The following is a 47,465-nucleotide window of genomic DNA, read 5'->3' as shown; positions in this document are numbered from 1 at the left end:
AGAAGATATCTAATCCTTTTAGGAATAAATATCTTCTGCTTTTAAGTTAATGACATTGTGAATTTACAGCGTTTCTCTTATTTTTTTGTTTTAAAATGTTTGAACACCTTTGAACACTTTATGATGAAATACCAAGATTCTGAAAAGCAAGCCTGTCATTCTTCCTCTTATTGACATTCCGCAAGTAATGCAATGTTGTAGCTGTCTCACTATGTCCCATTAAATAACTAAGGGTTGTAAGATTATTTCCGTCAAAAGCTGTTGAAGCATTGTAAAAGCGGATTTTATGACTGGAATGATAAGGAACACCGGCTTCTTTGCAATATTTCTTCAAACGGCGATTAAAGCTGTCTGTTGTCATAATCTCGCCGTTGGGTTCAAAGACATATATTCCATTTGGATTTAATTCCTTTGCTTTGTGAAGAATTTTAAGTGCTTCGTCTGTAAGGAACTGTTTACGGAATCCATGAGAAGTATTTCCTTTCATTTGATTTACTACTTTTACTTTTCGGCTTGAGAATGTTAAATCATCATTCAATGTACGTTCACAGGTCGCCTGTCTGTGAAGATATACAAGCCTGTTATTGTAGTCAATATCTTCCCAACGGATCGCTTTTGTTTCTCCAACACGGATAAACAGATAGAAAGATAACTGTATTGCAAGAGAATATGGCTCTATGATACACCGAAGATAATTTAATAACTTATGCGTATCATCACGGGAAAATACATTGTCACTTTGTGCTTCTACTGGCTTATAGGTAAACTGTTTGAAATTCACATCAGAGACAGGATTATGTGATATAATTTCTTCTTCGATCGCATAACTCATGATTCCATTCAAAACAGAACGGGCATTACTGACTCGCTTGTGCGTGAACTGTCGGTCTTTTGTAGCTTCTCTGAAAAAGCGGATAAGTGTGATTGGTTTGATTTCGCCTATCTTCATTTTAACAAGTTCTGTATCTTTGAAAAATCTATTCCATTCAGATACATATTCTTGAATTGTTTTTGCTTTTACGGAAGTATAATCTCTTTTATACAAAAGCCATTCAGCATATAATTCTTCTAGTGTGACATTCTGACGGTTTTCAGCTTTCTGCTTTTCGATATAAAATCTGATGATTTCTTTTTCAAGGTTCTCTTTACTCTTCCTCTTAACAGGACGGCGTTTGTTAGGTTTGGTTTCATCGGGTAAATAAGTACGCCAGCTTTTTTCTGATTCCGAGTAATAAATTTCATATTTGTGATTCTTCAAGATTTTTTTATTTGCCATAATTTTAAAATCTTTGAAGACTTCATCTGTGGTCATGTTAGCACAGGTGGCTAACGTATTCAATAATGTTATATCTGAAAACGTAACGGGATTATCCATAAGATTCCCCCTTTACGCAAGGATTTTCTTTTTTAATTTTGATGTAGATAACACTGCTGTCCTTTAAGCATGAACCAGTAGATAAGAAAGTGTTGGTATCGTAAATTTGCCTTGTGTATTCTTTCTGAAAGACGATATTTTCTTTTTGTAAGTCATGTAAAATGTCTTCGGTCAGCATGACTTTTGTTTCGTGTGGAACTTTCAGATTTTGAGATTTAAAAAAGGCTTTTTTCTTATGTTCTTTCAAATCAAGGTCTTTTCCAAAATACTTGCTAAGATAACGACCTCTGTTTTCTTTGCTGTCTACATCAATGCGATTGATTTTAATAAATCCATGTGACCATAAATTCTGTAATTTTTCTTTTGCTATATACGGAAAATCAAAGAAAATAACATGATAATGGATTGCTCCACGCTTCTGTTTCTCCCACGTTGCAAGGTATTTTAATAACTGGGTTTTGGTATGGTACAAATAATAATTTAATCGCTGGATAAAATACTTAAATTCTCTGTTGGTTATCAGGATTTCCTGAATGTTTTCTTTAAATGTCAGTGTTATAAATTTTGTTCTGTTATCAAAGTTGCAGTCAACAATACGGGCAATATCCCAACGAGCCTGTTCGTAATGCTTCTGCTTGCGTTTTAAACTGTCATATTGCTTATGAGCTGACATTTCATCAAATTTTTTTCGGTTACTTGTGTCTGTTAAATTTGCCTTTTCTTTCGAGTGAATAAAAATAGGGTTTTCGTAAATATATACTTCTTTTGTAGTAGGAGTTTCAATGATTTTCGTATTGTATGCAAAACACTCTTTTGTTTTGCTCACGAATCTCACCTCATATCCCAATTTTTGTAATGAATGTTCCGATTATTTTCGGAAGATGTTGTTTTATATATCAAGTATAGAGGTCAGCCAGTTCAGCACCTATGACGTTGTCCGGCACTGACTGGCTGACATAGTAGGGAAATTATTTCATTCCCACTTTTCTGATATTGGAAGCTTCTGCTTTGACAGAAAGACGTCCATTATAGAGACTAGCCCAAGTATGTAATCCATCAAATGAGACTGGAATCTGCCCTTTTTGTTCAAGTTCTTCGTTGGTAACAATCGCTGTGTTAGCTTTAATGCCTACTTTGACTTTCTCAAACTTTAATTTTGGAAGAAGAACTGTATAGTAGAATTCTAATTTTTCTTTTGTAGAAAAGTCTACCCAGTCAGAAACTTCTACTAACTGAAATTCCTCTTGCAGTTTGTCTGGATTTAAAATAAAGTCATTTCCTCTAATCATCGTTTCACCTCCTTATAGATATCTGATTATCAGATATTAAGATAATCTTATGATAAAACAAGCATTGCAGAATGTCAATAGAAAATATCTGAATATCCGATAAAAAGATTGACAGGGAAAATTTGATGAAATATAATGTGCTTATAAAGGAGGTTCGCTATGAATAAAATAAAAGAATTGCGGAAAGAAAAGAATATAACCGTTGCGGAACTTGCAAAAGAATTAGGCATTTCACAAAGTATGCTTACGAACTATGAAAATGGAAACGGAACGCCGAGAGATGAATCTATATGGGAAAAATTATCACAGATATTCGGCGTGAGTAAAAGCCACGTTATGGGATTAACTACGGATATTGAAACAGCAAATAAGACAAAACAGTTGAAAGTGGTTGTGGATACATCTCAGCCGATCTCAATACAACCGAAGAATCAGACAGACCTTGATGTATTGATAAAACTGGATTTGATAGACAGTGAAGACATGGAAGAAGTGTCAGAATTTCTTGATAAACTGTTGGCACAGGAGAAATATGAGGGACGGAGAGAATCAAACGTTAAATATGTCGTTGAGTAGAAAATGCTTCTCAGCCGACCACTTGCCCAGTCGACCCGCCGCCCTGTTAGGAACCGTCGCACTGGGCATCCTTGCGGAACGTTAGTTTGCGAAAATACGAACAAAAGAATATAAGGAGAGGGAATAGCCGATACTACTTCAAAAGCAGTAATAGAGTGCTATTCCTTTTTATTATATTCAATGGTTACAGTTCGGAACGGCTTGCTATTATTGTGCAAGTAATAAGTTGGATAATAGAGGTTGATTTCCAAGGTGGTAGGTGTACCGTTAATTTTGTTATGTTCGTTTTCAATGTCTTTGATTACTCCATCAATTCCCCAACATTTGTAAACAATTACAGTCAATTCAGTATCTCTGATATCTGCACTGCTAAAGGACATGCTGTTAGTAATATGGTAGTCCGGCAGTCTGAGATAATTGTAGAGAATGATCAGTAAACAGAGTATTGTGATTGGTGCTATGATTTTCTTTTTCATGTACATACCTCTTTCGTGTTATTAGTAGAGGGATAACTATATAGTACCTCACTATATAGTGAATTACTACATAAAGATTTAATAAATATACTTTATGTAGAGGTGCAGAACATGAACTATGGACATTTAGAATTAAGGATAGAAGAACTGTTACAAGAAAAAGGTATCAGTAAGAATACGATTTGTAAGGAACTTGACATACCGAGGTCAAATTTCAATAGATATTGCAGAAATGAATTTCAAAGACTGGATGCAAATTTAATCTGTAAACTATGCAACTATTTTGAATGTGAAATTGGTGAGTTAATTCGATATGTAAAAGAATAAAGTGATAAATGGGTATGCGGAAATAAAAAATATTCGCATACCTTTTTAATTGAATATTTTATAAAATGGAATTATACTGTGAATAGTATGAAAGAGATAATCTTAATTTGGCTTTGAAGTATTTATAAAGAAGAGGGTTAAGTATGATACAAAACATATTTAAAAGAATAGTTAATGAAATATATATTGAATACTTCAAACCTAATGGCTGGAAGAAGCAAGGATTGAATTATAGATTGTTTGATGATAGTGGACTTGGAAGAATAATAAATTTCCAAAAATCAAAATGGAGCGATAATACCAATATAGAATTCTATATAAATTATGGAGTGTATATGGAAGTTGGTGACTGTATTGCAAATAAATCGTTTAAAGAGTATGAGTGCCAATTTAGAGACAGAACAAAAGCGTATAATGGAATGTATCTTGTGAATGAAAATACGAATTATGAGAAATTAAAAAACGAGGTCATAAGAGCATTAAAGGAAGCTAACATACTATTTGATAAAATAACTAACAAGCAGGTTTTTATTAAAATGATATTAAGTGGAACATTGCAAAAAGAAACAGAAATACCTGTTATGCATTATCATACCTGTAAATTATTAGCGGATATGGGATATTATAAAGAAATTTATGAATATGTAAAAACCCGAGATGGTCAATATTTTAATTTATTAACTGAAGAAATAGAAAAAATCATATAAATATTTTAATGGTATAGGAGCATTTGGAAAATGAAAGTAGAAAAAATAAATACATTTGAAAGAGAATATAAATATGAGTTGCCATTAGTATATAAAGAATTTTTGTGTAAATATGATGGACTTAGTTTAGATAATGGGTGTACATTTTATTCTCTTGAAGAATTGGATGATGTTAATAAGGAATTGCAAGTAGATATATACCAGCCAGATACTGTTGCTATTGGAAATGATGGTGGTGATTTGGTTTTTTTGATGAAACAGGAAGAAGAAACGAAAACTGTTTATCTAGTAGATGCAGGTGATTATGATTTGGAAACTCCATATCAAATTATCCAAGATTTTAATGAATGGCTGGAAAAAGGATGTGAAATCGAAGATATAGATGGGGGAGATATAAGAGGAGTTGACTATGGTGATTTATATTTAATAAAAATGCCAAAAGAAGGAGTAAAAGGGTTGGTAACAATAAAAAGGGCTTTCAATTTAGAAATGAGTACGGGAGAGTTATTGCAAAAATCTAAAAATTTGCCAACAAAATTATTATCAAACATTACAAGTTCAAAAGCAGATATAATAGCTGAGAAAATAGGCATGTCAGGACTATTTGAGATAAGATAAGAAAAATCAGTGAGATATTAGACTTGATGTAGTATCTCACTGGTTAAGTATTACCGGAAAAAATCAATAGAGTTTATAAGTAGATAGGTATAAATTTGATGAGGGTAAGTATTTCAACCACTTCAAGTTTGTACGTTACAAATGTTTGAACACTTTTTGAACACCGCAACCGTGATGAAGTCTTCAAAGCCCCTTTCTATCAGTATTTGAGATTAAGTAAAACGGTTCGATTCCGGTCTGCGGCAGTGATATGAACTTCAATCCAAATTGGATTGAAGTTTTTTTTGCTTGTCATAAACGATGATTTGCTATATACTGTTTGGAAGAAAGGCGGTCAGACCAAAATATGGAGATAGTGAAGACATTTGGAAATTACATAGAGAAATGGTGTGAAACGTCACCGGAAAGAGCGAGGTGGCTTTTAAAGACAGGATGGGAAGCGCAGAACCTGAAATTTCGTTTTCTTCCAGAAGGGCAGTTGAATCCATCGGATCAGTATCTGGCCGGCATGATGATGAACGTTATGACACAGCCGCTGAAGCATCCAGAAAGTTCGGTTATGGTAAGTGTATTTACTCCGTGCGAACTGCTTCAGGAGGCAGGACTGTATCCATACAATGTAGAAAGCTTTTCCTGCTATCTTGCGGCATCACAGGTAGAGAGACCTTTTCTTCAGGGAGCAGAGGATTCTGGAATTTCAGAAACGCTTTGCAGCTACCACAAGACATTTATCGGAGCTGCCGAAAAGGGCCTTCTTCCGAAACCGAAATGTATCGTTTATACGAACCTGGCGTGTGACGCAAACCTTCTTACATTTCACAGACTGGCAGAGTTTTTTGACATCCCGGTTTTTTCTATTGATATACCATCCGCACAGACACCGGCAAATGTGTCTTATGTAGCAACACAGCTTCGAGCCCTGCTTCCTTTCCTTGAGAAAGTAACCGACAGAACGATTGATGAATCAAAATTGAAGGAACGTCTTGCAAGAAGTCGCAGGACATTGCAGAATTATGATAAGTTTCAGAGTGCAAGAGCAGATAAATACATACCTTCAGACCTTGTTTCTCCGCTTTACAGTGGAATGACAAACAACATTCTTCTTGGAACAGAGGAAGAAGAACTTTATACACAAAAACTTCTTGAAGATGTCAGCAAAGCCCCTGCCAAAAAAGGCAGACACATCTACTGGATGCATACGATCCCGTTCTGGTCAGAAGCCGTGAAAGATGCACTTCTTCTGAAAGAGGAGGCACAGATCGTAGGATGTGAGCTTGCACAGGTGGCGGACATCACGAAGCATTCCGAGGATCCTTATGAGGAGATGGCATTGCGCCTTGTATATCATGCCCTGAATGGTCCCGTTTCACGGAGAATCGAAGCAGGGATCCGTCATGCAAAACAGGCGGGAGCAGACGGTGTTGTCTGGTTCAATCACTGGGGATGCAAGCATACCCTTGGAGGTTCCAGAATCGCCAAGAAACGCTTTGAGGAAGCAGGGATCCCACTGTTGATCCTGGATGGAGATGGCTGTGACAGGAGCCATGGCGGAGAAGGACAGACTTCCACGAGACTGGGAGCATTTCTGGAGATGCTGGGGGATTTTGATCATGAATAAAACATATTATGTCTGTAAATATACACCGGTAGAACTTCTTGAAGCCCTTGGAGGTGAGTGCGAGATCCTGAATGATGTGCCGGAGGGATTTGATCTGGCAGAGCAGGTAGCACATCCGAATATCTGTGGATTTGGAAAGGCAGTCCTTGAAGCAGTTCTGGCAGGCAAAGTAAAAGAACTGGTCCTGGTCAACTGCTGCGATACGATCCGAAGCGTATATGACATTCTGGAAGACAGCGGCGAGATGGATTTTTTGTATATGGTGGATATGCTTCACTGCGATACGAGCTGCAGCCGTGAGAGAACTGCAGCACAGTTAAAAGATCTTGTAAGAGCCTACGGTGAATATAAAGGAACTACCTTCGATAAAGAGAAATTTCTCAAAGCTTTTCATCCAAAAAAGAGAACGCAGGATCCGCATCTTGCAGTTCTCGGAGCAAGAATGGGAAATGAACTTTTTCAGATGACACAGGATGCCATGCCGCTTCCTGTAGTGAATGAGACCTGTGTCAACAACCGTTCCGTGGGAGACACCCTCCCGGAAGCAGATCTGGACTTTGACCAGCTTATGGAATGGTATGCGGAGGAACTTCTTCACCAGATCCCGTGCATGCGCATGATGGATCATGCAGGCCGTAAACAGCTTTATCAGGATCCATCTTTAAAGGGAATCATCTATCATACCGTAAAGTTCTGTGATTTTTACAGCTTTGAATATTCTGATATCAAAGGCCATACCGATGTGCCGCTCCTCAAGATCGAATCGGATTATACCGTGCAGAGCAGCGGGCAGCTGAGCACACGTCTGGAGGCTTTTGCAGAGAGCCTGAACATAGAGACAGAAACGAGAAGGGAGAAAACCATGGGTAAAGGATATTTTGCAGGAATCGACAGTGGTTCTACCAGCACGGATGTTGTGATTCTGGACAGAGACAAAAAGATTGTTTCCAGCGTGATCATGCCGACAGGAGCAGGGGCCGCGAATGGCGCGGAGCGTGCATTGGAAGAAGCACTCAGACAGTCTAACCTTAACAGAGAAGACATCGATGCAGTCGTGACCACAGGATACGGAAGAACTGCGATCTCTGATGGCGACAAGAGTATCACAGAGATCACCTGCCATGCAAGGGGCGCCCATTTCCTGGATCCATCTGTCAGAACGGTCGTCGATATCGGCGGGCAGGACAGCAAAGTTATCCGCCTGAATGATGACGGTTCTGTCAAAAACTTCGTCATGAACGACAAATGTGCCGCCGGAACAGGAAGATTTCTGGAGATGATGGCAAAAACCATGGAAATGAACCTGGATGAACTCAGTAAAGTAGGACTTTCCTATCAGGAGGATATTACGATCTCCAGTATGTGCACAGTTTTTGCCGAATCAGAGGTGGTTTCCCTGATCGCACAGAACAAAGCAACCGATGACATCGTCCATGGACTGAATAAGGCGGTTGCGGCCAAAACAGCCTCCCTCGTGAAACGTGTCGGAGGGGAAGAGGCATATATGATGACTGGCGGTGTTGCACAGAATCAGGGTCTTGTCAAAACGTTGGAGGAGAGACTGGGAACGAAGCTGGTGATCAGCGATAAATCACAGCTTTGCGGAGCTCTTGGTGCAGCATTATTTGCAACAGAAATGTAAGAAGGAGGTACTATCGTGGCAGACTCTAATATTACGAAGCGTGCACTGGCATCGGCATTAAAGGAATTGATGGAATCTACCCCATTCAGTAAGATCACCGTTTCAGATATCTGTGCAAAATGCAATATGAACCGCAAAAGTTTCTACTATCATTTCAAGGACAAGTTTGACCTTGTGAACTGGATCTTTGATGTGGAGTATCTGAGCCACGTACAGCTTGGCGTAGATCTGATCGGATGGGACAGTGTCCTTCATCTCTGCGATTATTTTTATGAAAATAAAGATTTTTACAGGAAAGTCATGAAAGTAGAAGATCAGAATTCGTTTTCCAATCATTTCCGGGATATCGTAGGACCGGTCATGGCAGAGGATATCAAAGAAATCCTTGGAGATCAGACGAACACGGATTTTTATGTAAACTTCTGGAATGATGCGATCATCTGCGCGTTCGGCAGATGGATCTCAGAGAGAAATCCGGTACCACCGAAGGAATTTGTGAAATTACTCAAATCCTGCATCAAAGTGATCATCAAGACACAGGAAAGACTTGACGCATAAAAGTACAAAAATATAAGCCTTATTCACTCAGCAAACGAATGAATAAGGCTTTTTTGGTGGAGTTAAAGTGCTTTGGTAAAAAGTTCTTTCAGCGGCTGGTCAAAGAGGTTGTACGGTGTCCTGAAAACTTCTCTGCCAGGTGTATAGAGCGTACCGTCAGGTCCGAAGCCGACGACACTGGTCGGAGAAGAGATGATATTTCCGATCACTTCTGTATCGCAGAACAGATCCAGTGGGATCGTGCGGTATTGCTGGGCACTCCGGTCTTCGGTTATTTTCTGGTAGATGGCGTGGCGGGTCTCAATGGAGCAGTCCACATTGCTGAAAACAGCGGCGAACGGGCAGTGCATTTCTTCTGCAAAACGGAAGTAAGTGCCGGCCAGGATCTCATCACGGTCTTCCTCAGAATAGAGATGATACAGAGAGTACAGGAGACGATGGTCTCTGAGTACGAGGCAGGCTGCCTCTGCCTGATCATCGTATTTCACTGCGAACAAGACGTTGTTCAGTGCTTCAGATTTTTCTGCGAGCTCTTCTGTTATTCTGGAAGGATCACAGAGAAGGATGATCGCACAGTCCGGGTTATTCTGGATAAGAGGAAGTATTTCTGCGGGATCATCCTTCGTATAGAGGAAGTAAGTGTAGATTCCAAGTTCCTTGCCCTGTTTCAGTACAGAATCATATTTTGTAATAAAATCCGGCAGGGAAGTATCGATGACCAGTGAAAGCAGCCATGGAACATTGATATCCTCTGTGCGTTTCAGTTTACGGATCATGTGCGCGCCTGTCGTGCAGCCATTGTAACCGATATTCAGACCAAAGTCGATCAGTTTCTCCTTATCCATGTGCTTGAGGACATCCTCGATCAGTGGATAATAAGGGCTGTTTTCGTTGTTCAGCATTGCACGTGATATTTCAAAAAAAGACTGCTGGAACCGGCCGTTTGCAAAGTTCAGTGCCATATCTACGAGATTTCGGGTGCATCGCTCCGGAGATTCATCGGAATCTTTGAGCGCAGTCTTTATAAAAGTCTTTATAACAATTCGAGAAGTTTTTGCTGTCATTTTGATATCCCTTCGATAGAAAAGTTGTGGAATACAGACGAAAAAGACACGTTTCAGTCTGTATTATCGTTACTTTTAATTAAATCACAAACCGAAAGGGTATGCAATAGACATTCTGAAAGACATGTCCCAAATTTAGGCTGAGAGTGCGCTGTTTTACCCCTTTACACCGCCAAGCGCAACGCCTGATACGATAAACCGGGAAAGCGGGATGTACACGATGATAACCGGGAAGATGGAAAATGCGATCATCACATAAACCTGTCCCATATCAAACTTCAGGAAATCTGCACTTCGAAGCTGTGCGATCAGTACAGGAAGTGTTTTTTTCTTGTCTGGTTGAAACGGAATACGATCAGGCTCAGAAGCCCTGTGATGACAAACAGGAATACGGACAGTGCACCGCCCATGCCGTAGTTCTTGCTGAACAGATACTTGTTCAGGTACATGATCAGTGTCATGGTGGAACGCATCGGATCACCGGTTCCGTTTGTAAGGATCTGTGGTACGTCAAACATCTGCATGCCGCCGATCAGGGATGTGATCATAACGTAGATCAGGATCGGGCGGAGAAGCGGGAGAGTGATCCTTCTAAAAATCTGGGAGGATGTCGCACCGTCCACTTCTGCAGCCCCATAGAGTGACGGGTCAATGCCCATCATGCCTGCCATCAGAAGGATCGTTGTATTACCGAACCACATCAGGAAGTTCAGCAGTGCAACAAGCGTCCGGGCACTCCATTTGTGGCTGAAAAAAGAATATGCCTGTTTCAGGATCCCCGCATGGACCAGCATGGCATTGATCGGACCGCCGTCTGCAAATAAGGTAAAAAACAACATTGCAAAGGCAGATGCCATGATAAGGTTCGGAAGGTAAATCACAGTCTTAAAAAATCTCTGTCCCTTAAGACGGAGGCTAGGGTTGGAAAACCATGCACCGAGGAGCAGGGAAACCAGGATCTGGGAACAAATCCCATCACCCACATGATCATCGTGTTTTTGAAATAGATCCAGATCTCACCGTCCTGGAAGAGTTTTGCATAGTTGGCAAAGCCCACAAAGTTCGGTCCGACCTGCGTAAGTCCCGATCTGTAATTTTCAAAGAAGCTGTTATAAATTGTAGTGATAAGCGGAACAAGCTGGAATATGAGGTATACTACTACAAACGGTATCAGAAAGATATAACCCCATTTGTTATAGCTGACCGCCTTATGGTTATTATTCTTTGCCATTTTTGTCCTCCATAAGTCTTTTCCATAATGTAAAACGTGCCCGCCTGATGGTCAGGCAGGCACGTTGGTTGTGGGGCTTAGTAAGTAAGTTCTGGATATTTTTCTACGACTGCTTTGTAGAACAGGTCGAGAATTGGAAGTGGATTTAACGATGACCCGCTGTGGCTGATCGCGGCAGTGGCGGCATACATCAAAGAGACGGGTGATTATGAGATCCTGGATGAGCCAGTGCCGTTTGACTGCAAAAAGGGAACCGAAGAGCCTCTGTTTGAGCATCTGAACCGGTCTTTCCAGTTTACTGTGACACATCTCGGACCGCACAGACTTCCACTGATCGGAAGGGCGGACTGGAATGACTGTCTGAACCTGAACTGCTTCTCCAGTGAGCCGGGTGAACCTTTCCAAACGACAGGACCTTCTGAGGGATCGGTGGCAGAGTCGGTATTTATCGCGGCAATGCTTGTAAAATATGGCAGGGAATTTGCAGAAATCTGCAGACGTACAGACAGGGAAAAACTGGCAGCAGAGGCAGAAAAAGCGGTATCAGAAATGCATCATGCTTCTGCAGCCGGCATACACCAGATATCATCTGGAACTTGGCGAGATCACATCTTACCCGCCGGGATACAAGGAAAATGCAGGAATCTTCTGTCATAATAATCCGTGGATCTCGATCGCAGAGATAATGATCGGAAGAGGAGACCGCGCATTTGAAATTTACCGCAAGATCTGTCCGTCCTGCATCGAGGAGATCAGCGACATCCACAGAACGGAACCATATGTATATTCACAGATGGTGGCAGGAGCAGATGCACCGCGGTTTGGCGAGGCAAAAAACAGCTGGCTGACGGGGACCGCAGCGTGGACGTTTGTGAATCTGTCGCAGGCACTTCTCAGAATCCAGCCAGAGTATGACGGACTTACGGTAGATCCGTGTCTGCCTGGAAGTTTTGGTGATTTTACGGTAGAACGCCATTTCCGGGGAGCGGAATATCATATTGAGATCCATAAACCGACGGGTGTCCAGAAAGGTGTCAGATGGATGGACAAAAAATTACCGGAAACCAGATTCCTCTGATCCCCGGTAAAAAAGAATATCATGTGATCGTACAGATGGGCTGAAATTAATTGGTGGAAGCGACTGCTTTTGCTGCGGCTTCTTCGCTGAGGATCGTTCCTCCGCCAAGTACCATATCTCCGTCGTAGAGAACGGCAGCCTGTCCAGGTGTGACGGCTCTCTGCGGCTCCTGGAAGGTGATCTTGATGAGATCGTCTCCAAGCTGCTCAACAGTTGCTGGCTGTTCCGGCTGACGGTAGCGTGTCTTGACTTTGCACTGGATCGGTTTGTCCAGATGATCCCATGGGATCAGATTGATATCGTTGATATAGCAGTAATTACTCATAAGGTCATCCTTACCTCCGAGGATGACCTTATTGGTATCCAGGGATTTGCCGCAGACATAGAGGGATTCCGGTGCGGAAATACCGAGACCACGGCGCTGACCGATAGTGTAGTGGATCTGGCCTTTGTGCTTGCCGAGGACTTTACCTTCTTTGTCAACGAAGTCGCCAGGTTCGGAAGCCTGTCCGGTGTACTGCTCGATGAAGGACGCATAGTCACCGTCCGGAACGAAGCAGATATCCTGGCTGTCCGGTTTGTCAGCATTGATGAAGCCCTGCTCCTGCGCGATCTGACGGATTTCTTTCTTGGTGTAGGTGCCGAGCGGGAAGAGTGTGTGGGCAAGCTGATCCTGAGTCATGGCGTAGAGCACATAGCTCTGATCCTTGGTCGGGTCGAGTCCTTTCCTGAGGATAAAACGTCCTGTCTCCGGATCCTGCTCTCTGCGTGCATAGTGACCGCTTGCGATATATTCACAGCCAAGTTCTCTTGCCTTATCGAGAAGGGCGGAGAATTTCAGAAAACGGTTACAGTCGATACACGGGTTCGGTGTGCCTCCGTGAAGATAAGTATCTGCGAACTTATCGATGACGCTTTCGTGGAATTTCTCCTGCATGGGAAATACGTAATAAAGCATGCCGAGACGTGCGGCAACACTTCTAGCATCCTCTGTATCGGAAGGAGTACAGCATGCCCGGTGTCCAGGATAGCTGCACTGTGGATTATCATAAAGCTTCAGAGTGGCACCGGCGCAGTCGTAGCCCTGCTGAACCATCAGATAGGCTGCAACACTGGAATCAACACCGCCGCTCATGGCAATGATCGCTTTTTTATTCATAAATTTTTCTCCTGTTGATTGTAGATTGGATTGTAGAGTGATTTAATTTATGGTATCATTATAAGAAATCAGTGTCAAGCAATGAGGAGACGCGCTCCGGGAAAAAAATAAAAAATGTGTTGACATTGTGAATGAGACATGTTATATTCAACCTATCGGAGAAATAGGTAATACATTTTCCGGAAGAAATTTATCTAAAATAAGTAAAAAGGAGGAAGAATCATGTTTACAGGAAATGCAGTTCAGAGAGAAGTCATGTGTATGATGGATCAGGAGATGTGTATGGACATGTGCATGTCTATGTTTTGCTGTACTTCTATGTATCGGATACTTCCTGAGATATCTGCCGACCACGTATAAGAGATGACAGATACCGAGATGTAAATAAAGCATTTTTTAATGCCGGACAGATTGCATGAACAGGGAGGATCCAGAGGACTTCCTGTTATTTTTTTATGAATAAGAGTTCCGGGAACGGATAGACACATGCAGGAGGTCGCAGCCACTTACAACTTAATAAAGAATAAACAAAAAAATCAAAAATAAAAGGAATAAGAGAGGGAAAGAACTATGAAAGCAAAAAAGATCATCACATTATCACTTACAGCAGCACTGGCAATCGGAGCACTCACAGCAAACGGCGTGATCGTAAGCGCTGACGCAGAGAAAGGAACCATCAAAGTAGCAGCTTCCGCAACACCACACGCAGAGATCCTTGAAGAAGCAAAACCGCTCCTTGAGGCAGAGGGATGGGATCTGGAAGTTACTGTATTTGATGACTATGTACAGCCAAACCTTGTAGTAGAGAGCGGAGATTTCGATGCAAACTACTTCCAGCATATCCCATATCTTGATAACTTCAACGAAGAGCAGGGGACACACCTTGTAAATGCCGGCGGAATCCACTACGAGCCATTCGGAATCTATCCAGGAACAAAAGAAACTCTTGATGATCTGGAAGACGGCGACACCATCGCAGTTCCGAACGATACAACAAACGAAGCAAGAGCACTTCTTCTTCTCCAGGACAATGGAGTGATCACTCTGAAAGACGGAGCAGGACTTGAGGCAACTGTCAAAGATATCGAAGAAAACCCGAAGAACATCAAGATCGAAGAGCTGGAAGCTGCACAGGTTTCCCGTGTCAAAGATGAAGTTGCATTCGTTGTATTAAATGGTAACTACGCACTGCAGGCTGGATATTCCGTATCCAACGACTCCATCGCACACGAAACTTCTGATTCTGAAGCAGCAAAAACTTATGTAAACGTAATCGCAGTCAAAGAAGGAAACGAAGACAGCGAAGCGATCAAAGCTCTGGTAGATACTCTGAAATCTGACGAGATCAAAGACTTCATCAACGAGAAATACGACGGAGCAGTTGTTCCATTCGAAGATTCTGCAGATGACACAGAAGAAGCAGCAGACGAAGCTAAAGATGAAACTGCAGATGCAGACGCTGAAACAACAGAAGCAGCAGCTGAAGAAGCAGAATAATTTAAGTTCAGGATGTTTATTAAGGGACAGGGGGAAATGATCTAAATGGAACCGATGATACAGGTAGAGAACCTCTGCAAGCGTTTCAACACCAAAGGTGGAACGGTAGAGGCAGCCAAAAACATCAGTTTTTCCATCGAAAAAGGAGAGATCTTCGGCATCATCGGTCTCTCCGGTGCAGGCAAGAGTACTCTGGTACGATGTCTGAACCTTTTGGAAAGACCAACATCAGGAACAGTCAGAGTCAATGGCAAAAATCTTACGGAGCTCTCAGAAAAAGAGCTTCGTAAAGAGCGTCAGAAGGTAGGAATGATCTTCCAGCATTTCAATCTGCTCATGCAGAGAACAGCACTGGATAACGTCTGTTTTCCAATGGAGATCGCCGGGATTAAGAAGGCAGAGGCACGTAAGAAAGCTCTGGAATATCTCAAGATCGTAGGACTTGAGGAGAAAGCACTTTCTTATCCATCACAGCTTTCCGGTGGACAGAAGCAGAGAGTTGCGATCGCGAGAGTGCTGGCAAGTGATCCGCAGATCCTTCTCTGTGACGAGGCGACCAGTGCACTGGACCCGCAGACGACCAAGGCGATCCTGGAACTGATCAAAGAGATCAACAGGGATTATGAGATCACTGTAGTTGTCATCACACATGAAATGAGTGTCGTACAGGAGATCTGCGACAAGGTAGCAGTTCTAGAACGAGGAGCTCTCGTAGAAACCGGAACTGTGGAAGAACTTTTCCGCAATCCAAAGACAGATGAAGCCAAAAAGCTGGTATTCAGCGGAAGGACCCAGATCCAGGAAATGAAGGGCAAACGTCTGGTACGTGTAACGTTCCAGGAGAAATCTTCCTTCGAGCCGGTGATTGCAAACCTGGTCCTTACTTACCGGACACCGGTCAACATTCTGTATGCTGATACCAAGAACATTAATGGACAGGCACAGGGAGAGATGATCCTGCAGCTTCCCGAGATCGAGGAAGTGGCGAATAAGATGATCCAGTACCTCAGAGATATCAATATGGGCGTAGAGGAGGTGAGCTCAGATGTGGGATAATGCAACAATTACGATGCTGCTGGAAGGCACAAGAGATACGTTATACATGACGCTTGTCTCCACATTTTTCGGATATGTTCTGGGGCTCCCTCTTGGAATCCTGCTTGCAGTTACAGACAAAGAAGGTATCCGTCCAAATGCACCATTATATAAAGTTCTGGATGTGATCGTAAACATCCTCAGAAGTATTCCGTTCCTGATCCTTCTGATCCTGGTGATCCCGCTCACCAAGCTGATCGTGGGTCAGAGTTACGGTTCCAGCGCAACGATCGTTCCGCTGGTGATCGCTGCAGCACCGTTCATTGCACGTATGGTAGAATCTTCCCTCAAAGAAGTTGAGCCGGGTGTGATCGAGGCAGCAGTCAGCATGGGCGCAGGAACAGGAACGATCATCTGGAAAGTCCTTCTCGCAGAGGCAAGAACTTCCCTCCTCGTAGGAGTTACCATTGCAGTCGGAACGATCCTCGGATATTCTGCTATGGCAGGAACTGTCGGCGGTGGCGGTCTCGGTGATATCGCGATCCGTTATGGATATTATCGTTATCAGACAGACATCATGCTGGTTACGATCGTGATCCTTGTCGTTCTTGTACAGATTCTTCAGGGACTTGGCATGATGCTTTCCAGAAAATTAGACAAAAGAAAAGCCTGAAATTTATAATTATGTTAGAAATTTTATAAATTTATTAGAAAAAGGACAAAAACTCCTCACATTTATATTGTAAGATGTAATTGTCTTAAAGGAAAAGCCTTTTAAGACCTCCGGTAACACTTCAATGCCGGGAGAGTTGCCGGAACTCTTTCCTTTCCCTAAAAATAAAACAGAACTTTAAACTGCCGCCGCCTGACAAGATTCGTCGGGCTGGCGGCAGTTTTCTGTTTATCCGATTGATTTATAGGTTTTAAAGATTAGAAATTTTGAATGAACTGGTCAATATAATAAATAGCAGCACCTACGGCAGCAGCTTCTGTGCGATAATGGCATACGCGGATATAGCTGCCATCTCTCTCGAAAGGATTTAACTTTGATGCTTTTTCACGAAAATCCTCGATATAATCTGCCATATAGGCACCAACATTTCCTCCCAGTATAACATCGCAGTCAAAGCACATTCGAAGATTATTTACGGCGATTGCCAGATAATCGGTATAATCTTCAAATATATTCTGAATTCCTCGGTTAGTTCCTGATTTTAAAATATCAAAAAATTCTTTTAAATTTCCTTCTGTGAAATCAGTTAGTACATTGGCAGTACAGTAAGCATCCAGACATCCATATCTACCGCAGTAACAGCGCTTTCCATGAGGTATGATTGTCATATGACCGAATTCACCGCCTCTGTTATTGGAGCCTCCGTAGATCATTTTATTATTCATATATGCACCACCAATACTACTGCTTAGAGAAAGATATGCCACAGCATCTTTATAATCTCCTTTCCAGCTTTCTGCCAGGCCGGCAGAGTTTGCATCATTGAAGAATAAAAACGGTTCATGTATATAGTCGCTGAAGAAATTGTAAATGTTTAAAGACAGAGGAATTACGGTTGCGTATGTTACAGTCTTATGATCTTCGCCTATGATGACTGGAAGAGCAATGCCAACTCCAAGTAATTTAGAACGGTCAGGTATGTTCTTCGAAACAATTTTTTCGAATTCCTGTTTCAGAATGCAAAAGTAGTCGTGACTTTCGTGGAATGGAATTCGAAGTCTTGTATTATCAATGATATTTAAAGCAAGATCAATCAATACGATAGAAAGATGATTTCGAGTGATATCAATACCAATCGCATATCTGGAATTTGCGACACATTGATATCTAATTGCTTTTCGCCCTCCGGTGGATTGGAATTCTCCGGCATTTTCAATAAAACCAGATTCCTGCAGTGCATTAAGGTTACGAGTAGTTGTAGGAAGGCTGATGCCGAGAGATTGTGCAATTTCCTGTCGGGAACTCTGTTTATTTAAGTATAGAAATCTGAAAATGTCTCCGGATATTTTGGATTTATTAAGATACTCTTCCATTAGGTTTGCCTCCTTTGGTGCAGAATATATAAAAAATATATTGCTTATATAGCATATAATAGCATTTTTGTTGAGTGAATACTAGATGATAAATAAAAACTTTTGTTAAAACATTGATGCAAATAATGTGAAAAAAATGTCAATATATAAGATGAAACAGGCGTAAATATAAAAAATGCACAAATAAATAATTATAATTTGTTATATATTATACAAACTTACATAAAAGTATTGACATAAGTAAAACACAGGAATATACTCTTAAATAGAAAACAGGTCAAGCAAATTAAAAAGGCGGTGAAGTAATGGACGAAATCAAGATGCGGGTCAGCGGAGTAGAGAAATCCTTTCCTGGCGTAAAAGCATTGAGCGGAATTGATTTTGCAGTAAGAAAAGGAACCGTTCATGCGCTTTGTGGTGAAAATGGAGCTGGAAAATCTACACTGATGAAAATTATCATGGGATTGTATCAGGCAGATAAGGGTCAGATATATCTTGATGAAAAACCAGTAACAATCAAGAATCCTATACAGGCTATGGAAATGGGAATTTCCATGGTAGCACAGGAATTAAATTATGTGCCGGAACTTTCTGTAGAGGAGAATCTTTTTTTGGGGCGGCTTCCAGTTAACAGATTCGGAAAAGTAGACTGGAGAAAAATAAGACGGGATGCCAGACAGTTTCTTAAAGATGAGAATCTTCCATATGAACCAACACAGAAACTGAAAACTCTGACAGTATCGGATATTCAGATGCTTGAGATTATCAAAGCAGTTACAAATAATGCACAGGTTATTATTATGGATGAGCCGACATCTTCCATTACAGATCGCGAGGTTGAAAAGCTTTTCCGTAAGATAGAAGAACTGAAAGCACAGGGTATTTCAATTATTTATATCTCACATAAGATGGAGGAAGTTTTCCGAATCGCAGATGACATTACAGTCTTAAGAGATGGTGCTGTAGTTTCAACAGACAGAGCGGAAGATCTTGATCTTGATACGGTCATTGCCAGAATGGTTGGACGAAAACTGGATAATGTATATCCGAAAGAAACAGTTCCGATTGGAGACAAAGCTCTTGAGATAAAGGATTTTTCTCAGAAAGATCTCTTTGAAGATATAAATTTCCATGTTGCGAAAGGTGAGATTGTTGGTTTTGCCGGATTGGTCGGAGCTGGAAGAACAGAGACTATGAGAGCGATTTTTGGTTTGGATCCTCATGATTCAGGTCAGGTTTTCATTAATGGAAAAGAGGCAAAGATTAAATGTCCTCATGACAGTATTCAACAGAAGATGGTCATGCTTTCTGAGAGCAGACGAGATGACGGAATTATTCCTGTCAGGAGTGTTATGGAAAACGCCAGTCTTGCCAGTCTGGAAAGAATTATCTACAAGGGTTATACGCATAAGGCAAAAGAAAAACAGAGTGTAAAAGAAAGCTTCGAGAAGATGCATGTAAAGACACCGACTCTTGATACCGCTATTTCCACACTTTCCGGAGGAAATCAGCAGAAAGTACTTTTAGCAAGATGGCTTTTGTGTGAGCCAGATATTATGATCCTGGATGAGCCGACAAGAGGTATCGATGTCGGAGCAAAATTTGAAATCTATAAACTGATTACAGATATTGTAAAGGAAGGCAAAGCGGTCATCATGGTATCCTCAGAGCTTCCGGAACTGATTGGAATGTGTGACAGAATCTATATCATGTGCCAGGGTAAAATAAGCGGATGTATCAACAGAGAAGAATTCTCTCAGGAAGTAATTATGAGATACGCAACTGGCTTAAAGAACGGTTGAATGTGCGGAGGGTAAAGAGAATGAAAACAAAAAAAATAAATAACTTACAAAAATTTAGTATTTATATTGTACTGATCGTATTGTTTGTGGCATGTAGCATTATCAGTCCATATTTCCTTCAGTACAGCAACCTGATCAATGTTACGAGGCAGTTATGCGTCGGAATTCTGATTGCATATGGTGAAATGCTTCTGATTATCAGTGGATTTCTTGATCTGTCGGTTGGTTCTGTACTTGCATTGGCAGGTGTTTATTCTGTATCTGTTTACAAAGCGACAAACTCTATTTTACTTGCACTTATCGTAGCAGTAGCAACTGGTGTGGGATGTAATCTTGTCAATGCATTTTTCATTGCGGAGTTTAATGTGCCGGCATTCATTGCGACGCTTGGTATGCAGCAGGCAGCCAGAGGACTTGCCCTTTATTTTACCGGTGGACAGAATATTCTTCAGTTAGGAAATTTTGTTAAGATCGGACAGGGAATGGTAGGTCCGGTGCCAGTGCCAGTAATTCTGGTGATACTTGTAACAATTGTTGTCTGGTATCTGGTCAATAATACACGATATGGACGTGCACTATATGCAATCGGTGGAAGTCGTGCGGCAGCAGAAGCGAGTGGTATTAATGCAAAGAGAAATATTTATAAATCTTACATATTAAATGGTATTATGACAGGACTTGCAGGAATGATTTTTATGGCAAGAAATAATGCAGGTCTTCCTAACGGTGCAATTGGATATGAAATGACAGGTCTGACAGCAGCAATCGTTGGCGGTACTTCTTTTACAGGCGGTATTGGTACAGTAAGTGGAACAATAGCCGGAGCATTTATCATTGGTTTTCTGGAAAATGTTATGAATCTTCTGGGTGTTAACTCTTATATTCAGCAGATTATTGAAGGTGCAATTATTGTTCTTGCAGTAGCATTTGATGTGGTAAGCAAATCTAAAAAATCAAGAAAAGTGATCATTGTTAAAGAAGAGGGGAATAAACAGGCGTAAAAGAGAAACTATTCTGTCGAGGAAGTGACAGTATAAGTAAATCACATTTTATTAAGGAGGAAGTAATTTATGAAGGCAAAAAAAATCGGAGCAATTTTATTGGCAAGTGTTATGGCAGTGTCTATGGTACCGGCGATGAGTGTCAGTGCAGCAGATGCAAAGAGAGTATGTTTTGTTGCAAGAGCAAGTTCAGATACCTTTGCGGCATGGCTTACAACTGAAATGAAAAAGCAGGCAGAAAAGTATGATGATATTGAACTTACCTGTGTAAGTGGCGAGGGCGATGATAATAAAGAAAACGGTCTGCTGGAAGATTGTATTACAAAACAGTATGATCTTGTTATTGTACAGTCAAATAATAATGGTGCTCAGGCTCCGTATGTGCAGCAGCTTGTAGATGCAGGAATTCCGGTTATCACAACAAATCCGACTACACATCAGAATGATCTGGATGGTGGAGATGATACTTCTGTTATGGCAGGAACGGGTACTGTTGATGCAGATCCAATCGAGCAGGCAAAAGTCAGTGCAACAAGAGCTGTAGATGAAGTTCCTGAAAATGCAAATGTTGTTGTATTGAAAGGACCTTCCGGAAATTATCATGCAGATAAAAGACGTGAAGCATGGGATGAGAACTTCTTCAGCAAACGTACAGATGTAAATATTCTTTATGAAGATTTTGCAAACTGGAACAGTGATGAAGCACTTACATTGATGGAATCCTGGGTACAGGCGGGAACTCATATTGATGCTATCATTTCTATGAACGATAACATGGCAGCAGGTGCGATTGAAGCAATCAGAGAAAATAAAGATTATTTCAATGAAGATGGAACAGCGAATTTTCTGGCATATGGTGTTGATGGAACAGCACAGGGATGTCTCCTGATCAAAGAAGGACTTCTTACTTCTACAGCATTACAGTCAGCAGCAGACCTTGCTGAGAAGAATCTGGAGTACGCAGAAAAAGTTGTTAATGGTGAAATGGAAGTAACAGATGTAAATGATTATGTAGATGCTCCGGAAATCAATGCAGATAACGTAGATGATTACATTCAGATCTATATTGATAATGGTGAACTTACCGAAGATGATGTGAAAGCAGCTGAAGAATAATTAGGTTATTAAGTGTTGCCCGGTATGCCAGAACATATCGGGCAATTACTCTAAGAAAGGGGAAGTTACAATGAAGATGTTACAGAAAAGTGCTGTTATGAGAGGCACAGATAATATGGTAATTAAAGAGATTCCTGTTCCTCAGATTAAAGACAAAGAGGTTCTTGTATCATTAGAATATGTTGGAATTTGTGGATCAGATGTACACTATTATCATAATGGATGCTGTGGTGCATACAAAGTGGATCTTTCAGAGGATTTCATGTTAGGGCATGAGTGTGCAGGTACGATCGTTGAAGTGGGTAAAGATGTGGAAAATCTTAAAGTCGGAGATCGCGTTGCTCTGGAACCGGGAATTACTTGTGGTAAATGCGAATTCTGTAAATCAGGACATTATAATTTATGTCCAGATGTTGTATTTCTTGCAACTCCTCCAGTTCAGGGATGTAATGAAGAATTTATCGCTTTTCCAGAAGATATGTGTTTTAAACTTCCAGAAAATGTATCTACAAAAGAAGGTGCACTGATTGAGCCATTGTCAGTAGGATTTTATGCAGCTGAGCAGGGAAATGTAGGAACTGGAGATACAGTTGTAATCCTTGGTTCTGGATGTATTGGTCTTGTAACCCTGTTGGCATGCAAAGCACATGGTGCAGGTCAGATCATTGTAGCAGATCTTGTTCAGGCTCGTTTGGATAAAGCCATGGAACTTGGAGCAACAGCTGTGATTAACAGTGGAAAGGAAGATGCTCTTGAAAAAATCAAAGAACTGACCGGTGGAAGAGGTGCAGATGTAGTATTTGAGACTGCCGGATCACCTGTGACTATTGCACAGACTCCATTTATTGTCAGAAGAGGGGGAACAATTACATTAGTTGGAATTTCCTCAAAAGAAGAAATCAATTATAATTTTGCTCAGATTATGGACAAGGAAGCAACAATTAAATCTGTGTTCCGTTATAAGAATATTTATCCAAAAGCAATTGCAGCAGTTGCAAGTGGAGCAATTGATGTTAAGAATATTGTAACACATGAGTTTGATCTGGATCATATTAAAGACGCATATGATGAAGCTGTAAATAACAAGACAGACCTTGTTAAAGCAGTTATAAAGGTAAAATAATCTATGATTTATATTGGTATTGATTTAGGAACATCTGCTGTTAAATTATTGGCAATGGATGAAAATGGAACGATACTGAAAACAGTATCAAAAGAATATCCATTATTTTTTCCGCATCCGGGCTGGTCAGAACAGAATCCGGAGGATTGGTTTACGCAGAGCGCAGAGGGAATGAAAGAACTGACAGAGGGGATTGATCGTTCCAAGGTTGCTGGAATTGGTTTCGGGGGACAGATGCATGGACTGGTAACGCTGGATGAGAATGACAAGGTCATTCGCCCGGCAATCCTCTGGAATGATGGACGTTCCCAGAAAGAAACAGAATATCTCAACAACGAGATCGGTAAAGAGAAACTGTCTGCATATACAGCAAACATTGCTTTTGCAGGTTTTACAGCTCCGAAGATCCTGTGGATGAAGAAAAATGAGCCGGAGAAATTTGCAAAAATCGCCAAGATCATGCTTCCGAAAGACTATCTTGCTTACAGACTTTCCGGATCTTTCTGCACAGATGTTTCTGATGCATCCGGTATGCTCCTTCTTGATGTAAAGAACCGCTGCTGGTCCAGGGAAATGATGGAGATTTGCGACGTAAGAGAAGAACAGCTTCCGAAACTGTATGAGAGCTGGGAAGTGGTCGGAACGCTGAAGCCGGAAGTGGCAGCGGAACTCGGATTTTCTGCTGATGTCAAAGTTGTGGCAGGTGCCGGAGATAATGCAGCAGCTGCGGTCGGAACAGGAACCGTTGGTGACGGACAGTGCAATATTTCTCTTGGAACGTCAGGAACCATTTTTATCTCCAGCAAGAACTTCGGCGTTGATGAGAATAACGCACTGCATTCTTTCTGCCATGCAGATGGAAGTTATCATCTGATGGGCTGTATGTTAAGTGCGGCATCCTGCAACAAATGGTGGGCAGAAGAAATCCTTCGGACCAAGGATTTTGCAGCAGAACAGGCTCCGATCGAGAAGCTTGGTGAAAATCATGTATTCTTCCTTCCGTACCTGATGGGAGAGCGGTCACCGCACAACAATCCGGACGCAAGAGGTGTGTTCTTTGGAATGTCCATGGACACCACAAGAGCTGACATGACACAGGCTGTTCTGGAAGGTGTGGCTTTCGGACTTCGTGATTCTCTGGAAGTAGCAAGAAAACTCGGCATTAAGATCGAACGAACCAAGATCTGTGGTGGCGGTGCGAAGAGTCCGCTTTGGAAAAAGATCATCGCAAATGTGATGAACCTTAAAGTAGATGTCCTTGAAGTTGAGGAAGGCCCGTCCATGGGCGGAGCCATGCTGGCAGCCGTAGGATGCGGAGCATATCTGGATGTTGAGACCATCGGAAAGAAGATGGCTCACGTAGTAGACACCGTTGAGCCGGAAGAAGAACTGGTGGCGAAATATGAAGAATGTTACCAGAGATTTAGAAAGTTATATCCTACATTAACCCCCTTATTTTAATAAAAAAAGATACCTGGAAATTATGATGCATGATTTCTGGGTATCTTTTTTGAGTTGTTTATTACCTCCGATAACGATTAAAACAGGAATAGATTTCCTGGAGTCTTGGCATGGCATAGCCACAGGAAATATAAGAACCTCCGGACAGGAAGGAGAGTCCGTTCTGCTTAAGCTGTCCGGAAAGAATTTCAATGATGTCTGCGACAGTGCGGCGGTCATCGGCAAGCTTTTCGATGGCATATTTGAGAAGCAGTCCAAGTGCTGCTGTCTGCTCCGGATCAATCAGCTGCTCGATGTAGCGGAGATCGACATCCTGTTTTCCGATCAGGAAACCATCTTTTCCATGTACTTTTATTTTGAGCTGTTCCGGTCGGCCGGCGTTTCTTCCGTGAGAACGGATCGAGGGAGTCTGTTTTTGCATGATGCGATGGCTCTCCGGGAATCTGAATTCCGGGGCTTTGACGGGATTCAGAGGATACTTTCCACATAATGCCATGACTTTTTCGGAGATATCCACAGGATGATAGGAATCCATCTGGATAATCGTGTCTGCAATGTGGAAAAATGCTCCGGAACTTCCGGCTACGAGGATTGTGGATATCCCGGCCTTTTTATAAAGATCTTCGGCACGTTCAAGAAATGGGGTAATTGGTTCTTTTTCTCTGGATATCACTTCCTGCATGAAAGTATCACGCACCATGAAATTTGTGGCAGACGTATCTTCGTCCAGCAGGAAAACTCTGCTTCCAGCCTCCATTCCTTCTACGATGCCAGCCGCCTGGGAGGTGCTTCCACTGGCGTCTTCTGTAGAAAAACAACGAGTGTCTTTCTTATTCGGAAGATCATTGATGAACAGAGAGATATCTACATCTTTAATAAAACGTCCGTCTTCGGAGCGAAGTTTCAGCGCAGTATCGTCTGTGATGACGTATTCGCGGCCGTCACCGGAAATATGGTTGTAGACGCCAAGCTCCAGGGCATTCAGAAGCGTGGATTTGCCATGATAGCCGCCGCCCACGATCAGAGTGATCCCCTCAGGGATTCCCATGCCGGAGATTTTGCCTTTGTGCGGAAGATCCATGGTGACGCGCAGAGATTCCGGTGAGGTAAAAGGAATGGAGACTTTCATTGGACGAGAGGAAATGCCGCTTTCTCGTGGAAGAATGGAGCCATCTGCGACAAAAGCAACGAGATTTCGTTTGGCAAGCTGGCTTCGGATATAGGTCTGGTCTTCGGCGAGAAAGATAGTCTGTTCCAGTTCTTTGTGATTGATATTTTTGTAAAGGAAAGCTTTCTGCACGCAGACCGGGAGAAAGTCGAAGAGGATTTTTTCCAGCTCAGTGGCATTGATCGTTCTTCCGTTGGCCGGAAAACCGATGAAGAAACGGGCAGTGATCCCTTTTTCTGTGATCTCGCAGGCGGTCCGCTCCAGGATTTCCTGCCCACAGTGGCTCACCGAGATCAGACCGCTCTTGCCGGAGCCTTTGGCACGGAAGGTGTAGTGGCTGACCTGTTTTTCAAACTGTCTGGTAAGATAATCAGACAGCGTGATGCGGGTAACATGATCGCTATAATATTCCCGTGGAAATCCCGCAGTTTTGTGCGAAATCCGTACACTGATATGAGAAGGCGAAGCAAAAGGATCCCCCTGTACGTGGTCGATTGAGAGGATATAATTGTCAAACTGGTAACTGCCCTTCAGAGATTTATAGGCAGGATAACTCTTTCTGTGTACAGAATGCAGAAGATTCTGTAGATCGGTGGATTGCTGCATGTAGATGACCTCCATAATCATAAAATAAATACGAATTGTAGTTTGAATATGAATAATATTATTGTAACGGCGGAGGCGAATTTTTCAAGAAAAATTTGAGAAAACTGTGAAATAAGTAATGGAATTCTTATTTTTTGATTAAGAATTGTGAGGATTGTAGAAATAAATAGAAGTTTGTTTTATAATATGTGAGATATCAGGGTTCAAAGTTTCAAGTGCCGTTCCTGCTTGCAGCGGAGCAATTCGTTAATATCGGAGTAAAAAATTCAATCGAAAGGTGGTTTTATATATTATGGAAAGAAAAAACGCATGGCTTTCTTATGGAGAATCGGATGAGAAAGAGATGGAGAAACTTGCAAAGGATTACCGCGCATTCCTTGATGCAGGCAAGACAGAGCGTGAATGTGTGACGGAACTTGTCAGAGAAGCAGAAGCCAACGGATATGTCAGCCTTGAAGCAAAACAGGCAGCAGGCGAGAAGATCCAGCCGGGAGATAAAGTATATGCAGTCGGAATGAAAAAGATCATGGCACTGTTCCACGTAGGCCAGGAACCGCTGGAAAAAGGTATGAACATCCTCGGCGCACACATCGACTCCCCACGTCTCGACGTAAAACAGAATCCTCTGTATGAAGACACAGACCTTGCATACCTCGATACCCACTACTATGGCGGTGTCAAGAAATATCAGTGGGTAGCTCTTCCACTCGCGATCCACGGCGTGATCGCAAAAAAAGACGGCAGCGTAGTCAACGTTACCATCGGTGAAGATGAAAATGATCCGGTCGTATACATCACAGACCTTCTGATCCACCTTGCAGGCAAACAGCTTCAGAAAAAAGCAGCCGAGGTCATCGAAGGTGAAAATCTCGACATCCTGATCGGAAGCAGACCGCTCAGCGAAAGCACCGATGAGAAGAAAAAAGAAGCAGTCAAATCCAATGTTCTCCGTATCCTCAAAGAGAAATACGATGTAGAAGAGGAGGATTTCCTTTCAGCAGAGCTTGAGATCGTTCCGGCAGGCAAGGCACGTGACTGCGGTCTGGACAGAAGCATGGTAGCCGCATATGGACAGGATGACCGCGTATGCGCCTATACTTCCTTTGTCGCAATGATGGAAATGGACGCACCGAAACGCACAAGCTGCTGTCTCCTGACAGACAAAGAAGAGATTGGAAGCGTCGGCGCAACCGGAATGCAGTCCAGATTTTTTGAAAATACCGTTGCAGAACTTCTGGATGGAATGGGATGCTATTCTGATCTGGCACTCAGAAGAACTCTCCGCAACTCCAGCATGCTTTCCTCTGATGTAAGTGCGGGCTATGATCCGGCTTATGGAGAATGCTTCGAGAAAAAGAATGCTGCATATCTCGGAAGAGGCATCGTGCTCAATAAATTCACAGGAGCAAGAGGCAAATCCGGCTCCAACGATGCAAATGCTGAATATGTTGCGGAAGTCCGCAGGATCTTTGACGACCATCAGGTTGCATTCCAGACTGCAGAACTTGGCAAGGTCGATGTAGGCGGCGGTGGAACCATCGCATATATCGCAGCCCTTTATGGAATGAACGTGATCGACAGTGGTGTGGCAGTCCTGAGTATGCATGCTCCGTGGGAAGTTACAAGCAAAGCCGATATTTACGAAGCAAAGAAAGCATACAAGGCATTTTTGCTTGATGCATAATAAGATATCTGAAACAGGAATAAATCAGGCTCCATGAAGGGGCACCAGAGGAGGATTTATGGACAACGATACACTGATCAAAGTAGAAGACTTATGCAAGATTTACAATCCTGGAGAAAACGAAGTGCGTGCTCTGGATCATGTGAGCCTGGAGATCAAAAAGGGAGAACTGGTAGCGATCATCGGACAGTCCGGTTCTGGCAAATCCACGTTTATGAACATGCTCGGATGCCTTGATGTTCCGACTTCCGGCAGATATTATCTTAACGGAACAGATGTGTCCGAAATGACGGACAATGAACTCTCAGAAGTGCGAAACCGTGAGATCGGTTTTATCTTCCAGGGCTTTAACCTGATCGCAAATCTGAACGCGATCGAAAACGTAGAACTTCCCCTGATCTACAGAGGCGTAGACAAGAAAACAAGGCACCAGCTTGCCGTAGATTCGCTCAAACTGGTCGGTCTGGAGAAACGTATGGATCATAAGCCAAGTGAAATGTCCGGTGGTCAGCAGCAGAGAGTTGCGATCGCGAGAGCCATTGCCGCACAGCCGCCGGTGATCCTGGCAGATGAGCCGACCGGAAACCTGGACTCCGCATCCAGCAGGGAGATCCTTGCGATCCTCAAAAAGATGCACAAGTCAGGACGAACCGTGATCCTGATCACACATGACAATGGAATTGCGGCTCAGGCACGCCGTGTGGTACGTATCATGGACGGAAAAATCGAATCCGACACAATAAATGAGGATTTTGACCAGGAGGCAGAGGCATGAAGAAGAAAAAATCCAAAAAGAAACTGCTGATCGGTGCAGGCGTGATCGCAGTTGTGGCAGTGGGCGGCGTATCTGTCCTGGGAGGCAGGTCATCTGGCGAGGAGGCAGTTCCACAGGTTGAGGTGGTAAAAGCCGAGATCGGTGATGTCCAGCAGACCGTGGAGGCAAGCGGAACCGTAGTCAGCGAAGAATCCAAGACATATTTTTCTCCGGTGAATGCCAAAGTAGACAAGGTCGATTTCAAAGAGGGCGACACCGTCAAAGCCGGAACAGAGCTGGTGGCTTTTGACAAAAAGGATCTCGAAAGAGAGCAGAAAAAAGCTGATCTGAACGTAGAGTCCGGGAAATTGGACATGACCAATACGATCAACAAATCGGACAAGGCAGTTCAGAAACAGAAAGATGCCGCAGGTAATGCGTCAAGCCTGAAACAGCAGGTGGCAGCGCAGGAAGATTATGTGGCGAGCCTTAAGGCACAGATTTCTCAGGTAACAGCCAATGCACAGGCACAGGCAGCAGCAGAATCTGCAAGAAAAGCAGCCGAGGCGCAGGCCGCCCAGGAAGCTGCACAGCAGAAAATCCAGCAGGAATATGCAGCCGACCTCAGTACATATCAGAACAAAACACTCCCGGCATATCAGAATAAGCTGAATGAACTTAACAATACGATGAATCAGACTCTTCAGGAATACAATCAGTCCGAGAGTGAGTATCAGATGGCTTTTCAGACCTGGTCGGGGGATCAGACGGACGAAAATGCAGATGCACTTTCCATTGCAGAACAGTTACGGAGTGAGTCACAGATTGCATATCAGGACGCAAAGCGTGACTACGAAGATTATAAGGCACAGAAGCCGGAAGCACCGGTGTTATCTGATTACACAGGAGAAAGTTCTGCAATCGTGTCAGATGGAACCAAGACAGAAACATCCTCTGATTTTTCGGATACTACAGAAACCGCGACAGTAACAGCAGATACCTCTGCTCTGGAATCTGAGCTGGAAAAAGCCAGCAGCGATCTTGCAGAGCTCCAGTCCAAACTGTCCAGTGAAGAGGCAACTGCAGAAGCAGACCCGGGAGCTGTGACCGAAGAAGAAAAAGAAAAAATGGAGATCACCAACAACCTCGCAGAACTGGATCAGATGTCAGCCAAGGAACTTGTAGAAGCAGCCAAAAAAGGAATCCACGCAGATTTTAACGGCGTAGTGACAAAGGTTGCCGTTGTGGAAGGCTCTACAACAGCACTTGGTACAGAACTTTTTACCCTTCAGAATACAGATAAAGTAGATGTAACGGTAAACATTTCCAAGTATGACTACGACAAGGTTCAGGAAGGACAGAGCGCACAGATCACACTTGCAGGAAAAACATACGAAGGCGAAGTTATCAAGGTCAGCCACATTGCGACGCAGAATGAAAAAGGTGCATCCCTGATCTCAGCAGACATCCGTATCAAAAATCCGGACGAAGATATTTTTCTCGGCGTAGATGCCAAAGTAACGATCCAGGCACAGAAAGCAGAGAACGTTGTCGTTCTGCCGTCCGAAGTTGTCAACATTGGCAAAGAGGGTTCTTTTTGTTATGTCCTTGAAGATGGCGTGATCACCAGAAAAGATATCACAACAGGTATAAGTTCTGACGATTATATCGAGGTAACAGATGGCATTGAGGCAGATGAACAGGTGATCCGTGATATCGGTTCCCTGCAGGAAGGAATGCCTGCACAGGCCGTGGATGCCAGTGCGGAAGGCGTTGATGGAGCAGATGCTGTTCCTGCCGATGCAGAAGATGTGGTTACAGAAACAGAAGAAGGTGCTTGATGGGTGGAGTGTATGAATATATAAAAATGGCAGTCCAGAACATCCGTGCAAATAAAGGACGTTCTTTTCTGACTATGCTTGGGATCATCATAGGTATTGCCTCGGTTATTGCGATCGTTTCTATCGGTGAGGGAACCAAGAATCAGATGAACAGTGAGATCGACGGGATCGGTGCCGGTAAGATCGCGATCAGCGTCAGCAGTGATGCCATGACAGAGGACGAATGGATCACACCGGAAGATGTGCAGGAAGTCCGTAAACTGGATGATGTAGAGGGAGTCAGTGTTTCAAACAGTTATGACGGTGAGACTGTGACCGGCAAGGGTACTTTTTCTATTATGTTAACCGGCGAGGGCCCGGATGCCAAAATGATCAATAACTCTGAAATGAAATACGGAAATTATTTCGGAGAGCAGGAGACCGAGGAGGGCAAAAACGTCTGTGTCATTTCCGATTCCGATGCCAAAAGACTGTTTGGCACAGATGATGTCGTGGGTATGAGCCTTGATATCACCTGTTATGATTCTTCCAAATCATTTCGTATCATAGGTGTCACGACTCAGAAAGAAAATGGAACTTTTGTAAGTTATACTTATGATGGAATGCCGGTTACGGTGAATATCCCGTATTCATCCATGGATGATCTGGTCGTAGGGTCTGATGAATTTTATTCGATCACTGTCCAGGCAGACAAAACACAGGATTCCCAGGGGATTGCAGATCAGATCGTTCACCTGCTGGAAAAACGCCATCAGTGTGCCGGAGAAGATTATTTCCAGGTTGAGAGTTTCCAGGATATCATGAAATCTATGAACGAGATGCTTGGCATGGTCACGACTTTTATTTCTTTTGTGGCCGGAATTTCTCTTCTTGTCGGTGGAATCGGTGTCATGAATATCATGCTTGTGTCTGTCACAGAGCGAACGAGGGAGATCGGTATCCGTAAATCTCTTGGAGCCAAGACTGCTTCTATCATGCTGCAGTTCCTTGCAGAAGCAGCGATCCTGACAGTCATCGGTGGTCTGATCGGAATCCTGCTCGGTGTGCTGGCGGCATATGGAATCTGTACGGTCATGAGTAACAGTATGGGAATGGCAATCTCACCGGGGATCAGCCCGACAGTCGTGCTGGCAGCGACTTTGTTCTCCTGCGCGGTAGGTGTTTTCTTTGGAATCTACCCTGCAAGAAAAGCCGCAAAACTGAGCCCGATCGAGGCGCTGAGACGAAATTAAATATAACGAAGATCCTTCATCTTTCCCGAGGTGAAGGATTTTTTGTGCAAAAAATGTGACCGATTTCATAAAATCTCCTTATTTTTATCACATAAGTGTCACAAATTCAGCCTATATTGTTAGCTGTAAGCAACAGAAAGCAAAACAAAAGAAAAAATTAAAATAGAAGAGAGGAATTGATTATTATGAAACGTAAATATGCAGCAATGGTATTAGGACTGACAATGGCACTGACTTCTGTAAATATGGCATATGCAGCAAGTGATACTGCTGAGACAACAGAGGCTGCAGCAGAGGACGAGAGCGCAGATTCCACAGATACAACTACAGATGAGGCAGAAGCTACAGAAGTTTACGGTGAAGTCACAGAAGTTGGAGAGGACAGCATTACGATCAATGTAGGAACTCCAAAAGAAGGACAGCAGCCGGATGGACAGGACCCGAAGGGTGAAAAACCAGAGGATGGCAAAGACGCTGGAGATAAAGATGCAAAGGCTGATGATTCCAAGGACGAGAAAGCTGATGACAGCAAAGATGAAAAAGCAGATGATTCCAAAGATACAGAGGAAAGCACAGATGAGTCCGCAGACACAGAAGCAGCAGACGAATCTACAGAAGACAGCACAGACGAGGCAGCAGCTGATGAGAAAGATGCAGAAGCTCCAGATGACAAGGGCGAAGCTCCATCCATGCTGGATCTGACAGGAGAATCTCAGACGATCACAGTAACAGACACTACAACTTACGAGAAGGAAGCTCAGCCAGAAAAACCGGACGAAGCACCGGCAGATGATCAGAAAGCAGATGATTCCAAGGATGCTGACAGCGAGGACGCCAAAGCAGACGACACAGACTCTACAGATGAGTCCGCAGACACAGAGTCCACAGATGAAACAGCAGACAGCGACAGCACAGATGCAGGTGCTGCAGATAAAACAACAGACGAATCCGCAGATGCATCTGACAAAGATGCAAAACCAGACGATACAAAAGCTCCGGAGATGAAGACAGAAGCAATCGCATTCTCAGACATCAAAGTTGGTGATACCATCAAAGTTACTCTTGATGCAGATGGAAATGCAACAGCAGTTGTTGTAATGAATGCAGGTGCACCAGAAGCAAAAGAAGATGCAGCACCGGCAGATGACAAGAAAGATGACGCATCCAAAGACGACAGCGAAGCTGCAGAGACAACAGATGACAGCGCTGACGCTGAATAATAAAACAGTCGACATTATCTGAATTTGACATAGAAATCCGCATAATTAACAGGCAGGTACTGTTCACAGGTAATATCCCGCGAGGTGTTTTGCCATAGATATGGCAAAATCCCGAGACATACGGGGCAAAATGCTATCACCGAAGGTGATGTGGAATGCATTTTGACAAATACTGTGAACGTAGTGAACAGTATTTGTCAGACAAAATGACCGGGAGAGTTTTTGATCCCGGTCATTTGTCTGTCTTGATATCAGTAAATATCACCCGCACATATGGCAGGATTCGCAAGCAGACGGCGCGGTTGCACAGCCGCCAAGTGCAGTTTCTCTCAATTCCGCAGGAAGCTTTTTGCCTACGGTGAGCATGATCGTGATCATTTCATCGAGAGGGATAAGCTGTGTGATGCCTGCGAGGGACATTTCCGCAGCGACCAGTGCGATCGCAACACCGGAAGCATTTCGGTTTTGGCACGGATATTCCACCAGACCGCCAACCGGGTCACATACAAGCCCGAGCATGTTCATAAGCACGGTAGAAGCGGCGTAGGTACACTGCAGTGGCGTACCGCCCATCAGTTCTGTAGCGGCAGAAGCGGCCATGGCAGCTGCAACACCTGTCTCTGCCTGACAGCCACCGACAGCACCGGCAACGGTTGCATTTCGCATGGCAAGATATCCGATCGCGCCAGCATTAAAAAGTGCTTTCTGGATATCCTCGTCAGAGAAATCATAAACTTCCTGAAGTGCAAGAAGAAGTCCCGGAACGATACCGGCAGAGCCGGCAGTAGGAGAGGCTACGATCAGTCCCATGGAAGCGTTTGTCTCCAGAGTTGCCATTGCGTAGGTGATTGCTTTTTCCAGGACATTTCCACAGATCCCTTTACCGGAAGCAAGATGCCTGGAAAGCTTCTGTGCTTCACCGCCGATCAGTCCGCCCATAGATTTGACAGGGGTTTTGACCGGGGAAAAAGCGGCATCTTTCATGATCTCAAGGACACGTGCCATCCGTGAATTTACACTCTCGTCGGTCGTCTCACCGACAATAATCTCCCTCTGGCGCATGATCTCAGAGATCGGAAGCTGATGATCCTGGCAGAGCGTCAGAAGTTCTTTTGCATTTTTAAAATCCATGATAAAAAATCTCCTACCTTACATCTGCACGATCATGACTTCGTGGATATTTTCGTGCTGGCGGATCGTGACTCCGATATCCTCCGGAAGACGTCCGTCAGATTCCACGATCGTATAGGCGATCTCGCCTTTGGATTCGCGGAAAAGACGCATAAAAGCGATGTTTACGTTTCGGTCGCTGAGGCATTTGGTGATGTATGCCACAACGCCCGGTTTGTCCTGATGAGTTACGATCACGGCACTGTATTCGCCCGTGAAATCAACCTGTACGGAATTGATCCTTACGATGCGGACTTTGCCGCCTCCGAGAGATTCTCCGCGGACGGTCATTTCCTGACCGCTTTCGTTGACCATATGGATGTCAACAGTGTTTGGATGGATATCTGTTTCCAGCTTATTTGGCGTAAAGGTGAATTCGAGTCCTTTTTTTTCTGCAATCTCAAAGGAGTTGCGGATACGCATATCGTCTGTGGAAAATCCCATAATACCACCGAGCAGTGCGCGGTCAGTACCATGTCCTTTGTAAGTTCTGGAAAAAGATCCATACAGTGTAAATTCAACTTTTTTCAGTGGACCATTGATCATTTTCTGTGCGAGAAAACCAATGCGGGCAGCTCCGGCTGTGTGGGAGCTGGAAGGACCGATCATGTTTGGTCCCATTACATCAAATACGCTGATAAAAGACATTTTAATTCTCCTGTGGCTGTGGTGTTTTTAAGATAAATTTCTTATAAATAGTGTCTACGATGATACCGATAGCGTTGTCACCGGAAATGTTGCAGGCTGTTCCGAAGGAATCCTGTGTGATGTAAAGTGCAACCATGATGGCGCAGATCGCGCCTTCCGGATCTCCGGCTTCTGCGCCGAATACCATGTACAGGAACGGAAGAGCAGTCATGATGGAACCGCCAGGAGCTCCCGGGGAAGCAACCATTGCGATGCCGAGTGTCATGATGAACGGAATGACAGTTGCGAGACTGATCGGAAGCTGGTTCATCAGACAGACAGCAGTTGCACATGCGGTGATCGTGATCATGGAACCTGCCATATGGATGTTTGCACAAAGTGGTACAACGAAGTTACGGATCTGGGAGCACACGCCGTCAGCTTCTGCACACTGCAGATTGACCGGGATCGTTGCAGCAGAGGACTGTGTTCCAAGAGCTGTAGTATACCCAGGAACCTGGTTTTTTATAAGGGTCAGAGGGTTTTTCTTGCTGACAGAACCTGCGATCGTGAACTGGATAAAAATGCAGATCAGATGCATTGCGATAACAACAAGGAAAACTTTCCAGAGGATTCCAAGGATCGAGAAAGTTTTGCTGATTTTGCATAAAAATACGATTGACGTCTTCGTGAGTGTATTGTATCATCAACATATAAATGAAGCAAATTCATAGTATTTATGACATGGTTGAAAATTTTTCATAATAAGAGGGAGGGCGTCATGGAGATCCGTCAGGTGCAGTCTTTTGTTCATGTTGCGAGACTTGGAAGTTTTTCCAGGGCAGCGGAGACTATGGGATATTCACAGTCTGCCATTACGGTCCAGATCCGGCTTCTGGAGGAAGAACTCGGTACGAAGCTGTTTGACCGTATGGGTAAGAAAGTCAGCCTTACGCCGCAGGGGAAGCGTTTCCTGGAGCATGCCAACCGTATCCTTTATGAAATGAACAGGACGATAATGACGATGAATGAGGACAGGGAGCTTGAGAATCCGCTTCATATTGGTACGATCGAATCTCTGTGCACAGCGAAGTTTCCACGTATCCTGAGCCAGTTTCATACGCTTTATCCGAAGGTGAACATACAGATCACGCTGGATTCACCGGAGAAGCTGATCCGTATGATGGAGCACAATGAACTGGATCTTATCTATATCCTGGACACGCCGCGCTGGAATAAGGAATGGATCAAGGTCATGGAGGCAGCAGAGCCGATCGTTTTTGTTGCATCTGTAAATTCTGAATTTGCATTGAGGAAGGAAATGGTGCTTCAGGATATCCTGGGAGAACCTTTTTTTCTGACGGAAAAAAATGCGAACTACAGGCAGGCGCTGGATCAGCATCTTGCGCTTGGGAACCGCACGCTGGATCCTGTCCTTGAGATCAGCGATACGGAATTTATCATTAAGATGGTGGAGCGAAATGACGGACTTTCGTTCCTTCCATATTTTGCAGTGGAGAAATATATCCGCAGCGGCCGGATTGCCATGCTTGACGTGACCGACATTGATATTTCCATGTACCGCCAGATCTTCTATCATAAAAACAAGTACAAAACCCGCGAAATGAGTGAATTCATCCGCCTCATAACCGAGTCCGAAAATGCCTGAAATGCACCTTCAAAATATAAAAATAAAAAAAATAAATTTTTTTCAAAAAAAGTGTTGACAAAATGACAGTTATACTATAAAATACATTTTGTTGTGAGCGACAAGTACTCACAAAACAAAAGAGATGTGCGTTTAGCTCAGCTGGATAGAGCGTTTGGCTACGGACCAAAAGGTCGGGGGTTCGAATCCTCTAACGCACGCTTCAGTGAAAGGCTGGAAACCTTGAAAAATCAATGGTTCCTGGCTTTTTTTGTGCTTGTTAAATTGAGTTCGAACCTGTGACAAGGAAAATTTAGGTGAAATTAGCTGGCAAATGCCTTTTCCATGATACTCAGATTTTCTTCCGGAGTCAGTGGATTGTAGATATACCCCAATGTTGTTGCGGTGTTGCTGTGACCGAGGCAGGCACGAATCTGATCATGAGGAAGACCAGCAGCATTCAGGCGACTTGCATAAGTCTTTCTCAGCTCTGCGGCATTCATATGTACCATTTCCTGTACAATCGATATTTCCCATTTCTTCATGTCAAGATCTCGCCAGCGGAGTGCACACAATTCTCCGGCACGTAATCCCATCAGAAAATTGCAAACGATGGATAAAAAGCGCGGTTCATGTTTCTTATCATATGATTTCCAGAGATCCTCAATGATATTATGATATTCGTTGGTATTGTAAACCTGAGTTTCACTGGTTGGCTTAGACACCTGACGGAATTTAACGGTTACCTTGAGTTCAGGAAATGGATTACGGGCAATATATCCATGGTCTTTCGCATACTCAAACATCTGTTTTGGAATGGTTTTTATCGTCTGCCAGGCGTGACTGGATAAATTATATTTTTTGATCAACTGGTTGGCCCAGGAATTGATATCCGAGACCTTTATTTCCTGTAAGGGTATCTGAAAAAAATCAGTTCCATCAAAAAATCTTCTCCAGTGTTTTCGGTGGGCACAAATAGTGTTAGGACTGTCAGTGATAGTTCTTTTGTAGGCGAGCCATTCTTCGAAAATATCCTGCAGGCAAACAGAAGTGGATTCTATATAGTATGGTTTTAATGCATCCAACAATTCACCGCGGGTTTTTCGTTGAATCCGTTTGTCGTAGTTCTGGGGATTGGCAGTGTACCAGGCATCTCTTTTCTCGTTGTAAAAGATTGTGTACTTGTGAAGTTTTTCTACTTTTTTTCTGGTTAGCATTTTTTCAATATCCGCTACCGTTTCCTCATCAATTGTACCATCGATAAAAAGATTTTCCAGTCTTGATTTTTTTACTTCAGTCTGCATAGTTAATCACCTTTTTATCTTTAATATGTGATTTTAAGATGCAGGGTGTCTGAAAAAGGAAGGTGCTTTTTAATTGTATAATTTTGTAGTAAATTTAGTTGAAATTTGGAACTCAAAAGTATATAATGTATTTATGGAACTCAAAAGTTGGGAGGTGAAATTAAATTGAGTCCACGCACTGGCAGACCGACAGATGCGTTGAAAAATCATGATCTGAAAGTGAGAGTAGATGATAAGCTCTATGATCGATTGCTTAAATATGCAGATGATAATAATATTACCAAAGCTGAAGCAATAAGACGTGTATTAGATGAGCATTTGCCGAAAAATTAAAAACCAGTCCAACTGCCCTGACAAGATAGTGAACTGGTTTATATGAGTCTGCCACAGGAGTTTCCCTGCAGCTAAATCTGATTATAGCACCGTGGGGAGGCTTCTGGCAACTTATTAACTGCTGCCGGAGAAAAAATCTGACAGCCGATTATGTACAAAAGGAGTCAATCATATGGAACTTGATCTTTTAATCACTGAACTGGATGAGACGACTATCCAGATCGACAAGATGAGATACCTGACAACACAGATTTCTACTAAAGCAGGTGAAAAGACAAAGCACGCAAAGAATGCTCTTCAGTATGATTTTGAAAGTCAGGAAATTGTCAAATGCGCGGCTATTCTTTCCGATTATATCGAAGCTGCGGATGCAGCAATTAAAAAGGCAGTTAGTGCGCTGGCAGAATACGATACTAAACTTCAGGCAAGAGATATTAAAGAATCTCCTGCAGAAGTTGTGGTGGATGATGTTGTAGAGTAGTTACAACATTATACACTGCATTTTTGTAAACAAATCAGAGACTTCCTGCATGGTTAACATCTGAGCAGCACGCATTGCATTCCGTGCATTTTTCCAGTCGGATTTTTTGAAGACCCGAGAGGAAGGATTGAATTTGTTTATCCAGTCAAGAACCTGATTAACAGAAAGCTTATTATTACTCAGATATGGAATATCCCACATCCTGAGACGGTATCCCATAATAATGGTAAATAACTGGCGGAAGGCGTACGCATCATGATCGGCAATATGATGCTCACTTCCGCCTTTTTTTGCATAAGATTTCCTAAAGAAAACAGACCAGTCATTCTCAGTGCGGAGAACCACACAGCTTTTACCAATTGACTTATATTTTCTGTATTGTTCGATTGATGTATAAGGTCGTGTTTCAAAATTTGCTATTTCATAAGTGGTTTCATTTATCACGGGATATACTGTATGGAATGTTTGCGGATCTGGAAGTCTTTTTAAATCAAAATCCATTCGAATGGAGCGGGTGATGTCTGTTGCACTAAAATCTTTAGCATCATTATTTTTTGCCAGATCACGAAATCCAGTGAATTTTTTTGTGGTACAGGATAAAGGACCTGTTCGGGAGAGAACTTTAGTCATAAAGGCAAGCCTGTCCTCATAAGAATCAGGTGTGTACCCTGTAGAATAACTATTGTGAGCACAGACGCCATCAGGAGCGAGTGATACATTTCCACGCGTAGTTATATTAAGCAGATCAGATTGCTGATGTTTCAGTTGCCAGATGTCTGAACTGCGATTGTCTGTTAATTTCAGGCGGGCTTCCTGAAACAATCTTGCAAAACCAAACAGATTCAGCCTGTATACAACCTCAGAAGGGGCGTCACTTATGAAACCGTCAGTGGTCACACTGAAACAGTTATAATCAAGAGTATTTAACTGATTCATGGCAGCGATAAGGCAGCATCGTACACCAGCGGTGGTGAGACAGGCATGTACAGGGGAAGTGATCCGGGAGCCACCAATATTTTGCATTATTTCTTTATAAGCATCCCAGGAGCTTTTTTCTACAACATCCTGAGCAGTTTTTCCATACAAAGAAGTAACTGCTGTTTTCAGCAGAAAATCCGGAATGGTGCCTTTTCCAATGGTGTCCTGTACACATTTGCGATCAACTACAAGTTGTTTGACAGTATGGTAGAGACTGTGGGATATCTGAAGGTCATCATCTACTAAAACAGTACCAACATATACACGGACGGCTGTGATTTCAGCTCCCAGCCGGAGGACAAGATAGATTTCAGGTCCTGAAGCATAAACACCGTCTAAGCCCTCTGATGATTGAGGAAAAATGAGACAGCCTTCCACTGAAACAGGGATGCAAGGGTACTTGACGGATTCCGGAAAGCGGAACCTTATGTAACCAAACATAGGATCAAAAGGTGTTCGAAAATCCTGTAGTATAATCGGGCGATTATATATTTCACGTTGAATAACAACAGAATTACACCAGTCTACATCAGGTACCAGACACATACAGGTAGGATATGCATTTATCAGATCATAGTCATATGTAGTGACCTTATCATAATATCCAATGATAGAAGATCCATTATACCCACCATGATATGCGTTTTTGGCATACTCATGTAAGATTCTGCAGTCATCATTTAATGGGACCAGAGAGGTATCTTCTATGTAAGAAGGTTTATTGTATTTATTTATGATTAACTGACGTCCATGAGAGATTCTGGTCAGTCCTCTGAATTTCCTGTCAAAATCATTTGCATTATCAGGAAGAACATTAAGTGCTTTTGAAAGCTGTGGTACGGCCGATCGCACTGCAGCAGAGGAAACGGTCAAAGGCATAGTTTGGTTTTGCCCCCATAAAGCTGTGGAATATTGAAGTACGATGATACTGTCTGTTATGGCATATTCCATATACTTAACGGGGTTAGAAAGAAGGAAAGAGCTCATGTCAGCAAGTTCCTTTTTGGATATTTCATGTTTATATATGTTAACGATGTTACCAAGGTGTTCAAGTTTTTTCTTTTTTGGTGGTGCGTAGCATAACGTATCACGGAAACTGATCTGAATGGGATAAAAACGCCAGTGCCATGAACAGGTGCGAGGGTGGATATACTGCGGTTTCAGGGAAAGCATCCCACCTTGTATATCCTTCAACTTATGTAAAAAATTCCATCCTGTTAAATCAAAAGAAGTAAGATCTGCTTTGTTTGAGTGGCAGATCAATGTTACGGGAATAGCAGATTTATCAGAGTCACCGAAGGAATTGTAATATCCCAAGCACCAGGCAGACTGGTCAGAAGGATTGTAGTTCTTGTCCTGCCTGTTAAGGTTACAGTTCAACAGAGCCTCTTTCTCAGCAGGATTATCACAACATTCTATTGCTTCTTTTGAAGTAGAGTAAATCTGTCTGGCATAGTTATGAGAGTCTTTTCCAGACTTTCGCGAATGAGAAACCCAACGTTGTGTTTCGCGATAGTCAATGCCCTTTTCGGAAAGAGATACCTGAGGATAATTCGTTAAATGGAAGTTCTCAATCATCCATGACAGGGCAAAAGAAAGAGGAAGTCTGTTACCATTGAGAGAGTAGAAGATAACTTCCACAATCTGATCTATATTAACAGGATTCCAGAATGCAAACTGCCAGGTGATAATTTCGCGAGAAATCTCATCATCCGCAGAACCTGTAACATATTCGGTATCAAGGGCAATGGTGATGCGGAACTCGTTTGAAAGCATATTCTTTATGGAAGGTAACGTGCTGAAAGAAAATGCAATATCAGGATACGGGGGTTCAAACCGGGACGATGGGTTTCCCATAGTCAGGTTTGAACCCGCTTCAAAAGCCTTATTCTCTGCGGTTTTTCCTGTGGCGTAATGCGTAACTTGTTTATCAGTTACGCGTTTTGAATAACTTGTCTGTTTAAGAACGGATGAATTTTCAAACCTGTATAAAACACCAAATTGATAACAACGAGTTCCTTTTTCCTGGCGATAAGCTGTGGTGGATTTCCATCCAGCTTTTTTTAATTCTTCTATAATCTTTGGATTGTTAGAAATAGAAGTGTCTGCTAAAAGCTTTCTCATAATGCAAACTCCTTTTATTTCTTAATATGTAATTTCTACATGGGTCTTAAGCGAAAAAGTATTGCTGGTTGAAGAGTAATTGTTTGTGGTGAATTGTTTGTTCTGTATTAAATTGTGATGTTGGAGACATCATGGAATTTGTTCCAGATAAAAAAGAGGAACAGTAAGGAGGTACGGTAGTATGGATCATTCTTATCGTTATATTGCGTCTTTGACCAGAGAACCGTTCCTTTTCTACGAGATGCGTTCTATCGCAAAGCTAATGGCAGAAGGAAATTCAGATGATGCGATTGTGAAAGAAATTGTAGAGCAGAATCTTTTTCAGTACCCAACGGAAAAATCTATCACACGCATAGCAAAAGCTTGTATCAAACGGCTTCATGCACTGGAAGATGACTCACTGGTTTCTGCGATTGCATCACAGCCAACAGATGTAGCAAAACAGATTTGTCTGTATGCGTTGATGAAGCAGAGCCGATTGGCCTGGGAATTTATGGTGACCGTCATTGGCGAGAAGTACAGATTAAGGGACACGTCTTTTGGCAAGATTGATTTGAATACATTTTTTATGCGCTTGCAGGAACAGAATGATACCGTAGCTTCCTGGATCGATACTACAATAACAAAGTTAAAACAGATCATTGCCAGAGTAATGGAAAGCAATATTACTGAAACGTATGATTTAGATGACGATACCTATGCCGAAGAAGAAGGAAAAGTGTACGATGTAGCAGATGATTCCGAATGGAAAGCTGTTGGAGAGAAGATACGGATTAATATCAGGTAAAGAGGATATTTTTTATCTGGAGTTGACAGTTCACATAATGAATTGCTGAAATATGCTAATGAGAAAATGAAAGGTTGAATGATTAATTAGTAGCTTTAAGTGCGGGAATAGGAATGTACCGATAAAGGGATAAGATATCCATACATATAGACGTGAGATATAAAAAAAGCTATACTGTAAAAAAGTACCAGAGGTGGCAGCAGGAATGAAGAATAAAATTTTGGTAATCGAGGACGACCGTGCAATTTCAGAATTGTTGTGTATGAATCTGGAAGCGGCAGGATATGAGACTGTGGCAGCTTATGATGGGGAAGAAGCCCAGCGGCTGCTCTTATGGCATGAGGATGCAGATATGGCAGTGGTGGATATCATGCTGCCGGGAAAAGACGGATTTGCACTGATGGAGGATTTTAAAAAGAAAGATATTCCGGTACTCTACCTGACTGCAAAGGATGATGTGGCTTCCAAGGTGAAGGGATTAAAGCTGGGTGCGGAAGATTATATGGTAAAACCTTTTGAGATGCTGGAACTTCTGGTACGTATTGAGAAGGTGCTGGAGAGGACCGGACGGGACAGGAAAGTTCTGATGATCCGGAATATTATGGTGAATGTGCAAAGTCATCAGGTTTTAAAAGACGGGATTCCGGTTAATCTGAAACCAATGGAATATGACCTCTTTGTGCTGCTCCTCCAAAATAAAAACATTGCCCTCGGAAGGGAAGAATTGTTAAAACGGGTCTGGGGAGAAGACTACCTGGGGGAAAGCAGGACGGTAGATGTTCATATCGGACAGCTCAGAAAAAAACTGGAACTTTATGATGAGATCAAGACGATCCCGAAGCTTGGATACCGTCTGGAGGAATAAGTATGAAGCTGTGGAAACGGACAGTACTTCTTATGCTGGTAACTTTATTGTGCGCACTGATCCCAGTGGGTGCATTAAGCATTTATGTCACAGGAAACCGAAGGCTGAATAATGCAGCAGAGACTTACGGAAGACAATTGGAAAACGGGAAGACACTTCTGGAACAATTTTGGGACAACAGCAAATATGAACAGATGTCAGAGACCGGAAAGAAAGCCTATATGGGATTTCAATTCCAACGATGCTGTGGGGCGGGCATGGCGTTGATCGATAAGAAAAGTAATGCGGCCATTGAAAACCTGACAGATTATGAAGTTGTAGGAATTGAAAATCTGGGCCTGAAGAATGAAAATGATCCATATGCCTACAAGATACAGAAACTGGGGAAGAAATATCTTCTTCTTCAAAAAGTAGTTTTATCTAAACTAGAAGGATATGACGTCCTCTCTGTTCGGGAAGTCACAGGACTCTTTACAGAGCTGAGGCAGACAGCTGGCTGGTTTACTGGAATTTATTTGGCAGTGTTTCTGATTGCAGGACTTTTTATTTATATGATGATGAAGAGGACTGTGGAACGGATGGAGAAACTGCAGGAGGTGGCAGAGAAACAGGAACTGCTCATGGGAGCACTTTCCCATGAGATGAGAACACCGTTAACCTCCATTATTGGTTATTCGGATACCCTGCGTCATGTAAAACTAAAAGATGAACAGAAAGACAGGGCATTGGAACATATCAACCGGGAGGGAAAACGTCTGGAGGCTCTTTCGGGAAAAATGCTGCAGCTACTGGGACTTTATCAGAACCATGCCATACAGATGGAAATGACTCCGGCAGGTGAACTTTTAAAGAACGTTATTGATATGGAAAGGGAACCGGCAGAGAAGAAAAATGTGCAGCTGAAGACGGAATATGAAGCATTTTCCATGAAGATGGACGCAGCTTTGATGGAAAGTCTTCTGGTAAATCTGATTGACAATGCCCTAAAAGCTACAGTTGCTGGTGGAAGCATTTGGGTAAAGGCCTATGAGAAAGCTGGAAAAAAGATCTTTGAGGTGTCGGATACTGGAATTGGGATCCCAGAGGAAGAACTGGGAAAGATCACAGATGCGTTCTATATGGTGGACAAATCACGAAGCCGAAAAGAAGGCGGCTCCGGGCTTGGTCTGGCACTCTGTGTGAAGGTAGCAGAACTTCATGGCGGATTCCTGCAGATCGAAAGTCAGCCGGGAGAGGGGACAACGGTAAGGGCTGTCTTCTGATTTACAAGTTGTTTACATTTTGATGAATACATTGGAAAGGCAATATGGTACTCTTTTCTTATAAGAAGAGGGTACCTTTTTTAATACCGAAAGGAAAGGACGGAAAAAGAATGAAGAAAATAAAAATGTTTATGGGAGCCGTTCTGTGTATGAATCTTCTGGCGGTATCAGGATGTGACCGTGTTGTCCAGTCTGCTGTTGTAGAAGAAAAAGATGAAACAGATCAGAAAAAAGAGGAGAACAAGAAAACAGTTCAGGAAACAGTTGCAGAACAGGTAGAGGCACCGGAAACTTATCGGGCAATAATCCAGGTGGATTTAAGATCGGCGGATCGGGAGGATAAAGAAAATCCGATGAAGTTCACTCTGACAGCAGATGCACCGGTAAAAGTGCCGGATGTGGATACGATCTGTTTAAAAAAAGTAAAGAGAGTAGCGATTTCTGAAGAAGAACAGAACAAGATAAAAGATACATTTGGCAAAGGACAGCCCATGCAGGAAGAGAACGATGAGAATGAACAGGCGGGGACGTATACAGTAGATGGGCTGACCTATCAGTACTCTTATGTAAAGAGTGAGCAGGAATCTGGTGTGGAGGAACTTGGATTTCAAATAGCGAAGTTTATTTTTGACGATTGTGGAGACATGACTCTGGCATCGAGCGAGAAAAAAGAAAGGGAAGAACGCTTTCAAAATTATATAAAGGCAGGAAGCGGGAAAGTGTCTGAAAAGGAAGCAAAGGAGAAGGTTTCAGGTCTTGTGTCCGGAGACTGGGAGCTATTTGAAAGTTCTTCAAAAGCACTTACCGAAGGAAACACTACTTTGGAAAAAGATGATTTTATTTTTGAACGGGCGCTAGACGGGATCCCGGTTAATTATGTAAGGGAAATCTCTCTGCCTGTTAATGAGCAGGCCCTTGAATGGGAAAACGAAGATGGAACACTTCATGAAGGACAATCTGAAGGTTGGGAAAATGAAGTACTGACGATGGATTTTTGTAGTGGGACAATTCAGAGCTTTTTACATAGAAATCCCATTGAAGCATCGAATGTTTCCGATGAGAGGCTGTTCTTACTTCCTTTTGATGAGGTCAAGGATATCTTTGAAAAAACGATCACTTTGCAGGTCATGACAGAAGACAAGAATCGGATGATTGCTGTCGATGGAGGAAGCAACTACCGTTATCCGTCCATTGATGCACAGAGCGCGGAGATAACCATAACAAAGGTACAGCTGGGTTATATGCGCATGCCAGACAGTGAAGGCAGCAATACCGAAGCAGTCCTGATCCCAGTGTGGGATTTTTATGGAACATGGACATCCGAAGAACCAGAGTATAAGTACGGAAATGGGGAGGATGGACTGGTCATGGGAGACGTGACGATGGATGATGCAGGTGTTTCGCTTCTTACGATCGATGCACGCGATGGCAGCGTGATACAAAGAGTACAGGCGGGGTGGGCAGTTTCTACAGGAAACAACTAAATATTTATAAAAATCTGCTATTACGAGAACCAATTTGCCTGTATATGCATCTAATTAGTGTAAAACAAAAACGTATATAGATCCGGCCGGACAGAAGGAGAAAACATATTATGACAAAAGATGCATTTATCAGGGAGGTTCGGGAGGCAGAAGCCATGCTGTATCATGTATCAAAGTCTATTTTGAAGAATGACTCTGATTGTGGTGATGCGGTACAGGAAACTCTTCTTAAAGCATACGAAAAACTTCCTACATTAAAAAGAGAGAAATTTTTTCGAACATGGATCACCAGGATACTGATCAATGAGTGTAAAGGGATTCTTCGAAGACGAAAAAATGTGATTCCATATGAAGATTATATGGATAATGCAAGAATGTTTGAGGAAAATCGTTATGATCATTTATATATGGCAATCATGGAACTTCCGGAAGATTTGAGAATTTTGGTAACATTATATTATATAGAGGGTTTTTCGCAAAAAGAGATTAGTGAAATTCTGGAGATCCCGACAGGAACGATCAAAAGCAAACTTTCCAGGGCAAGAGATTCTTTAAAAGAACAGCTTTCTAATGAGGAAAAACCACCAACTGCCAGGAAGAACAGTAAAATGTCGGATAAAGTGACAGGAAAGGGGAAAATGCCATGTTAGAAAATAAATGGAAAGATATAGCACCAGAAGTACCGTATGATTTTCACGAAAAGTTTGAAGAGACGCTGCAGCAGATTGATAAAGCAGATGTTGCAGGTAAAAGATATAAGAGAAAGAAGATACGTGGCCGTGTATTAATTGTGGCAGCGGTGATCTGTGCTGCTATGGCTGTTACTGTGGCTGCAAAAGAGTTCTTTAAATGGAATGATTACCTGGTGAAAAGACTGGATCCATCGGAGGAACAGCAGGAGACACTGCAGGAATCAACTTATATTCAGAATATAGACCAGTCTGTAACACAAAATGGTGTGACGGTTACCCTGACAGATTCTGTTCAGGATCAGGGATTCCTGTATGTTTTTTTTGAAGTGAAAACAGAGGACAGTATTTCTATGACTGATCATACTTCTTTTGAGGAGATGACACATTTTAAGATCGATGGAAAAGA

At 42.7% G+C, this 47,465-nt stretch carries 43 protein-coding genes, 1 tRNA gene and 4 pseudogenes; 33 read left to right on the top strand and 15 right to left on the bottom strand.

Annotation, left to right across the window (positions count from 1 at the left end; all coding sequences use genetic code 11):
* Positions 1–118 precede the first annotated feature (118 nt).
* The 3 genes from DXC01_RS15355 to DXC01_RS15345 form a co-directional block, all read right to left on the bottom strand.
* Positions 119–1,375 carry a tyrosine-type recombinase/integrase gene (locus DXC01_RS15355; protein ID WP_117980795.1) on the bottom strand — a complete coding sequence of 419 codons (1,257 nt, stop codon included), beginning with the start codon at positions 1,373–1,375 and terminating at the stop codon, positions 119–121.
* Positions 1,368–2,201, bottom strand: coding sequence for a rolling circle replication-associated protein (locus DXC01_RS15350; RefSeq protein ID WP_199705024.1), 834 nt, complete (start codon positions 2,199–2,201; stop codon positions 1,368–1,370). The genes DXC01_RS15355 and DXC01_RS15350 overlap by 8 nt, the downstream gene beginning before the upstream one ends.
* Before the next feature lie 142 nt (positions 2,202–2,343).
* The gene (locus DXC01_RS15345; RefSeq protein ID WP_118699234.1) at positions 2,344–2,664 is read right to left on the bottom strand and encodes a hypothetical protein; all 321 of its coding nucleotides are present in this window, start codon (positions 2,662–2,664) and stop codon (positions 2,344–2,346) included.
* A 159-nt stretch (positions 2,665–2,823) separates the two neighbouring features.
* Here DXC01_RS15345 and DXC01_RS15340 point away from each other — a divergent pair, with 159 nt between their 5' ends.
* A complete protein-coding gene (locus DXC01_RS15340) occupies positions 2,824–3,240 on the top strand; it encodes a helix-turn-helix domain-containing protein (protein ID WP_005424130.1) in 417 nt (138 codons plus the stop codon).
* Positions 3,241–3,398: 158 nt separating this feature from the next.
* On the opposite strand, the gene DXC01_RS15335 is transcribed toward DXC01_RS15340, so the two are convergent.
* Entirely contained in the window at positions 3,399–3,716 is a 318-nt protein-coding gene (locus DXC01_RS15335) for a hypothetical protein (protein WP_117536920.1), read from the bottom strand.
* Between the two features lie 111 nt (positions 3,717–3,827).
* Here DXC01_RS15335 and DXC01_RS15330 point away from each other — a divergent pair, with 111 nt between their 5' ends.
* The 6 genes from DXC01_RS15330 to dhaS all read left to right on the top strand — a co-directional run bounded on the left by DXC01_RS15330 (position 3,828) and on the right by dhaS (position 9,186).
* On the top strand, positions 3,828–4,043 hold the full coding sequence (locus DXC01_RS15330) for a helix-turn-helix domain-containing protein (RefSeq protein WP_025656187.1): 216 nt from the start codon (positions 3,828–3,830) through the stop codon (positions 4,041–4,043).
* 143 nt (positions 4,044–4,186) lie between these two features.
* Positions 4,187–4,750, top strand: coding sequence for a DUF4304 domain-containing protein (locus DXC01_RS15325; protein ID WP_117468093.1), 564 nt, complete (start codon positions 4,187–4,189; stop codon positions 4,748–4,750).
* Positions 4,751–4,780: 30 nt separating this feature from the next.
* Complete coding sequence (locus DXC01_RS15320) at positions 4,781–5,368, top strand: SMI1/KNR4 family protein (protein ID WP_118699233.1); 588 nt, start codon at positions 4,781–4,783, stop codon at positions 5,366–5,368.
* Between the two features lie 346 nt (positions 5,369–5,714).
* Positions 5,715–6,986: a 2-hydroxyacyl-CoA dehydratase subunit D gene (locus DXC01_RS15315; protein ID WP_118699232.1), complete on the top strand. Its 1,272-nt coding sequence runs from the start codon at positions 5,715–5,717 to the stop codon at positions 6,984–6,986.
* A complete protein-coding gene (locus DXC01_RS15310; RefSeq protein ID WP_118699231.1) occupies positions 6,979–8,628 on the top strand; it encodes an acyl-CoA dehydratase activase in 1,650 nt (549 codons plus the stop codon). Before DXC01_RS15315 ends, DXC01_RS15310 begins: the two co-directional genes overlap by 8 nt.
* A gap of 15 nt (positions 8,629–8,643) precedes the next feature.
* Positions 8,644–9,186 (top strand): dihydroxyacetone kinase transcriptional activator DhaS, encoded by a 543-nt coding sequence (gene dhaS / locus DXC01_RS15305; protein WP_022215204.1) that lies wholly within the window; start codon positions 8,644–8,646, stop codon positions 9,184–9,186.
* Between the two features lie 62 nt (positions 9,187–9,248).
* Here the strand turns inward: dhaS and DXC01_RS15300 are convergent, their stop codons facing one another.
* The 3 genes and pseudogenes from DXC01_RS15300 to DXC01_RS15290 form a co-directional block, all read right to left on the bottom strand.
* Positions 9,249–10,250, bottom strand: a complete 1,002-nt coding sequence (locus tag DXC01_RS15300; RefSeq protein WP_118699230.1) for a hypothetical protein — start codon at positions 10,248–10,250, stop codon at positions 9,249–9,251.
* A 156-nt stretch (positions 10,251–10,406) separates the two neighbouring features.
* A pseudogene (locus DXC01_RS21325) lies at positions 10,407–10,586 on the bottom strand (carbohydrate ABC transporter permease); the annotation flags it as partial.
* Positions 10,559–11,481: pseudogene (locus DXC01_RS15290) on the bottom strand (carbohydrate ABC transporter permease). The pseudogenes DXC01_RS15290 and DXC01_RS21325, both read right to left, overlap by 28 nt.
* A 132-nt stretch (positions 11,482–11,613) precedes the next feature.
* Here DXC01_RS15290 and DXC01_RS21320 point away from each other — a divergent pair.
* Positions 11,614–12,603, top strand: a pseudogene (locus tag DXC01_RS21320) (GH36-type glycosyl hydrolase domain-containing protein); the annotation flags it as partial.
* A gap of 2 nt (positions 12,604–12,605) precedes the next feature.
* Here DXC01_RS21320 and mnmA read toward each other — a convergent pair.
* A complete protein-coding gene (mnmA, locus tag DXC01_RS15280; protein ID WP_022215209.1) occupies positions 12,606–13,718 on the bottom strand; it encodes a tRNA 2-thiouridine(34) synthase MnmA in 1,113 nt (370 codons plus the stop codon).
* A 222-nt stretch (positions 13,719–13,940) separates the two neighbouring features.
* Between mnmA and DXC01_RS20365 the strand changes: the two genes are divergently transcribed.
* From DXC01_RS20365 to DXC01_RS15265, 4 genes are all read left to right on the top strand, one after another.
* Positions 13,941–14,078 carry a hypothetical protein gene (locus DXC01_RS20365; protein ID WP_022215210.1) on the top strand — a complete coding sequence of 46 codons (138 nt, stop codon included), beginning with the start codon at positions 13,941–13,943 and terminating at the stop codon, positions 14,076–14,078.
* Positions 14,079–14,288: 210 nt separating this feature from the next.
* Positions 14,289–15,215, top strand: coding sequence for a MetQ/NlpA family ABC transporter substrate-binding protein (locus DXC01_RS15275; RefSeq protein ID WP_118253748.1), 927 nt, complete (start codon positions 14,289–14,291; stop codon positions 15,213–15,215).
* Between the two features lie 45 nt (positions 15,216–15,260).
* Positions 15,261–16,271 carry a methionine ABC transporter ATP-binding protein gene (locus DXC01_RS15270; RefSeq protein ID WP_118699229.1) on the top strand — a complete coding sequence of 337 codons (1,011 nt, stop codon included), beginning with the start codon at positions 15,261–15,263 and terminating at the stop codon, positions 16,269–16,271.
* Positions 16,261–16,923 carry a methionine ABC transporter permease gene (locus tag DXC01_RS15265; protein ID WP_022215213.1) on the top strand — a complete coding sequence of 221 codons (663 nt, stop codon included), beginning with the start codon at positions 16,261–16,263 and terminating at the stop codon, positions 16,921–16,923. Before DXC01_RS15270 ends, DXC01_RS15265 begins: the two co-directional genes overlap by 11 nt.
* Before the next feature lie 257 nt (positions 16,924–17,180).
* Here DXC01_RS15265 and DXC01_RS15260 read toward each other — a convergent pair whose 3' ends face one another.
* Entirely contained in the window at positions 17,181–18,296 is a 1,116-nt protein-coding gene (locus DXC01_RS15260) for an ROK family transcriptional regulator (RefSeq protein ID WP_118253743.1), read from the bottom strand.
* A gap of 305 nt (positions 18,297–18,601) precedes the next feature.
* Here DXC01_RS15260 and DXC01_RS15255 point away from each other — a divergent pair, with 305 nt between their 5' ends.
* From DXC01_RS15255 to xylB, 5 genes are all read left to right on the top strand, one after another.
* On the top strand, positions 18,602–20,098 hold the full coding sequence (locus DXC01_RS15255) for a sugar ABC transporter ATP-binding protein (RefSeq protein ID WP_118699228.1): 1,497 nt from the start codon (positions 18,602–18,604) through the stop codon (positions 20,096–20,098).
* Positions 20,099–20,118: 20 nt separating this feature from the next.
* Positions 20,119–21,099, top strand: coding sequence for an ABC transporter permease (locus tag DXC01_RS15250; protein WP_118253736.1), 981 nt, complete (start codon positions 20,119–20,121; stop codon positions 21,097–21,099).
* A 69-nt stretch (positions 21,100–21,168) separates the two neighbouring features.
* Positions 21,169–22,215, top strand: coding sequence for a sugar ABC transporter substrate-binding protein (locus DXC01_RS15245; protein ID WP_118253733.1), 1,047 nt, complete (start codon positions 21,169–21,171; stop codon positions 22,213–22,215).
* 70 nt (positions 22,216–22,285) lie between these two features.
* Entirely contained in the window at positions 22,286–23,338 is a 1,053-nt protein-coding gene (locus DXC01_RS15240) for an NAD(P)-dependent alcohol dehydrogenase (protein WP_330427681.1), read from the top strand.
* A 3-nt stretch (positions 23,339–23,341) separates the two neighbouring features.
* Positions 23,342–24,799, top strand: a complete 1,458-nt coding sequence (xylB, locus tag DXC01_RS15235; RefSeq protein WP_118699227.1) for a xylulokinase — start codon at positions 23,342–23,344, stop codon at positions 24,797–24,799.
* A 61-nt stretch (positions 24,800–24,860) separates the two neighbouring features.
* Here the strand turns inward: xylB and DXC01_RS15230 are convergent, their stop codons facing one another.
* Complete coding sequence (locus tag DXC01_RS15230; RefSeq protein ID WP_118699226.1) at positions 24,861–26,573, bottom strand: ABC-ATPase domain-containing protein; 1,713 nt, start codon at positions 26,571–26,573, stop codon at positions 24,861–24,863.
* A 292-nt stretch (positions 26,574–26,865) separates the two neighbouring features.
* Here DXC01_RS15230 and DXC01_RS15225 point away from each other — a divergent pair, with 292 nt between their 5' ends.
* From DXC01_RS15225 to DXC01_RS15205, 5 genes are all read left to right on the top strand, one after another.
* Positions 26,866–28,257, top strand: coding sequence for an aminopeptidase (locus tag DXC01_RS15225; protein WP_118699225.1), 1,392 nt, complete (start codon positions 26,866–26,868; stop codon positions 28,255–28,257).
* A 58-nt stretch (positions 28,258–28,315) separates the two neighbouring features.
* Positions 28,316–29,032: an ABC transporter ATP-binding protein gene (locus DXC01_RS15220; RefSeq protein ID WP_118253722.1), complete on the top strand. Its 717-nt coding sequence runs from the start codon at positions 28,316–28,318 to the stop codon at positions 29,030–29,032.
* Complete coding sequence (locus tag DXC01_RS15215) at positions 29,029–30,852, top strand: efflux RND transporter periplasmic adaptor subunit (protein WP_022215217.1); 1,824 nt, start codon at positions 29,029–29,031, stop codon at positions 30,850–30,852. Before DXC01_RS15220 ends, DXC01_RS15215 begins: the two co-directional genes overlap by 4 nt.
* Positions 30,852–32,084 (top strand): ABC transporter permease, encoded by a 1,233-nt coding sequence (locus DXC01_RS15210; protein WP_022215218.1) that lies wholly within the window; start codon positions 30,852–30,854, stop codon positions 32,082–32,084. The genes DXC01_RS15215 and DXC01_RS15210 overlap by 1 nt, the downstream gene beginning before the upstream one ends.
* Positions 32,085–32,269: 185 nt before the next feature.
* Positions 32,270–33,304, top strand: coding sequence for a hypothetical protein (locus tag DXC01_RS15205; RefSeq protein WP_118253713.1), 1,035 nt, complete (start codon positions 32,270–32,272; stop codon positions 33,302–33,304).
* Between the two features lie 261 nt (positions 33,305–33,565).
* On the opposite strand, the gene sdaAA is transcribed toward DXC01_RS15205, so the two are convergent.
* The 3 genes and pseudogenes from sdaAA to DXC01_RS15190 form a co-directional block, all read right to left on the bottom strand.
* Positions 33,566–34,435 (bottom strand): L-serine ammonia-lyase, iron-sulfur-dependent, subunit alpha, encoded by an 870-nt coding sequence (gene sdaAA, locus DXC01_RS15200; RefSeq protein WP_118699224.1) that lies wholly within the window; start codon positions 34,433–34,435, stop codon positions 33,566–33,568.
* Between the two features lie 18 nt (positions 34,436–34,453).
* On the bottom strand, positions 34,454–35,122 hold the full coding sequence (gene sdaAB, locus DXC01_RS15195; RefSeq protein ID WP_118699223.1) for an L-serine ammonia-lyase, iron-sulfur-dependent subunit beta: 669 nt from the start codon (positions 35,120–35,122) through the stop codon (positions 34,454–34,456).
* Position 35,123: 1 nt separating this feature from the next.
* Positions 35,124–35,759 (bottom strand): annotated as a pseudogene (locus tag DXC01_RS15190) (cation:dicarboxylate symporter family transporter); the annotation flags it as partial.
* 123 nt (positions 35,760–35,882) lie between these two features.
* Between DXC01_RS15190 and DXC01_RS15185 the strand changes: the two are divergent.
* Both DXC01_RS15185 and DXC01_RS15180 read left to right on the top strand, forming a co-directional pair.
* Positions 35,883–36,770 (top strand): LysR family transcriptional regulator, encoded by an 888-nt coding sequence (locus tag DXC01_RS15185; protein ID WP_118699222.1) that lies wholly within the window; start codon positions 35,883–35,885, stop codon positions 36,768–36,770.
* Positions 36,771–36,896: 126 nt separating this feature from the next.
* Positions 36,897–36,970 (top strand) — tRNA-Arg (locus tag DXC01_RS15180).
* Positions 36,971–37,072: 102 nt separating this feature from the next.
* On the opposite strand, the gene DXC01_RS15175 is transcribed toward DXC01_RS15180, so the two are convergent.
* Positions 37,073–38,053, bottom strand: coding sequence for a site-specific integrase (locus tag DXC01_RS15175; RefSeq protein WP_118699221.1), 981 nt, complete (start codon positions 38,051–38,053; stop codon positions 37,073–37,075).
* A gap of 165 nt (positions 38,054–38,218) precedes the next feature.
* On the opposite strand from DXC01_RS15175, the gene DXC01_RS15170 reads away from it, so the two are divergent.
* Together DXC01_RS15170 and DXC01_RS15165 are read left to right on the top strand one after the other, a co-directional pair.
* Positions 38,219–38,386, top strand: coding sequence for a ribbon-helix-helix protein, CopG family (locus DXC01_RS15170; RefSeq protein WP_118699220.1), 168 nt, complete (start codon positions 38,219–38,221; stop codon positions 38,384–38,386).
* A gap of 172 nt (positions 38,387–38,558) precedes the next feature.
* A complete protein-coding gene (locus DXC01_RS15165; protein WP_118699219.1) occupies positions 38,559–38,867 on the top strand; it encodes a hypothetical protein in 309 nt (102 codons plus the stop codon).
* Here the strand turns inward: DXC01_RS15165 and DXC01_RS15160 are convergent, their stop codons facing one another.
* On the bottom strand, positions 38,868–41,969 hold the full coding sequence (locus DXC01_RS15160; protein WP_118699218.1) for a hypothetical protein: 3,102 nt from the start codon (positions 41,967–41,969) through the stop codon (positions 38,868–38,870). It lies immediately after the preceding gene.
* Positions 41,970–42,061: 92 nt separating this feature from the next.
* On the opposite strand from DXC01_RS15160, the gene DXC01_RS15155 reads away from it, so the two are divergent.
* The 7 genes from DXC01_RS15155 to DXC01_RS15125 form a co-directional block, all read left to right on the top strand.
* Positions 42,062–42,136: a helix-turn-helix domain-containing protein gene (locus DXC01_RS15155; protein ID WP_243111634.1), complete on the top strand. Its 75-nt coding sequence runs from the start codon at positions 42,062–42,064 to the stop codon at positions 42,134–42,136.
* Positions 42,137–42,150: 14 nt separating this feature from the next.
* Positions 42,151–42,756 (top strand): DUF1819 family protein, encoded by a 606-nt coding sequence (locus DXC01_RS15150; RefSeq protein WP_118699217.1) that lies wholly within the window; start codon positions 42,151–42,153, stop codon positions 42,754–42,756.
* 205 nt (positions 42,757–42,961) lie between these two features.
* Entirely contained in the window at positions 42,962–43,621 is a 660-nt protein-coding gene (locus DXC01_RS15145) for a response regulator transcription factor (RefSeq protein WP_118699216.1), read from the top strand.
* Between the two features lie 2 nt (positions 43,622–43,623).
* Positions 43,624–44,883: a sensor histidine kinase gene (locus DXC01_RS15140; protein ID WP_118699215.1), complete on the top strand. Its 1,260-nt coding sequence runs from the start codon at positions 43,624–43,626 to the stop codon at positions 44,881–44,883.
* 110 nt (positions 44,884–44,993) lie between these two features.
* Positions 44,994–46,367 carry a DUF6034 family protein gene (locus tag DXC01_RS15135; protein ID WP_118699235.1) on the top strand — a complete coding sequence of 458 codons (1,374 nt, stop codon included), beginning with the start codon at positions 44,994–44,996 and terminating at the stop codon, positions 46,365–46,367.
* A 110-nt stretch (positions 46,368–46,477) separates the two neighbouring features.
* A complete protein-coding gene (locus DXC01_RS15130; protein WP_118699214.1) occupies positions 46,478–47,017 on the top strand; it encodes an RNA polymerase sigma factor in 540 nt (179 codons plus the stop codon).
* On the top strand, positions 47,011–47,465 hold a 455-nt coding region (locus DXC01_RS15125), incomplete at its 3' end, for a DUF4179 domain-containing protein (protein ID WP_199705022.1). The genes DXC01_RS15130 and DXC01_RS15125, both read left to right, overlap by 7 nt.

Origin of the sequence: Blautia sp. OM07-19 (assembly GCF_003481595.1) — a bacterium.
Classification (GTDB): domain Bacteria; phylum Bacillota; class Clostridia; order Lachnospirales; family Lachnospiraceae; genus Blautia_A; species Blautia_A intestinihominis.
Note: the sequence above shows the minus strand (reverse complement) of the source record. Positions and strands in the feature narration are given on the sequence as shown.

Excerpts from the sequence above, each read along its gene's own strand:
- DXC01_RS15355 (WP_117980795.1), bottom strand. The coding sequence starts at position 1,375 with ATGGATAATCCCGTTACGTTTTCAGATATAACATTATTGAATACGTTA.
- DXC01_RS15345 (WP_118699234.1), bottom strand. The coding sequence starts at position 2,664 with ATGATTAGAGGAAATGACTTTATTTTAAATCCAGACAAACTGCAAGAG.
- DXC01_RS15340 (WP_005424130.1), top strand. The coding sequence starts at position 2,824 with ATGAATAAAATAAAAGAATTGCGGAAAGAAAAGAATATAACCGTTGCG.
- DXC01_RS15335 (WP_117536920.1), bottom strand. The coding sequence starts at position 3,716 with ATGAAAAAGAAAATCATAGCACCAATCACAATACTCTGTTTACTGATC.
- DXC01_RS15330 (WP_025656187.1), top strand. The coding sequence starts at position 3,828 with ATGAACTATGGACATTTAGAATTAAGGATAGAAGAACTGTTACAAGAA.
- DXC01_RS15325 (WP_117468093.1), top strand. The coding sequence starts at position 4,187 with ATGATACAAAACATATTTAAAAGAATAGTTAATGAAATATATATTGAA.
- DXC01_RS15320 (WP_118699233.1), top strand. The coding sequence starts at position 4,781 with ATGAAAGTAGAAAAAATAAATACATTTGAAAGAGAATATAAATATGAG.
- DXC01_RS15315 (WP_118699232.1), top strand. The coding sequence starts at position 5,715 with ATGGAGATAGTGAAGACATTTGGAAATTACATAGAGAAATGGTGTGAA.
- DXC01_RS15310 (WP_118699231.1), top strand. The coding sequence starts at position 6,979 with ATGAATAAAACATATTATGTCTGTAAATATACACCGGTAGAACTTCTT.
- DXC01_RS15300 (WP_118699230.1), bottom strand. The coding sequence starts at position 10,250 with ATGACAGCAAAAACTTCTCGAATTGTTATAAAGACTTTTATAAAGACT.
- mnmA (WP_022215209.1), bottom strand. The coding sequence starts at position 13,718 with ATGAATAAAAAAGCGATCATTGCCATGAGCGGCGGTGTTGATTCCAGT.
- DXC01_RS20365 (WP_022215210.1), top strand. The coding sequence starts at position 13,941 with ATGTTTACAGGAAATGCAGTTCAGAGAGAAGTCATGTGTATGATGGAT.
- DXC01_RS15275 (WP_118253748.1), top strand. The coding sequence starts at position 14,289 with ATGAAAGCAAAAAAGATCATCACATTATCACTTACAGCAGCACTGGCA.
- DXC01_RS15270 (WP_118699229.1), top strand. The coding sequence starts at position 15,261 with ATGGAACCGATGATACAGGTAGAGAACCTCTGCAAGCGTTTCAACACC.
- DXC01_RS15265 (WP_022215213.1), top strand. The coding sequence starts at position 16,261 with ATGTGGGATAATGCAACAATTACGATGCTGCTGGAAGGCACAAGAGAT.
- DXC01_RS15260 (WP_118253743.1), bottom strand. The coding sequence starts at position 18,296 with ATGGAAGAGTATCTTAATAAATCCAAAATATCCGGAGACATTTTCAGA.
- DXC01_RS15255 (WP_118699228.1), top strand. The coding sequence starts at position 18,602 with ATGGACGAAATCAAGATGCGGGTCAGCGGAGTAGAGAAATCCTTTCCT.
- DXC01_RS15250 (WP_118253736.1), top strand. The coding sequence starts at position 20,119 with ATGAAAACAAAAAAAATAAATAACTTACAAAAATTTAGTATTTATATT.
- DXC01_RS15245 (WP_118253733.1), top strand. The coding sequence starts at position 21,169 with ATGAAGGCAAAAAAAATCGGAGCAATTTTATTGGCAAGTGTTATGGCA.
- DXC01_RS15240 (WP_330427681.1), top strand. The coding sequence starts at position 22,286 with ATGAAGATGTTACAGAAAAGTGCTGTTATGAGAGGCACAGATAATATG.
- xylB (WP_118699227.1), top strand. The coding sequence starts at position 23,342 with ATGATTTATATTGGTATTGATTTAGGAACATCTGCTGTTAAATTATTG.
- DXC01_RS15230 (WP_118699226.1), bottom strand. The coding sequence starts at position 26,573 with ATGCAGCAATCCACCGATCTACAGAATCTTCTGCATTCTGTACACAGA.
- DXC01_RS15225 (WP_118699225.1), top strand. The coding sequence starts at position 26,866 with ATGGAAAGAAAAAACGCATGGCTTTCTTATGGAGAATCGGATGAGAAA.
- DXC01_RS15220 (WP_118253722.1), top strand. The coding sequence starts at position 28,316 with ATGGACAACGATACACTGATCAAAGTAGAAGACTTATGCAAGATTTAC.
- DXC01_RS15215 (WP_022215217.1), top strand. The coding sequence starts at position 29,029 with ATGAAGAAGAAAAAATCCAAAAAGAAACTGCTGATCGGTGCAGGCGTG.
- DXC01_RS15210 (WP_022215218.1), top strand. The coding sequence starts at position 30,852 with ATGGGTGGAGTGTATGAATATATAAAAATGGCAGTCCAGAACATCCGT.
- DXC01_RS15205 (WP_118253713.1), top strand. The coding sequence starts at position 32,270 with ATGAAACGTAAATATGCAGCAATGGTATTAGGACTGACAATGGCACTG.
- sdaAA (WP_118699224.1), bottom strand. The coding sequence starts at position 34,435 with ATGGATTTTAAAAATGCAAAAGAACTTCTGACGCTCTGCCAGGATCAT.
- sdaAB (WP_118699223.1), bottom strand. The coding sequence starts at position 35,122 with ATGTCTTTTATCAGCGTATTTGATGTAATGGGACCAAACATGATCGGT.
- DXC01_RS15185 (WP_118699222.1), top strand. The coding sequence starts at position 35,883 with ATGGAGATCCGTCAGGTGCAGTCTTTTGTTCATGTTGCGAGACTTGGA.
- DXC01_RS15175 (WP_118699221.1), bottom strand. The coding sequence starts at position 38,053 with ATGCAGACTGAAGTAAAAAAATCAAGACTGGAAAATCTTTTTATCGAT.
- DXC01_RS15165 (WP_118699219.1), top strand. The coding sequence starts at position 38,559 with ATGGAACTTGATCTTTTAATCACTGAACTGGATGAGACGACTATCCAG.
- DXC01_RS15160 (WP_118699218.1), bottom strand. The coding sequence starts at position 41,969 with ATGAGAAAGCTTTTAGCAGACACTTCTATTTCTAACAATCCAAAGATT.
- DXC01_RS15150 (WP_118699217.1), top strand. The coding sequence starts at position 42,151 with ATGGATCATTCTTATCGTTATATTGCGTCTTTGACCAGAGAACCGTTC.
- DXC01_RS15145 (WP_118699216.1), top strand. The coding sequence starts at position 42,962 with ATGAAGAATAAAATTTTGGTAATCGAGGACGACCGTGCAATTTCAGAA.
- DXC01_RS15140 (WP_118699215.1), top strand. The coding sequence starts at position 43,624 with ATGAAGCTGTGGAAACGGACAGTACTTCTTATGCTGGTAACTTTATTG.
- DXC01_RS15135 (WP_118699235.1), top strand. The coding sequence starts at position 44,994 with ATGAAGAAAATAAAAATGTTTATGGGAGCCGTTCTGTGTATGAATCTT.
- DXC01_RS15130 (WP_118699214.1), top strand. The coding sequence starts at position 46,478 with ATGACAAAAGATGCATTTATCAGGGAGGTTCGGGAGGCAGAAGCCATG.